This window comes from Thermobifida cellulosilytica TB100, from assembly GCF_001517975.1.
In the GTDB taxonomy this organism is placed as follows: domain Bacteria; phylum Actinomycetota; class Actinomycetes; order Streptosporangiales; family Streptosporangiaceae; genus Thermobifida; species Thermobifida cellulosilytica.
This window is the reverse complement of record NZ_KQ950186.1, coordinates 107,417-163,225: the sequence shown is the minus strand read 5'-3', so window position 1 is coordinate 163,225 and position 55,809 is coordinate 107,417. Positions and strand designations below refer to the sequence as shown.

The following is a 55,809-nucleotide window of genomic DNA, read 5'->3' as shown; positions in this document are numbered from 1 at the left end:
ACCTTCTTCACTCTCTCTCGTCCGGTTGTGGGCCCGCGGTCGGCGGTTCCCGCCTCCCCTTCCATTCTGGAAGGGATCCCGCCCGGCCAAGTCGGTCGTCGGCTTTTTATCCTGACAGTCACAAACTAGGGTGGGATGTCATGACCGATCGCTGGAGCAGTGCGCTCCTCACTGACCACTACGAACTGACCATGGTGCAGGCGGCGCTGCACAGCGGCGCGGCGCGGCGCCGGACGGTCTTCGAGATGTTCGCCCGCCGACTGCCGGAGACCCGGCGCTACGGGGTCGTCGCGGGAACCGGGCGCTTCCTGGACGCCCTGGAGCACTTCCGCTTCGACTCCGAGACCCTGGACTTCCTGGCCCGGAACGGGGTTGTGGACGACCCTACCCTCTCTTTCCTCGCCGACTACCGGTTCTCCGGAAACATCTGGGGTTATGCCGAGGGCGAGTGCTTCTTCCCGGGGTCGCCCATCATGGTCGTGGAGGGGCCCTTCGCGGAGTGCGTGGTGCTGGAGACCCTCGCGCTGTCGATCTACAACCACGACTGCGCGATCGCCTCCGCGGCGTCGCGCATGGTGCGCGCCGCCCACGGGCGCCCGCTGATCGAGATGGGGTCGCGGCGCACCCACGAGGCGGCCGCGGTGGCGGCGGCCCGCGCCGCCTACCTCGCGGGGTTCGACGCCACCTCCAACCTGGAGGCCGGGCGGCGCTACGGGGTGCCCACCACCGGCACCAGCGCGCACGCGTTCACCCTGCTCCACGACAGCGAGCGCAGCGCGTTCTCGGCGCAGTTGGAGTCGCTGGGCACGGGGACCACGCTGCTGGTGGACACCTTCGACGTGATGCGGGCCGTGAACACCGCCGTGGAGCTGGCCGGGCCGGAGCTGGGCGCGGTCCGGCTGGACTCGGGCGACCTGGAGGAGCTGGCGGTGCAGGTCCGCAAGTTCCTGGACGGCAAGGGCGCCACCGACACCCGCATCATCGTCACCGGCGATCTCGACGAGTACTCCATCCAGGCGCTGACGATCGCCCCGGTGGACGGCTACGGGGTGGGGACCGCGCTGGTCACCGGCTCCGGTGCACCCACCGCCTCCCTGGTGTACAAGCTGGTGGCGCGCGCGCAGAGCGACGACCCCGAGGCGCCGCTGTCGCCGGTGGCCAAGCGCTCGGTGGGTAAGCCCAGCAAGGGAGGGCGCAAGTGGGCGGCGCGGCGGCTGGACGACCACGGGACGGCCACCTCCGAGCGGGTCTTCGCCCACGAGCCGGAGCTGACCCCGCTGGAACGGCCGCTACTGGTGCCGCTGGTGCGCGACGGCGAGGTCGTGGGCCGGGAGCCGCTGGAGCAGGCCCGGGAGCGGCACGCCCGCTCCGTCGCCGAACTGCCGGTGACCGCGCACCAGATGTCCCGGGGCGAGCCCGCCATCCCGACGGTCTTCGAGCAGCGGCCGTCCCTGTGACCCACGCGGCCGGGACAGGACCGGTCGGGTACGAACGGAAGAGGGTTTCGAGATCATGAAGAAGGCACTGATCGTCGTCGACGTGCAGAACGACTTCTGCGAGGGCGGGAGTCTGGCGGTGTCCGGCGGCGCGGGCGTGGCCTCGGCCATCTCCGCGTACCTGGCGGCGCGGGGCGGCGACTACGCCCACGTCGTGGCCACCCGCGACCGCCACGTGGACCCGGGGCCGCACTTCTCCGACACGCCCGACTTCGTGGACTCCTGGCCGCCGCACTGCGTGGTGGGCACCCCCGGGGCGGAGTTCCACCCGGAGCTGACGACCGGGCCGATCGAGGCGGTGTTCGACAAGGGCGCCTACGAGGCCGCCTACAGCGGGTTCGAGGGGGCCACGGCCGACGGCGAGTCGCTGGAGGAGTGGCTGCGGCAGCGCGGCGTCACCGACGTGGACGTGGTGGGCATCGCCACCGACCACTGCGTGCGCGCCACCGCGCTGGACGCGGCCCGCGCCGGGTTCGGGGTGCGGGTGCTGCTGGACCTGACCGCGGGGGTGGCCCGCCCGACCGTGGAGAAGGCGCTGCGGGAGCTGGCCGAGGCGAACGTGGCGCTGGAGGGCGAGCCGGTGGTGGCCTGACACGTCCCGGTCCCGCGGGGCCCGGGTGGGGCCCCGCGGGAGCGCGGGAGCGGGTCAGTCGATGCCGATGGCGGCGCGCACCTGGGCCAGGACGCGGCGGGCGCGCTCGCGGGCGCGGCGGGCGCCCTCGGCCAGGATGTCGTCGAGCTCGCTGTCGGGGGCCATGAGCTGCTCGTAGCGCTCGCGCATGGGGGCGACCTCGGCGTTGATGGCCTCGAACAGCTCGTTCTTCAGCTCTCCCCAGCCCATGCCGCCCGCCTCCAGGCGCTTGCGGGTCGCGGCGACCTGATCGGCGTCGGCGAAGTGGGTGAGCAACTGGAAGACGACGGAGGAGTCGGGGTCCTTGGGCGCCTCCACCGGGGTGCTGTCGGTGGGGATGCGCCGGATCAGCTTCTTCAGCTTGTTCTCGGGCAGGAAGAGCGGGATGTGGTTGTCGTAGGACTTGCTCATCTTCCGCCCGTCGATACCGGGCAGCACGCTGGCGTCGCCCTCGGGGAAGACCCCCTGGGGGATGCGGAAGGTGTAGCCGTCGCCGAACAGGTGGTTGAAGGAGCCCGCGATGTCGGCGGCGTACTCGACGTGCTGGGCCTGGTCGCGGCCGACCGGGACCAGGTCGGTCTCCATGATGAGGATGTCGACGGCCATGAGGATGGGGTAGTTGAACAGCCCCATGTTGACCCCGGCGTCCAGGTCGGCGTTGCCGGCGGCGGCGTTGCGGTCGCGCACGGCCTTGTAGGCGTGGGCGCGGTTCATCAGCCCCTTGGCGGTGACGCAGGACAGGATCCAGGTCAGCTCGAACGTCTCGGGGATGTCGGACTGGCGGTAGATGACGGTGCGCTCGGGGTCGAGTCCGCAGGCCAGCCAGGTGGCGGCGACCGACCGGACGTTGTGCCGCATCACCTCGGGGTCGCGCACGGTGGTGAGCGCGTGGTAGTCGGCGATGAAGTAGTACGCGTCGTACTCGCGCGCGGCCTCCAGGGCGGGCTTGAGCGCGCCGAGGTAGTTGCCCAGGTGGGGTTCACCGGTGGGTTTGACACCCGTGAGGTAGGTCTTGGTCGCTGCCATGGGAGAAGCTTATCGGCGCGGCCGACCGGTCCTTTCGTCCCGTGTCAGGGGGCGAACTCGGCGGCGGCGAGGATCTCGTCGAGTTCGGGAAGGCCGTACTCGTCCACGACGAGGATCTGCGACTCGGGCAGCAGCCAGGTGCGCTGCTCGTAGGCGTCCCCCTCGCCGGTGTCCCAGGTGGCGCAGCCGATCCGGTACTCCCGGTAGAGCGCCTTGCGGTCGCCGACCGGGGCGAGTTCGGAGACGGTCGGCGCGTGGTGGTCCGGAGGGGCGTCGACGGTCGTGGCGGCCGGAGGGCACATCCCGAGGCCGGAGCGCGGCACGTAGGCGCCCTGGTCGGGGGAGTCGGTGATCGGCTGCCACGACTCTCCCCCGTAGCGGATGCCGCCGGGGCCGAAGATCTTGACGTGGGCGCAGTGGGCCTCGGCCTCGGAGTCCCAGGAGGGCTGCCGGCGCTGCTCGGCGCACTCGGGCTGGCCGGGCGGGTGGGCGAGGATCCAGTCGTCGGTCACCGATCCCTGCGCGGGGTCCGATCCGTTGGCGAACACCGCGTCCTCGTAGCGGGTGACGGTCCAGTCCTCGGGGAAGGTGAGCGTCAGGTTCCGGAAGCGGACGCGCTGCCCCGGCGGCTCGGCGGCGGTCTCCGAGGGTTCGGGGGGTTCCGCGGTGGCCGCACCGGTCGGGGCGGCCCCGTCGGTCGGGATTCCGGCTCCGGTGGGCTCCGGGGTCGGCAGGAGCGGCCGGTCGGCGGCGAGCCGTCCGACGACCCAGGCCGTCGCCGCCACCAGCACGGCCGCGACGACGCCGAACGCGGCCAGGGCGGCGGCCCGGTTCCTGCGGTTGCGGGCCTGCTCCGCGGAGGCGGGCCGCGGCGCCGGGGGCGGAGGGGGTTCGGGTCAGCGGGCACGGTGTCCTCCGGTGGTGAATCGTGGATCGTCTTCTTCACCGCTCTGTTTCTGCGCCGGGGTCAACAGGGTGGCCGGTCCCGGCCGGGTCCGCCGCGGCCCTTCCCCGTGCCGGGAGGGGCCGCGGCGGGCGGGTCAGGCGGCCATGGCCTCGTCGAGTTCGGGGATGCCGTACTCGTCCACGACGAGGACCTGCGGACCGGGCAGGAACCAGGAGCGCTGGAGGTAGTACGTGTCCTCGGCGAGGAGGAACTCCTGCAGCCGGACGCAGGTGACCGGGTACTCGCGGTAGAGGGCGTCCTGGCCGCGGACGGTGACGGCCTCGACCGCGAGCGGCGTCCCCCACTCGTGGTCGTCGAGCTCCTCCAGGCTGTGCAGGTCGTCCGCGGGGACGTAGTCCTCTCCGTTCGCTCCGTAGGGGTCGACCCCGTTGGCGCTGGGGCAGGGCAGCCCGCCCTGGGTGTACGGGTAGAACATGCCCCGTCTGTCGTCCTCGGTGATGCTGCGGCCGGAGTAGGCGGCGGAGTCGATGAGGCCGGTGAAGGTGATCGCCCCCGGGCCGAGGATCTTGACGTGGACGCAGTCGCGTTCCCGCCACACCCACTGCCGGGCCCAGTCGATCTCGGCGCAGCCGGCCTGGCCGGCGGGCCACGCGACGAGGATGTCCTCGACGATCTGCTCGCCCCCGGGTTCGGTGAAGTCCGCGAAGGTGACGTCCGGGACGGTGACGACCGTCCAGTCGGCGGGGAGGGCGAACTCCACGCCCCGGTACTCGACGGTCTGCGTCGCCGGAGCGGGGGGCGGCTCCTCGGCGGCGGCGCTCTCCGTCGGTTCCGTTCCGGCCGGCGGCAGGATCGGCTGGTCGGTGGCGACGCGCCCGATCGTCCACGCCCCGGCGATCACCGCCAGGACGGTGAGCGCGGCCACGACCGCGAGGACGCCCCTGCCGACTCCGGCCCGGCCCGCGGCCGTGACGGCTGCCGGGACCGAGGCATTGGCCGAGGCCGAGGCGTCGCCCGGGGCCGAGCCGTCACCCGAGGCCGAGGCGTCGGCCGACGCGTGTCCCGTGGCGGATCCGGCGGGCGCGGCCTGGGTGCCGTCGGCTTCGGGGCTTCCCGCCGCCGCTCCGGTCGCCCGGCCCGCGGCCGTGACGGAGCCGATGATGCCGCTGGAGGTGGTCGCGGCGAGGGCCCCGGCGATCGCGGCCCAGGTGGCGGGCCGGTGTCCGGCCTCGTCGAAGCGGGTCCAGGCCCGTTGCAGCAGGGCGCGCAGGCGGTCGCGGCGGGCCTGCGCCGCGGCCTCCGCGCTGATGCCGAGCACCGTGTCCAGCGCCTCGACCGCGCTGGGCCGCTCCCGGGGGTCGACCGACAGCGCCCGCTCCACGAGGCCGCGCAGTTCCTCGGGGACCCCGTCGATGTCGTAGGCGCCCGCGCGCACCCGTTCGGCCAGTTCGCTCCTGGTTCCCTCCCCGAACGGGCGGCGCCCGGTGGCCGCGTAGGCGACCAGGCCGCCCCAGGCGAACATGTCGGCGGCCGGATCTCCCGGGTCCCCGGCCAGCCGCTCCGGGGCGGTCCATCCGGGGGTCCCGTAGCCGCCGTCTCCGGCCGGGTCCCCGACCTCGCGGGCGATGCCGAGGTCGAGCACCGTCACCTTGGGGCCGTGGGGGGAGAGCATGACGTTGCCGGGTTTGACGTCGAGGTGCACCACTCCCGCGGCGTGGAGGGCCGACAGCGCCTCGGCGGTACCGGCGGCGAAGGCCGCCAGCTCCTCACCGGCGAGGAGCTCCTCGCCCTGCTCCCCGCGCCGCGTCACCTCCTCGAAGAGGGTGCGGCCGGGGACGAACTCGGCGGCCAGCCACGGCAGCGGCGCCTCGGGGTCGGCGCCCAGGAACCGGGGCACGCACTCGGCGTCGATGCGGGCGAGCAGCGCGGCCTCCCGGGCGAACAGCTCCCGGCGGGAGGGGTTGCCGGCGTGGTCGGGCTTGATGGTCTTGACCGCCACGCAGCGCCCGGTGCCGTCCACCGCGCCGTAGACGACTCCCATGCCGCCCTCGCCCAGCCGTCCCACGACGGTGAACGGTCCGATGCTGCGGGGGTCCTGCGGTTCCAGCTCCTGTAGTTCGGGAGGGAGTTCGGGCGGTGCGGCGCTCGATGTGGGCGGCATGGGCGCTCCAGGGGTGCGGGGACGCGCTGCGCGGCGCCCCGTGGACGGTACGTGCTGTTCTCTCGGACGGTTCCGGGTCTCCCGGAGCCGTCCGGCCCGAGCACCGTAGCAACAGCCTTCTGCTCAGGTCACCGCCACTTCTGGGGGATTGACAGCACGTCCGGGCGCCTCACCGGGGCTTTGCGTACTCCGCCGTCGGCAGGGGTGCGGTGTCGGCTCCGCCGCGCGGCGGACGCCGGCGCCCGCCGCGGAGCCGCCGCACCGCGCGGGCGGCCCGTCCCAGGGCGCGCAGCGCCGAGACGGCCCAGCCCGAGAGCAGCCACATGGCGGCGTACCCGGCGACCAGCGCCCCGGTGCCGAGCAGCCCCCACGGCCAGCTTGTCGCCGTGGCCTCGAAGACCACGGGTTCGTCCATGCCCGCGATCTCGCCGCGGACCGTGGAGCTGCCGAACACCGGCGCGGGCAGGTCCACGGGGAACTCGTAGACGGCCTCCTGGCCGGGGGCCAGTTCGCGGATGCGGGGCGGGTAGACGACGGTGGTGGCGTCGTCGCCGCGGCCCACCGCGACGGAGACGGCGGGGTCGGTGACGGGCTCGATCCCGGTGTTGACCACGGTCAGCTCGGCGGTGCGCCGGACGGGCAGCGCGAACCAGGTCCGCCAGTCGCGCCACCACGGGCCGTCCTCGTCGCGGAGCCGGAAGTCGGTGACGGTGAGCATGCGGACCGCGTTGCCGGGGTTGCGCTCGTCGATGCGCTGCTGGCGCTCCTCGGCGCTGAGGAAGGGCACTCCCTCGACGGTGAAGTCCGCGACGGCCCGGTACTGGCCGGTGACGTCCAGGGCCTCCACGACGCAGGGGCAGCCGACGGGCGGCGCGGTGACGGTGAGCAGGCCGCGCCCCTCGCCGTTCTCGTCGGCGGCGATGGTCACCGCGTCGGTGGCCGCGCAGTCGCTGGAGGTGATGTACTCTCCGCCGCCGCACACCCGCACGGTGACCACGCCCTGCGGCCAGTCGTAGAGGCGCACCACGACGGTGTCGCCGATCCGGGCCGAGGCCGCGTCCAGGGTGAACCGCGGGTCGCGCTCGGCGGTGGTCTGCGCGGCCGCCGGGGCGGACGTGCAGACCAGCAGTGCGGCGGCGAGGAGGGGCAGGGCGCGCAGCAGGCGGGTCATGGCCTCGGGTCCTCCGGGCCGTTCTGCTCCTCCCCGGCACCGGTCTGCTCTTCCGGGGCGGGCGGGGTGTCCGCGGGGGCGCCCCCGCCGTCGGCCGGGGCGGGCGTCCCGGCCTGCGCGTCCCGGGCGGCGGCCTCCTCCTGGCGGGCCTCGGCCACGGCCGCGGCGACCGCGGCCGCGAAGCGGCGCTTGGCCAGGCGGCGACGCCACAGCAGCACCGCGGCGAGCAGCACGACGACGAGCACGGGCACCCAGGGGACGGCGACGGCGGAGTCGCTGCGGGTGACCGGTTCCAGGCCGGGGATCCGCGGGGCCTGCGGCGCGGCCTCGGGGGTGAGGGTGACCTCGCCGTTCAGCCAGAAGAGCGGGTAGACGTCGGAGACGGTGTGGCTGTACTCGTAGACGGTCCCGGGCAGCATCTCGGGCACCTGCACGGGCGTCCCCTCGCCCAGCGCGACGCCGAGGGGTCCCTCGGCTCCGACCCCTCCTGAGGCGACCATCCGCAGGTTGCCGGTGTTGCGCACCTGGTAGGTGACGGTCAGCTCGCCGGTGGCGAAGGGGTTCCACCAGGCGGGGGCATGGTACTCGGTGCGGACCGCGTCGATTTGCAGGGACGGGCGGGTGGGACCGTCCACCCGCAGGTAGACGCGGGCGGCGATGCGCCGGTCGACCCGGACCAGTTGCCCCTGGGCGTTGACCGCGTCCTGGGCCACGGAGGCGATCACCCCGGCGGCGTGGTCGCCGGGTTCGGCGTCCTCGGGGACGGTGATGCGGAACGGCACGACGCGGGTCTCGCCCGCCTCGACCTCGATGCTCCGGTCCTCGGGGGCGAGTTCGATCCAGGTCCCGGCGAGGGTGGGCTCCTCGTCGGCGGGCAGCAGGGCGAAGGAGCCGTCGGAGGTGTTGAAGGCGTCCGTGCCGTAGACCGAGAAGGTCATCGCCTCGTCGCCGTAGTTGGTGACGGCCGCCCAGTCCTCGATGGTCTGGCCGGGCTTGACGTCGTGGACGAAGTAGCTGCGGCCGAGTTCGCCGTCGGCGTTGGACGGGGCCACCGACCAGCGGAAGCCCTGGTCGGCGGCTGCCTGCTGCTGGGCCGTGCCGCCGCTGCCGGAGTCCGTGCCCGGGTCCGTGCCGGGGCGCACGTCGGCCAGGGCCGGGGCGGCGGGGACGGTGAGGGCGTACAGCAGCAGGCCGACCACGCCGAGACGCGCGATCCGGGTCGGGAGGGCTGGCACGGGTCTGCTCTCCAGGGGACGGGTCCAGGGGGCCTGGACGTGGCGGGTGCGGTCGGTCAACTGAGGGTGAGGGTGAGGGTGCCCACGTACTCGCCCGGCGGGGTGTCGGCCGGAATGCCCAGTTCCAGTCCGGCTCGGCAGGCGAACACCCCGGAGCTGGCGCCCGCCGTCCCGGCGCACAGGGTACGCGGTACCGCCAGCCCGTCTCCGGGGCGGACCTCGTCTCCCGGGCGGACGCCGGAGCCGGCGGGGCCGTCGAGGACCTCGGCGGAGGGCGCCCAGCCGAGCAGGTGGGCGCCGATGTCGGCGCCGGTGTCGCCCCTCAGGTCGCTGACCTGGCCGACCAGGCTCCAGCCCGCGTCGGTGCCGCGCAGGTCGGAGACGGTGGCGGGGTTGAGGTCTCCGGTGGCCCGCTGGTGGGAGCCGTCGGTGCTCGGTTCCGGGTCGGAGAGCAGGACCGGGGTGCCGGGGAGGGTCATCGTCAGGGCCCCGGGCGGCGCGTCGTACCCGGCGTCGCCGTCCTCCTCGGCCTCGGCGAGGGCGTCGGTGCCGTCCTCCTCGGCCCGCGCGGAGGGGCTCGGGTCGGGGTCCGCCCCGTCGGCAGCGGCCGTGTCGGCGTCCGCTGTGCCGGTCTGCGCCCCGGGGGCGGTCGTCTCCGGCTCCTCGACGGGCTCCCAGGGGTCGCGCTCGGGGGCGGGGCCGGGGTGGGGGGTGAGGGTGATGTCCAGGGTGCCGTCGGCGTTCTCGGCGTGCTCCAGCAGCAGCACCGTGTCGTCGCCGGTGAGCAGGAACACGCCGCGCTCGTCGCTGCGCACCGCCGCGATGTCGAGGCCGTCGGGGAGCCGGTGGACCTCGACGGTGTAGGCGGAGGGCTCGTCGCCGTCGGCACTGACCGGTACGGCCGCCGTCTCCGTGGTCTGCGGCTGGTCGGGGGCGTCGGGCGCGCGGTAGCTGGCGAGCAGCGTCTGCTCCGCGTCGGAGTGCACGGTGTGCAGGACGCCGTCCGGCGCCACGACGAAGAAGTCTGCGGGTTCCGCGACGGGGGTGTGCGCCAGCGGGACGAGGTCCTCCTCGGCGGGCTGCGCGTCGGCCGCGGTCGGCGTGTCCGGGTCCGGGTGGAGGACGTGGAGCAGCTCCTCGGCGGGGGTGTCGGCTGCGTGCGGGGAGCCGTCCCCGGTGGTCGGCTCCTCGTCGGGCGCGGCGTCCTCGGCTGCGGTGCGGAGCAGGTAGACGTCGCCGGTGAGGGGGTGCAGCGCGTAGTGGTGGTCCGCCTCGTCGGAGGTGTCGGCCAGGGCCGGCGGGCAGAGGCCGACGGTCAGGGCGACGGTGGCGGCCACGGTGATGCGGCGGCCGGGCCGCGGTCCGCGGGAGGAACGGGGGTGAGGCATGTCTGCGACCAAGGGGAGGGTGCGGGGGTGCGGGACGGGCGGGCCCGCCCCGCACCCGCCGGATCAACTGAGGGTGAGGGTGAGCACCGCCGCGTAGTCACCGGGGACGGTGTCGGCGGGGATGCCCAGGGACAGTTGGGCCCCGGCGGTGAAGGTGCCGGCGGAGGCTCCCGGAGCGGCGGAAGCCAGGGTGCGGGCGACGCCCAGGCCCTGTCCGGGCTGGACGGTGTTTCCGGCGGTCACCGTGCCGGGGGCGCCGATGCCGGTGTCGACGGCCGCGGCGCTGGGCTGCCAGCCGAGGTTCTCGGCGCCGATGGTGCCGGCGTCACCGGTGAAGTCGGTGACCTGGCCCACCAGGTTCCAGCCGGCGTTGGTTCCGCGCAGGTCGGAAACGGTGGCGGTGTTCAGCGCACCGGTGGCGGTCTGGTAGGCGCCGTTGCCGTCCAGCGTGCTGGTGGACAACTGGACGGTGTCGCCCGCCACCGACAGGGTCAGCGGACCCGCGGCGACGTCGGCGAGGATCTGCTGGTTCGCGCTCTGGCCGGAGGCCGGGGGCGGGGTGCTCCCGCCGCCGCTGCCGTTCGCGACGGTGGCGGTGAAGGAGATCGGGTCCATGGCGGCCCCGGCGGCGTAGAAGCCGGCGAAGGCGGTGCTGCCCGCCTGGGTGAGGGTGGCCGGGGTGGAGCCGAGGCTGAGCGTGCCGCCGTTGAGGCTCGGCTGCCCGCCGCTGAGGTCGAGCTCGGCCAGGGCGATGTCGTCGTACTCGGTCAGGGCGGGGTTGCTGGGCGAGCTGCTGGCCATGTCGGCGTAGAGGGTGCCCTCGCCGTCGACGACCTCCACGCGCAGGTCCTCGATGGTGATCTGGAGGACGCCGCCGTGCCCCTCGAAGTGGACCGATCCGCCGAACTGGACGACGGTGTCGCCGCTCTGGGGGTCGTAGCTGCCCGAGACGACGGGGAAGGCGAAGGTGCCGTCGCTGTTCTCGGTGACCCCGCCGGCCACCTCGGTGCTGCCGTGCGCGACCGGGCTCTTGAGGTAGTTGCGGAAGGACAGCTTGACGCCCCAGTCTCCGCTGCCGCCGGTGACGGGCACCGTGGTGTCGGCGGACGCGGGGAGGGCGCCGGCTGCCGCCGCGAGCCCCGCAGCCGCCAGGACCGCTGCTGCCCGGCGGATACCCAGGTTCATGGTGGTTACTCCTTGGTTTCGCCCGGCACCGCGGAGCGCAGGCCGGGAAGGGGGGACGGGGTGCGGTCCGGACGTGCGGTCCGGTGACATGATCACCCCACAAAAGCAAGGTAAGGCTAACCTAAATTATACCCCCTGGCAATTGTGATGACGACGTGACGTCACAATCAGGCCGCCGCATCTCCGCGGACAGTGCGGCTGCACGGAAGGGCGGCACAGCCCGGGACCGCCGTGCGGGCGGGAGGGGCGGCCACACGGGAACTAAACTGAGCCTAACCTCGCAAAAACCAACTTAGGTATACCTTGGCTTACCGACCCGACGCGAGTGTCCCGCGAGAAATCAGGGTCTTTTTGTTACTTTTGCGAAGAGTTATCGGTCCGCCGAAACACGCACCGCGGGGAGCCGGTCGCTCCCGGTCACCGCGGGCGGGTCACTCCTCCCCCACCGCCCACGCCCGCAGCCGGGCGATGCGCTGGCGCAACTGCTCGGCGGTGGCCTGCGCAACGGGCGGCCCCCCGCAGACGTTGCGCAGCCGGGTGTGGATCGTGGCGTGCGGCTGCCCGGTGCGGTGGTGCCAGGCCCCCACCAGGCCGTTGAGCTCGCGGCGCAGTTCGGCGACCACCTCGTGCTCGGGCCGCTGCCGCTGCTGCGGCTCGGTCCGCTGCGCCGCCCGCTCCTGGCGGCGCTTGCGCAGCAGCACCGCCACCTGGTCGGGCTCCAGCAGCCCGGGCAGGCCGAGGAACTCCTCCTCGTCGGGCTCTCCCCCGCCGATCTCGCCGCCGTCGTAGACCGCCCGGTCGAACTCGGCCGCCGACTCCATGGTCTCGAAGGGCAGCTCGTCTCCCGCGTCGGGGGTGTCCCGCTTCTTGCGGGCCTCGTTGACGAGCTCCTGCTCCGGGTCGAAGCCGCCGTCCTCCCGCACCGGCTTGTCCAGCACGTGGTCGCGCTCGCGCTCCATCTCGCTGGCGTACTCCAGCAGGACCGGGATGGAGGGCAGGAACACCGAGGCGATCTCGCCGCGGCGGCGCACCCGCACGAAGCGCCCCACCGCCTGGGCGAAGAACAGCGGGGTGCTGGTGGAGGTGGCGTAGACGCCGACCATCAGCCGGGGCACGTCCACCCCCTCCGAGACCATCTTCACCGCCACCATCCAGCGGTCGTCGGACTCGGCGAACTGGGTGATCTTCCGGCTGGCGGTCGGGTCGTCCGACAGCACCACGGTGGCGCCGCGGCCGGTGATCTGGCGCAGGATGCGCGCGTAGGCGCGGGCGTTGTCGTGGTCGGAGGCGATCACCAGGCCGCCCGCGTCGGGGGTGTGCTTGCGCACCTCCGTCAGCCTCCGGTCGGCCGCGGCCAGCACCCGCTTGATCCAGTCGCCCTTGGGGTCCAGGGCCGCCCGCCACGCCTGGGAGAGCGCGTCGGAGGTGAGCGGGTCGCCGAGGCGCGCGGCCAGCTCCTCGCCGGCCCTGGTCCGCCAGCGCATCTCCCCGGAGTAGGCCAGGAAGATGACCGGCCGCACCACGCCGTCCGCCAGCGCGGGAGCGTACCCGTAGCTGTAGTCCCAGGAGCAGCGGCGCACGCCGGTGTGGTCCTGGACGTAGTCGACGAACGGGATCGGGTTGGTGTCGGACCGGAACGGCGTCCCCGTCAGGCACAGCCGCCGCGCCGCCGGGTCGAACGCCTCGCGCACGGCGTCGCCCCACGACAGCGCGTCGCCCGCGTGGTGGATCTCGTCGAAGATCACCAGGGTGCGGCGGGCCTCGGTGCGGTTGCGGTGCAGCATGGGGTGCGCGGCGACCTGCGCGTAGGTGACGGCCGCGCCGATGAAGTGCCGGCCGAGCGCCCCCTGGCCGTTCTTGAAGTCCGGGTCGAGGGGGATGTTGAACCGCGCGGCGGCCTCGGCCCACTGCTTCTTCAGGTGCTCGGTGGGGCACACCACGGTGACGGCGCGGACCGTGCGCCGCGCCAGCAGCTCGCTGGCCAGGGTCAGCGCGAACGTCGTCTTGCCCGCTCCTGGCGTGGCCACCGCCAGGAAGTCCCGCGGTTCGCGCCGGAAGTACTCCTCGAACGCCTCTCGCTGCCAGTTGCGCAGGCCGCGCAACCGGTCATCGGTGCTGTTCGCCTGAAGCAGAGTCATCGTGCGCATCCCCAGATCGTCACGGGTCGAGGGTAACCGGGCGCCCACCCCGACACACGGTGGAGGCCGAGCGCCCCGCTCGGCCTCCACCACGGCTCCTGCTGCGGCCGGACGGGCTACCCGTCCGCCTCCGGTTCGGCCGTCTGCGCGGGGGTCGTGCCGTAGACCGAGTCTCCCCCGTCGACGGTCACGTCGTTGAACGGCAGGTAGGGGTCGGCCCACGGGAAGACGACATACCACAGCAGCGCCGCCGCGCCCGCGATCAGCGCGAGCGACACCAGGAGCTTGACGAACCAGGGGCCGGGGATGAGACGCCAGATGAGACCGTACACGTGGCTCACTCCTCCTCGGCGTCGGGCGCCATGTGCGCGATGTTCTCGGGCATGCCCTGATCCTTGGGCCGGGTCTCGGTGAGCTCGGCGTGGATGATCAGCCGGTGTGAGTTCTGCAACTTGGGATGGCAGGTGGTGAGGGTGAGGTACGCCTTCTCCGGCTCCTCCGTGGACTCGGGGTGGAACGGGTCGGGAGCGGTGACCTCGATCGCGTCGGGCAGCACGACCTTACTCTCCACCACCTCGTAGGTGTAGAAGTTGTCCCTGTCCTCCAGGACGAGCTCGTCCCCCTCCTCCAACCGGTCGAGGTCCCAGAAGACCGCGGCGACGCGGTGCCCGGCGACCGCGTAGTTGCCGGGCTGGCCGGCCCGGGCCGCGGGGACCATGCCGTCGGGCGTCCAGGACTCGGGATACCACCCGGGGCCGTAGCGGATGTCCTCGGGACCGACCCCGCTGACCACGACCCACTCCTGGTCGGTCTTGGGGATGTAGAGCCTGCTGTTGGCCGTTCCGGGCAGGGGCTCGGAGTCGGGCCCCTGCTCCCAGACCTCGGCGATGGCCTGGTCCAGCCGGTCCTGTTCGGCGTCGGTCTGGAACTGCTTGCCCCAGATCTGGAACGCGGCGAAGAACAGCATGATCAGACCGGCCGTGAACAGCAGCTCGCCGATGGTCCGGAAGGTCACGCGTACGACATCGCCGACGGTGACGCGGTCGCGCGGGGCGGAGGCTCTCCTGTGACCTCCGCCCGAGCGGCGGCTCCGGTCACCGGGGGGGCGTCGGGAAGTGGAAACCATGTGTCCTAACCCGTCGGGGTCGCCCCGCGCCGCAGCGGTCACCGTACTGGCAGGACCAGCGGAACCCCGGTGCGCGGATGCGACACGATCTCGACCTCGTATGAGTAGACGTCGCTGAGCAGCTTCGCGGTGAAGACCTCAGCGGGCGGCCCGTACGCCGCGATCCGTCCCTCGGAGAGTACCGCGACTTGGTCCGCGTAGGCGGCCGCCAGAGCCAAATCGTGGAGGACCACCACGACGGCGTCGCCCCGCGCGGCGCGCTCGCGGGCGATGCGCAGCACCGACTCCTGGTGGCGGATGTCGAGGGCGGCCGTGGGCTCGTCCAGGAGCACGACCTGCGTCTGCTGGGCCAGGACGCGGGCGAGCATCACCCGGGCCTTCTCCCCGCCCGACAGGGAGGGGAACTTGCGGTCGGCCAGGGCGGTGACCTCGGTGGCCGCCATCGCCTCGACGACCACGCGGTCGTCGTCCTCGGCCTCGTCGACGGCCGCCCACGGGGCCCGCCCCATGTGGACCACGTCGACCGCGTCGAACGGGAAGCTGACGGCGAAGTTCTGCGGCAGCACCGCGCGGCGCAGCGCCAGTTCGGCCGGGCTCCAGTCCGCCAGGGGGCGGCCCAGGACGGTCACCTCGCCCCGGTCGGGCGTGCTGTCGCCGGTGAGGATCGACAGCAGGGTGCTCTTGCCCGCACCGTTGGGGCCGACCAGCGCCAGCACCTCTCCGGTGCGCACGTCGATGCTCACGTCGTCCAGCACGGTCCGGGAGCCGTAGGACCTGCCGAGGCCGCGCGCGGCCAGGACCACCGTCCCGGCGGGGACCCGCTCGGGCGGGCTGATCCGCCGCAGCCCCGAGCCGTGCACGATCGCGCGCAGTGTGCGCCGTAGGCGGTTCACGCCCAACCTCCCTGCCTGGCCCGGGTCCGGTACAGCAACCAGAAGAAGAACGGCCCGCCGATCAGCGCGGTGATGATGCCCAGCGGCACCTCCTGCGGCGCGGCGGCGACCCGCGCGAGCAGGTCGGCGGCGACGAGGACGAGCGCGCCGCCCAGCACGCTCGCCGGGAGCAGGACGCGGTGCCCCGGACCGGCGACCATGCGCACCATGTGCGGCACCACCAGGCCGACGAAGCTGATGATCCCGGCGAAGGCCACGGCCGAGGAGGTGAGCATCGCGATGACCACGATCAGCGCCTGGCGCATCCGCTCCACGTCGACCCCCAGGTGGCGGGCCGGGCTCTCGCCGAGGGCGAGCAGGTCCAGGCGGCGGGCGAAGAACGGCGCGGCGGCGATCCCCGCCGCCGCGAACGGCAGGGCCGCCACGACCTTGGACCAGGTGGCCGCGGCCAGGCTGCCCATCTGCCAGTTGGTGATGGAGCGCAGCTCGGCGTCCTCCGAGAAGTAGGTGGCGGAGCCGATGAGCGCCCCGGCCACCGCGTTGACGGCGATCCCGGTGAGCAGCAGGGTGACCACCTCAGCCCGGCCGCCCGAGCGGGAGAGCGTGTAGACGAGCACGGTGGTGATCATGCCGCTGGCGAAGGCGGCGGCGATGACCGTCCAGTAGCCCAGGGCGGAGGCGCCGAGCGCGATGACGAGGACCGCGCCCACCGTCGCCCCGGAGGAGACGCCGATGACGCCGGGCTCGGCCAGCGGGTTGCCGAAGATGCCCTGCATCATGGCTCCGGCGAGCGCCAAGGAGGCGCCGACGATCGCGGCCAGGACGACCCGGGGGAAGCGGACGTTCCACAGCACCTCGTCGGTGAGCGGGTCGAGGGCCTCGCCCCCGCCCAGACCCAGGCCGCGCAGTACCGAGCCGAGGACTTCGAGCGGCGGGACGGGGTAGGCGCCCACCCCGGCGGCCGCCAGGGCCGTGACGACCAGTCCGGCGGCGAGGACCAGCAGCAGGACGGTCCCCCGCAGCGCCGTGGCGCGGCGGACGCGGGAGCCGTCGGGGGCGCCCTCGGCGGGGGGCGCGGGAGCGCGGTGCTCCCGGTCGGTTCGGAGGGTCACCGGGCCTCCCCCTCGTACAGCTCGGTGAGGTCGTCGGCCATGGCCTTGAGGACCTGGGGGGTGCGGGGGCCGAAGCCGAGCAGCAGGCCGTCCTCGTAGTCGATGACGCGCCGCTCCCGGCCCGCGGGGGTCTGGGCGATGCCCGGGATCTTCAGCAGTCCGTCGACTCCGCCGACCGACTCCAGCCCATCGGTCATGACGAGCAGGATGTCGGGTTGGGCCTCGATGAGCGCCTCGCTGGTGATCGGGGTGAACGCCTGGTCCAGGCCGATCGCGGTGCCCGCGTCCTCCAGGCCGAGTTCGGCGACCAGCTCGTCGGCCCCCGCCCCGGGGCCGCCCAGGAGGTAGACCCCGGCGCTGCCCCGCAGGTAGAGGAAGGCCACGCGGGCCCCCAGCACGGAGTCGGGCAGGCTGTCGCGGACCTCGGCCATCTGGCCGCGGACCCGCTCGACGAGCTGCTCGCCGCGCTCGGGCACCCCGAGCAGTTCGGCGACCTCGGTGATGCGGGTGTACATCCCGTCCAGGGACCACACCTCGTCGAGGATGACCAGGGTGACCCCGGTGGCGCGCAACTGCTCGATCGCCTCGTGGGGGCCGGTCCAGGTGTCGGCGATGACGAGGGTCGGGTTCAGGGAGAGCACGCCCTCCACGGAGAGGTCGTGCCCCTGGGTGACCACGGGCAGGTCCGCTGCCTCGGCGAAGGTGGCGGTGGAGTCGCGGCCCACGACGTTGTCGCCCAGGCCCAGGGTGTAGACGATCTCGGCGACGCCGCCGTTGAGCGGCAGGATGCGGCTGACGTCGGTGACCTCGACCTGTTCGTAGGTGGTCGGGGTGTCGGAGGTGCGGTTGGCCACGGGCACGACCGAGTCCACGGTCACCGGGAGGGCCGGGGTCGCCTCCCCCTCCAGGGGTTGCAGCCGGTTCTCGGAGAGCTCGGGGATGGCGTCGTGGTCGGTCCCGGGTGCGGAGCAGGCCGTGAGCGCCGTGACCAGGGCGAGCAGGAGGGCCGCGCCGCGGCCCGGGCGCCGACGCACCCGGTGCGCGGGAGAGGGGTGAGGTGGCATGGAGGTCCCATCGACTGGAGGGTCTGCGGTGGACGGACTGGTTGCTGCCGCCACAGTGATGATGATGACGACTTGTCGTCACAATCTTGACAACACCGCTTCCCGGTGGTGCACTGTCATAGCCGATCAGGACCATTAGGTTAGCCTAAGCATATTGGCCCGTCCTCGGTGCCCCCTCCTTCCCGCACCGCCGAGCCACGTTTCGCGAGAAACGGAGAACCCCACTTCCATGTCCACTGCCATCAGCAGATTCCGCAGCGCCGCGGTCTGCGGCGTCCTGTCGGTCCTGGCGGTCCTGGCCGGAACCGCCGCGCCGGCGGCGACCGCACTCGCCGCCGTCCCCGCCTCCACGTCCGGCGGCCCCAGCCTCACCGTCTCGAAGACCTCCGGCCTCAACCCCGAGGGCGAGCAGGTCACCGTGACCGGGTCGGGCTACGACACCTCCAAGGGCATCTACGTCGCCTTCTGCGACATCTCCAACGCCAACGCCAGCACTGCGCCCGGCCCCTGCATCGGCGGGGTCGACATGTCCGGCGGGAGCGGCTCCTCGGTGTGGATCTCGTCCAACCCGCCCTCCTACGGCCAGGGCCTGGCCAAGCCCTACGAGGGGAGCGGCACCAACGGGTCGTTCACCGTCCAGTTGACAGTCAAGGCCGCGGACGAGTTCACCGACTGCCTGGCCGAGGGCGTCCGGTGCGCCGTGGTGACCCGCAACGACCACAGCCGCTCCTCCGACCGCAGCCAGGACGTGTTCGTCCCGGTGACCTTCGCGGGCCAGGACGGCACGACCGAGACCCCCGGCGCCGGGGACGGCTCGGGCGACGGGCAGACCACCGGCGCCTCCAACGGCGGGACCGGCGCCGCGGTCGGCAGCGGCGGCAAGAACGGCTCCCTGGCGACCACCGGAATCGACCTCGCGCCGTTCGTGCTGGGCGCGCTGGCGGTGACCGGAGCGGGCGTGGCCGCGCTGCTGCGGGCCCGCCGCCTCCGCCTCGACCAGGGGAACTGACCCCCGACAACGCGAGAAGGCCCGCTGACGCGGGCCTTCCTGCTGTTGGGCGGGCGGGGACGGCCGACCGCCTCCCGCCGCGCGGGTCAGGCCATCAGCTCGTCGTAGATCTTCTGGCACTCGGGGCAGACCGGGAACTTCTTGGGGTCCCGGTTGGGCACCCACACCTTGCCGCACAGCGCGATCACCGGCATGCCCGTGACCGCGCTCTCGGTGATCTTGTCCTTCTGCACGTAGTGGGCGAACCGCTCGCGGTCGCCGCCGTCGTGCGAGAGGTCCGGACGGGTCTCGCTCTCCGGAACCACTTTGTTGACAATGTCCATCGTCATCGTGCCCTCACACCTCCTCGGTCTCTGTCCACGGTAGCGGGCGGGACGGCCGATCAGTTCAACGTCGGATCGTCAGGGAAGGTCGCCACGAAGGCGAGCTCCCCGCCCTGGCGCCGCAGGACCCGTGACCACAGGCCGTGGGGGTCGTCGCAGAACACGTCATCGGCGGTCGCGGGGAGAACATACCAGGCCCCCTCGTCGATCTCGGCCCGCAACTGCCCGGGGCTCCACCCCGCGTACCCGGCGAAGACCCGGAACCGCCGCAGCGCGTCGGCGACGAGCTGCGGCGGGGCGTCCAGGTCGACCATGCCCAGACCGCTCGGCCACACCCCGGAGTCCATCGCCTCCAGCGACCGCCAGCCCAGCGGCTGCTGGCCGTTGGCCGGCTCCGCCAGCGCCAGTCCCGCGTCCGTGCCGACCGGGCCTCCGGCGAACATGACCGCCGGGTGGCTGGCGTGGCGTCCCCAGTCCGCCAGGACCTCGCCGACCTCCAGATCCGAGGGGCGGTTGACGATGACCCCCAGGGTGCCCTCTGCCGGGTCGTCGTCGATCACGAAGACCACGGAGCGGTAGAAGTTCGGATCCCTCAGCAGTGGAGTGGCCACCAGCAGCGTCCCGGTCAGACTCAGCCGATCCATGCCTGCCTCCATACCCGGCTCCACTGTCCGGCTCACGCGCCGTTGATCACTGTCTGTACGCAAATGTACGGAATCGTGGGATCGATCGCTCAGGCCTCCCGGACCCCCGCGTGGCCGTCGCGGAGCGCCACCTCCCGCACGGCCTCGGCCACCCGCTGCGACAGTCCGTGGTGGAAGACGCTGGGGATGATGTAGTGCGGGCTCAGCTCCTCGGCGGTGACCACCGAGGCGAGCGCGTCGGCCGCGGCCAGCATCATGTCGGAGGTCACCCGGTGGCTCTGGGCGTCCAGCAGGCCGCGGAAGAACCCGGGGAAGACCAGCACGTTGTTGATCTGGTTGGGGTAGTCGCTGCGCCCGGTGGCCACCACCGCGGCGTGCAGCGCGGCGATCTCGGGGTCGATCTCCGGCTCCGGGTTGGCCAGGGCGAAGATGATCGCGTCCTCGTTCATCTCGGCGACGTCCCCGCCGGACAGCACGTTGGGCGCGGAGACCCCGATGAACACGTCGGCCCCGCGCACCGCGCCCGCCAGGTCGCCGACGTAGCCGGACGGGTTGGTGTGGGCGGCGATCCACTCCAGGTTGGGGTCGAGGTCGTCGCGGCCCCGGTGCACCGCCCCGCGGATGTCGCACACCACCACGTCCTTGGCCCCGGCGTGGAGCAGCAGCTTGAGGATGGCGGTGCCCGCCGCGCCGGCGCCGGACATGGCGATGCGGACGGTGTCGATCTCCTTGCCGACCACGCGCAGCGCGTTCTTGAGCGCGGCCAGCACCACGATCGCGGTGCCGTGCTGGTCGTCGTGGAAGACCGGGATGTCCAGCAGCTCCCGCAGCCGGGCCTCCACCTCGAAGCAGCGGGGGGCGGAGATGTCCTCCAGGTTGATGCCGCCGAACCCGGGGGCGATGAGCTGCACGGCGCGCACGATCTCGTCGGTGTCCTGGGTGTCCAGGGCGATCGGCCAGGCGTCGATGTCGGCGAACCGCTTGAACAGGGCCGCCTTGCCCTCCATGACCGGCAGGGACGCCTCGGGGCCGATGTTGCCCAGGCCCAGCACCGCCGAACCGTCGGTGACCACGGCCACGGTGTTGCGTTTGATGGTCAGCCGACGGGCGTCGTCGGGGTTGGCCGCGATCGCGGAGCAGACGCGGGCCACCCCCGGGGTGTAGGCCATGGAGAGCTCGTCGCGGTTGCGCAGCGGCACCTTGGAGCGCATCTCGATCTTGCCGCCCAGGTGCATGAGGAAGGTGCGGTCGCTGACCTTGTGGACGGTGACGCCCTCGATCGCGTCCAGGGACTCGACGATCGCCTGCGCGTGGGTGGTGTCGCGGGCCGCGCAGGTCACGTCGATGCGCAGCCGCTCGCGGTCCGAGGAGTTCACGTCGAGCGCGGTGACGGCGCCGCCCACCCGCTCGACGGCGTTGGTGAGGCTGCTCACGGCGCTGGCGCGTCCGTCGATCTCCAGGCGGACCGTGATCGAATAGGAGACGCTGGGAAGGCTGGCCACGGGAAGCTCCTCGTTTTCCACGGGTCGACCGCGTGCGGACGGGTCGCTGGTTCTTCTGGGGACCGCTGCCGCGCCGGGCGGAGACGGCGCCCGACCCGCGGAGGGGCGGACCCCGTGCGGACGCTGGCCTCGGGACCCGGCCGACTCCGCGCGGTGCCGGTCCGCGGTGGAGACCCGCCGCACCGTGCGGCTCAGGGTTCTCCCGCGCGCTCCCGGGCCAGACGTTCGATGATATCGACACACGTACGGTGCGCGATCACGGTTGTGTCGAGGACCACCTGGTAGTGCCTGGGGTCGGCCGGGTCGGCCCGGTAGAAGCGGCGCACGTAGGCGCTGCGCGCCCGGTCGTTGGCGTCGAGGTCGCGCAGGGTGGGCGGGCGGCGCGGGGCGTCGGGCGCGGCGCCGGAGGGCAGCTCCTCGGACCGTCCGGCCTCGCGCAGCGCGGCCGCCTGTTGCAGCCTCCGGTCGCGCGGCCCGTCGAGCCGTACGTGCAGGGCGGTGGGGTGGTCGGCCAGGACCACCGCTCCGGCCCTGCCCAGGATCACTCCGCCGCCGGCGGCCACGGCGGTGATGACGTGCTCGGTGTGCTCGACGAACTCCTGGTCGTACAGCAGGCGGCCCTCGGCGTCGGTGGCGCCGATGAAGACGGTGTCGACGCTGCCGAGGGTGGCGCTGGGCAGCCGGGCCAGACCGGCCAGCAGCCGCCCCAGGCCGACGGGGGCGCGGTCGTCGTGCTCCAGCACGTCCTCCAGGGAGCAGCCGAGCCGCTCGGCCACCTCCTCGGGGATCGCCCGGTCCAGGAAGGGGACCCCCAGCCGCTCCGCCACCGCGGGTCCGATCACGCTGCCCGCCGCGCCGTAGGTCGCGGAAATCGTCACCACGGGAGCCATCGGACACCGCCTTCCGTTGGATCTGCTGGGCTTTTACCCGGCGGAAGGCCGCTTAGCCGGGGGCCGCTGCGACCGGCCCCCGGCTACGGGTGTCCGGCGGCTCAGAAGAGCGCGGAGGTGAGGCTGCGGCGGGCCTTGGAGACCCGCGGGTCCCCGGAGGGCAGCACCTCGAACAGGCCGAGCAGGTGCTTGCGCGCCCGGTCCCGGTCGTCGTCGCTGGTCCGGCGGACGGTGGCCACCAGCCGGGCGAACGCGTCCTCGACCTTGCCGCCGTACATGTCGAGGTCGGCGACCGCGCACTGGGCGGCGACGTCGGTGGGGTCGTCGGCGGCGGCCTTGCGGATCTTGTTGACGTCGAGGTCGCGCACCCGGGCCAGGAGGCGCACCTGGGCCAGTCCCATCGTGTAGTCGGCGTTGCCCGGGTCCTTCTCCAGCGCCGTGGTGTAGGCGGCCTCGGCCGCGGCGAAGTCGCCGCGCTGCACCGCCTCGGCGGCCTCGGCCTGGACGGGGTCGCGCTTGGGCTCCTGCTCCTGCTCGGCGGGCTGGGCCGGGCCGACACCGGTGAAGCCCTCCGGCAGCACCCCCTGCTGCCGCAGCGCCGTGAAGACCTGGACGAGCAGGCCGCGCACCTGCTCCTCGTTCATCGGTCCGGCCGCGAGGGGCTGGATCTGGCCGCCCAGGACCAGGTAGAGAGAGGGGATCCCCTGCGCCCGCAGGGCCTGGGTCAGTTGCGGGCTGACCTCGGCGTCGACCTTGGCCAGCAGCCACTGCCCCCCGGCCTCGACGGCCAGCTTGTCCAGCGCCTGCTCGGTCTGCTTGGACTCGTTCGACCAGCTCGCCAGCAGCAGGAGGAGGACCGGGGCCTGTAGGGACCGTTCCAGGACGTCGCGCTGGAAGTTCTCCTCGGTGGCATCCACGGCGTAGGGGTTGGCGGTCCCCGACGCCGCCTCGGCCTTCCGTTTGGCTTCACGTTCCAGGGCCGCTTTGCGCGCGCCGAGATCGACCGCGCCGTGCATGGAGAATTCCGAAGGCTGCATGTTTCCATCCTGCCGCATCCGTCGCGACCGCGGCGCACCTTATTCCCCTCAACGGCCCGCGCGCCGCACTCAACTTTCGGCGGTGAAGTCCCCGTAGTCCACCCGCAGCTTCCGGAAGAGGGTGAAGATCTGCCACCGCTCCTCGTCGGTGTAGCAGCCCAGTCCGAAGTCCATGTCCAGCAGGTCCCGGGTGGCCTTCTCCACCACCTCGCGCCCGGCGTCGGTGATCTCGGCGAGGGTGCCGCGCCCGTCGCTGGGGTTGGGCCTGCGCCGGACGAAGCCCTGGCGCTCCAGCCGGTCGATGGTGTTGGTGACGCTGGTGGGGTGCACCATCAGCCGCTCGCCGATCTTGCCGAGGGGCAGCGCGCCGCTGGAGCTGAAGGTCAGCAGGACCAGCGCCTCGTAGCGGGCGAAGGTCAGCGCGTACGGCTTGAGCGTGGCGTCCAACTGGCTGAGCAGGAGCTGCTGCGCCCGCATGACCGAGGTCACAGCGGCCATCGCCGGGGACTTCCCCCAGCGGGCGGTCCAGTTGTCGTGCGCGCGCTCGATCGGGTCGAACGGGAGGTTCAGCGGGTTTCCCACACCGGACACTCTAGCGACCTCGTCTGACGGGCCCTCTGCGGGTGAGGCGGCGTCCCGGGCGGGCCGGTGCTCCCGGCCCGCCCGGGAGACCTCAGGCCGCGGGCACCGACAGCAGCAGCGCGTCGCCCTGTCCGCCGCCGCCGCACAGGCCCGCAGCGCCCAGTCCGCCGCCCCGGCGGCGCAGCTCGTGGACCAGGTGCAGCACGATGCGGGCGCCCGACATGCCGACCGGGTGGCCCAGCGCGATCGCGCCGCCGTTGACGTTGACGATGTCCTCGGAGACGCCCAGGTCGCGCGTGGACTGTAGGGCCACGCTGGCGAACGCCTCGTTGATCTCGACCAGGTCGAGGTCGCCGACCTCCCGGCCCGCCTTGGCGAGCGCCTGGCGGATCGCGTTGGACGGCTGGGAGTGCAGGGAGTTGTCCGGCCCCGCCACGTTGCCGTGCGCCCCGATCTCGGCGAGGACCTCGCAGCCGAGCTCCTCGGCCTTGGCCCGGCTCATCACGACGACCGCGCAGGCGCCGTCGGAGATCTGGGAGGAGGACCCGGCGGTGATGGTGCCCTCGGGGTCGAAGGCGGGGCGCAGCCGGGCGAGGCTCTCCACGGTGGTGTCGGGGCGGACCCCCTCGTCGGTGTCGAAGACCTTGGGCTCGCCCCGGCGCTGCGGGATCTCCACCGGGACGATCTCCTCCTTGAACCGCCCCGCCTCGATGGCCGCGGCGGCGCGCTGGTGGGAACGGGCCGCGAAGGCGTCCTGCTCGGCGCGGGTGATGCCGTGCCGGACGTTGTAGCGGTCGGTGGACAGCCCCATCGACACGTTGTCGAAGGCGTCGGTGAGGGCGTCGTGGGCGGTGGCGTCGAGCACCTCGACGGAGCCGTACTTGTAGCCGTGGCGGGCCTTGGGGAGCACGTGCGGGGCGTTGGTCATGGACTCCATGCCGCCCGCGACCACCACGTCGTACTCGCCCGCGGTGATGAGCTGGTCGGCGAGCGCGATCGCGTTGAGGCCGGACAGGCAGACCTTGTTGATGGTGAGCGAGGGGACGCTCATGGGGATGCCCGCCCTGACCGAGACCTGGCGCGAGGGGATCTGCCCCTGGCCGGCCTGGAGGACCTGGCCCAGGATGACGTAGTCGACCTGGTCCCCGGAGATCCCGGCCCGCTCCAGGGCCGCCTTGACGGCCACGGCGCCCAGCTCCACGGCGGTGAAGCCGGAGAGTGCTCCGAGCAGTTTTCCGATGGGGGTGCGCGCACCGCTGACGATGACCGATCCTGGCATTGCAGAGCCCTCCTCGTTCCATCCCTCACCTGGTCTGTCACCATACAGACAGCCGTGCCAGCGGCTCTGAGGGAGGGAGGACGCTTTGCTCACCCGGATCGACCACATCGGCATCGCCTGCCGGAACCTGGACGAGACCGTGCGCTTCTACCGGGAGACCTACGGCTTCGAGGTGACCCACGAGGAGGTCAACGAGGAGCAGGGGGTCCGGGAGGCGATGCTGCGGATCAACGGGACCGACGACGGCAAGGCGAGCTACCTGCAACTGCTGGAGCCGATCCGCGAGGACTCCCCGGTGGCCAAGTTCCTGGCCCGCAACGGCGAGGGGGTGCACCACATCGCGTTCGGGACGGACGACGTGGCGGGCGCCGCGGCCGTGATCGGCGGGCGCGGGGTCCGGGTGCTCGACGCGGCGCCGCGCAAGGGCTCGATGGGCTCCCTGATCACGTTCCTGCACCCCAAGGACTGCGGCGGGGTGCTCACCGAGCTGGTCCAGGCGAACGAGGACGGGGCGCAGCACTAGGCGCGGCGGAGAGCGGTGCCGTCCGGTTCCCCGGCTCCGGACCGGACGGTACCGCCCTCCGCCGCCGCTGCATGCCCAAGCAGGCACGGAGCGACCGAAAACCCAGCTTCTCCCCCAAACCACCTTCCGTTCTCGGCACGACTTGGTAAAGTCTCCTAGCCGCCGTTTTCACCTTCGGCGTGTGCTCTTCCAACCCGGCGGTCCACGTCTTCGTTTCCGAGCGGCCACAAAACACCAGTTCGTCAGGCAATTGGCACAATCCCATAGCAATGCGGTGAACCCACCGCGCAGTCTGCTGTCGCGGAGTAGGCTCCCGCCCAAGAGCGGTCTTCACCCTGAGGCAGCACAGACACGGCCCCGGCCGATTGCTGTGACGCCCGCCGCACCGAAACGAAGACACCCGTCCGTAATGTAGCCGTCTCGTCACCTGTTCAGGATTCCGCCACATGTCGTCCGATATTGACGCCCAGCTCAGTAATTTCTTCGACGAAAACAACCAGGCGTTGGAGTTCGACGTTGCCCTGCGCGGCTACGACCGCGGTCAGGTCGACCACTACCTCGCCCAGCTCAGGCAGGAAGGCCGCCGGGCGCGTGAGGAGGCCGAGAAGCTCCGCAAGGAGCTGGCCGAGGCCAAGCGCCAGTTGCAGGAGCAGGAGCGGCCCACCTACTCCGGTCTGGGCGCCCGCATCGAGCAACTGCTGCGCCTGGCCGAGGAGCAGGCCACCGAGCTCGTGCACGACGCCCGCGCCAAGGCCAACGACATCAAGGTCGCGGCCAAGGTCGAGGCCGCCGAGATGCGCGCCGCCGCCGAGAACGAGGCCACCGAGCTGCGGTCGACCGCGCAGCGCGAGGCCGACGAACTGCGGCAGTCCGCCGAGCGGGAGGCGGACGAGATCCGCACCTCGGCCCGCCGCGAGGCCGAGGAGCTGGCCTCCAGCACCGAGCGCGAGGTGCAGAAGAAGCGCGCCGCGGTGGACCACGAAATCGCCGAGAAGCGGGCCACCTTCGAGGGTGAGATCGCCAAGCTGCGCACCACCACCGAGCGCGAGTGCGCCCAGGCCCGCGCCTCCGCCAAGCGCGAGCGGGACGAGATGATCCAGGCCGCCAAGCGGCAGGCCGACGAGATGCGGTCGCAGGCCCAGCGGGCCCTCGAGGAGAGCGAGGCGCGGCGGGCCCAGGAGGAGGCCGACTTCGAGATCCAGCTCGCCGCCCGCCGCGAGGAGGCCGAGCGCCAGGACGCCGAGCGCCTGGCCGCCGCGCAGGCCGCGACCCAGAAGCTGGTCGCCGAGGCCGAGGAGCGGGCCGCCAGCGCCGAGCAGCGAGCCACCAAGGCCAGCGCGCAGGCCGAGCAGACCCGCCGCGACGCCGAGCAGCACGCCAAGCAGGTCGTGGCCAACGCCAAGAAGCAGGCCGAGCAGATCACCTCCGAGGCCAAGGCCAAGGCCCAGCACCTGGTCAGCGACGCCAAGACCGAGGCCGACCGGATCCTGACCAAGGCCCAGCAGGAGGTCGACGAGCTCACCCGCCAGCGCGACAGCATCCAGTCGCACCTGCAACAACTGCGTCAACTGCTGGGCGGCGGCGCCGGTGCCTTCCCCTCGGTCGCTCCGGCGGCCCCGGAGCCCGCGGCGATCGAGTCGACCCCGGCGTCCGCTTCCCAGAAGCAGCCGGTGGCCACCCCGTCAAGCAGCAAGAGCAGCGCCGACGACGAGGACTGGTGGCAGGAGTAGGCCCCTGCCCGTGGCGGTGAGGCTCACGGCAGGCCGAGGCCCGGTCCGGACGGACCGGGCCTCGGTGCGTTCACGGCCCGCCGGGGCGGGCGGCTCGCGAGGTCAGAGCAGGACGTCCTTCTCGTAGGGGCCGTCCCACTCGGTGGGCAGCGGGTGGGCGTGGGGGGCGACCCGCCTGACGATCTCGTTCAGCACGATGCGCACGTAGGGTTCGCCCACCCACAGGTGCCGGGCCTTGTCCACGCCGATCACCTCGGCCTGGGGCACCCGGGCGAATCGCTTCCGGGCCTCGTCGGGGCGCAGGTAGTCGTCGAGTTCGGGGACGAGGGCGACCAGGGGCCGACCGAACTCGGCCCAGGCGTCCAGGTCGGCGTCGGTGGCCCGGTGCAGCGGCGGGGAGAGCAGGATCGCGCCCTGGACCGCCGGGTCGCGGCCCCACTTGAGCGCCAGCTCGGTGCCGAAGGACCAGCCCACCAGCCAGGGCGCGGGCAGGTCCTCGAACTCGGTGAACTCGATGGCCGCGGCGACGTCGTGGCGTTCGGTCTCCCCGCCGCCGAACGTGCCCTCGCTGGTGCCGTGCCGGGACGTGGTGCCGCGCGTGTTGAAGCGCAGCACCGCGGTGTCGGCCAGGGCGGGCAGCCGGAAGGACGCCTTGCGCAGCACGTGGCTGTCCATCATCCCCTCGGCGGTGGGCAGCGGGTGCAGGCAGATGATCGTCGCCACCGGGTCCCTGTCCTGCGGCAGGGCGAGTTCGCCGACCAGCGCCAGGCCGTCCGCGGTGTGCAGGGTGACGGGGCGCCGCCGGGCGGGCAGCACGGTACTCGCTCGGATCTCCATGGTTCCTCGGGGTCGCGGATGACGGGACGGGGTCAGTGCCGGGGGTGGCGGACCGAGCGGTGGGCGCGCCGTTCCCAGCAGGAGCTGTGCCAGTGGCGGCGGTCCTCGCCGTCGCCGTAGGCGGCCCAGGCCACCACGTGCGGCATGCCCGGCGGGATCTGCTGGTAGCAGCCCGGACAGCGGTAGGTCTTGACCGCGGCCGCGCCGCTGATGCGGCGGATCGCCCACTCCCCGTCGGGGCCGCTCTCGTACCGTTCCCCGCCGGTAATCCGGTTGATCAGCGCGGACTCGTCGTCGCGGGGTCGGCTGGCCTTCTTTCTGCGGGGGGTGTTGCGGCGCGGACTCACCCTTCCAGCCTAAGAGATCCGGTGCGGACGGGCGTCCGGACGGCCCGGCGGGGCGATGCTCCCGAGGCGGGGGCGCTCCCCGCCGGATCGCGCCGCTTCCGCGGGCCGTGCGGACGCCCGCGACCGGGTCAGGAGCGGACCGTGTCGCGCCCTCGCGCGGCCAGCATGGTGAGCAGCGGGGCGGCGGCGTCGGTGAACAGGCCCAGCCGGGACAGGTCCGCCAGGGTGTCGGTGACGTTCTTCACGCCGCGCTCGTCGAGCATCGCGATGAGCCCCGCGGGGTAGCCGCAGCCCAGGCGCATCGCGGTGTCCACGTCGTCGGCGGTGGCGTAGCCGTCGCCGACCATGCGGGCCGCGTCGTTGAGGTGCGGGACCAGCAGCAGGTCGGCCAGTGCGGCCTGGTCCGCTCCGTCGCCGACCAGGGCGGCCAGCGGGGCGGTCGGCTCCGGCTCGGCGGGGTTGTCGCCGCCGGAGTAGTCGTAGAACCCGCGTCCCGTCTTGCGCCCGTGCAGGCCGGCGGCGACCATGCGGCGCAGCAGCGGGGCGGCCGCGTAGCGGGGGCTGCGGAACTCCTCCCACAGCACGTCCATGACGGCGAGGAGCACGTCGAGGCCGACGAGGTCCGACAGGGTGAGCGGCCCCATCGGGAAGCCGGCGGCCTCGGTGACCGCGGCGTCGATCTGCTCGCGGGTGGCCAGGCCCTGCTCGTAGACGGCGACGGCGTGGTTGAGGTAGGGCACCAGGAGCGCGTTGGCGACGAACCCGGCCCGGTCGCCGACGGCGACCGGGGTCTTGCCCAGCCGCTTGACGACCTCGGTGGCGACGTCCAGCACTCCCGGGTCGGTGACGACCGTGGTGACGATCTCGACGAGCTTCATCACCGGTGCGGGGTTGAAGAAGTGCAGGCCGACGACCTTGCCGGGGCGGTTGGTGAGCGCGGCGATCTCGGTGACCGACAGCGAGGAGGTGTTGGTCGCCAGGATCGCGCCGGACGGCAGAATGCGGTCCAGGTCCTGGAACACGGAGCGCTTGATGTCGAGGCGTTCGGGCACGGCCTCGACCGCGAAGTCCGCGTCGGCCAGGTCCTCGCGCGACGTGGTGAACGTGACGCGGCCGAGGATGTCGCGCTGCTCGTCCTCGGTGAGCTTGCCCTTGGCCACGGCTCTGGACAGGGACTTCTCCAGGTGTCCGCGTCCGCGCTGCAGCGCGGCGTCGTCGATCTCGACTCCGGTGACGGCGAAGCCCGCCCGGGCGAACACCTCGACGATGCCGGCGCCCATGGTCCCGAGCCCGACCACTCCGACCTTGCTGAATTCCTCCACCATGGCCCCCACCCTAGACGGTGGCCCTCTCGGCGCCGGCGGCCGGGCCGCCCTCGGAGGGCAGGGAGACCCGGCCGCCGACCGGAGGTGCCGGGAGACGGAGGAGGATCAGCAGTCGACCAGTTCGGGCGACTGGTTGAGCAGTTGGGCGCGGGGGGTGACGAACTCCTTGTAGGCGGCGTCGGCCTCGGGGCGGAACAGGGCCACCTTGTGGCAGTTCTGGAAGGCCAGGCGCAGTCCGAAGTGCCGCTGTACCGCGCCGCGCATGGCGTCGCTGGCGAGCAGGCGCAGCAGTTGCCCGCGCTCCTTCTCGCCGGGCGGCGGCACCTCGTTGGCCGCGTACTCGTCCTCTCCGGTGGCGACCTGCTCGGCCAGGCGGGCGATGACGCCCCAGGCGTAGGGGAGCGACTCGCGGATACAGGCGACGAACTCCTCGTCGGTGACCGGGCCGCGGCGGGCCTTGTCGAGGAGCTCCGGTGAGACCGTCAGTGACATGCTTCCCCCTCGTGTCGGGTGGTGGACGGTGCCTGGGGTGGCGGAGCGCTCCACTCCGATCACGCTCCGCGCTCCCAGTGCGACGGTAGGCCTCCTCTCCGCGACCGTCATGCGGCGCGAGAGTGAGACCTGGCTTACCCACCGTACAAGAAAACGATTTTCATTTTCTACCCCCGGGGGAATCCGCCGGTCACCGCGCGGCCCGCCCGCGTCGGCCCCGCCCCGCTCCCCGGCGCGGGCGCCCCGGCGGAGGCCTGCCGGATTGCCCGGAACCGTGCCAAGCGGTGTCCCGAAACCGGTACCGTGCTTCCCGTGCGTCTCGTTATCGCCCGTTGCAGCGTCGACTACGTCGGCCGGCTGACCGCCCACCTGCCCATGGCGCCCCGCCTGATCCTGATGAAGGCGGACGGGTCGGTCTCCATCCACGCCGACGACCGCGCCTACAAGCCCCTGAACTGGATGAACCCCCCGTGCACGGTGCGGGAGAAGCCCGGCGAGGACGGCACCTCCGTGTGGACCGTCACCCACAGCAAGTCCGGTGAGCAGCTCATCCTGACGATCGAGGAGATCCTGCACGACAGCAGCCACGAACTCGGCGTGGACCCCGGGCTGCGCAAGGACGGCGTCGAGGCCCACCTCCAGGAGCTGCTCGCCAAGCACATCACCACCCTCGGCGAGGGCTACACCCTGATCCGCCGCGAGTACCCCACCGCGATCGGGCCGGTGGACATCCTGTGCCGCGACGGGAACGGCACCACGGTGGCGGTGGAGATCAAACGGCGCGGCGAGATCGACGGCGTCGAACAGTTGACCCGCTACCTGGAACTGCTCAACCGCGACCCCACGCTCCGGCCGGTGCGCGGCGTCTTCGCCGCCCAGGAGATCCGGCCGCAGGCCCGCGTGCTGGCCACCGACCGGGGCATCGCCTGCGTGACCCTGGACTACGACGCGCTGCGCGGCATCAAGAAGGACGAGATGACGCTGTTCTGAGCCGCCGGGGAGACAGGGCTCCCGGGCGGGCGCCGTCTCCCCTCCCCCGCTCAGGGACAGATCAGGGCCATCCCCGAGGCCGTCGAGGATGCGCCGGAGCGCACCGGAAACTAGGGTTTTGTCCCATGAGCGACTCTTCCCGTCCGGACCGCAGCGAGATGCGCGCCTCCGACGCCGACCGCGACCGGGTCGCGGCCCGGCTGCGCGAGGCGCTGGCCGAAGGGCGGCTCACCCCGGACGAGCACTCCGAACGGCTGGACGCGGTCTACAGCGCCAAGACGCTGGGAGAACTCGCCCCCCTGGTCCGCGACCTGCCCGAGCCCTCCTCCGACTCCGCCACGGACCTCTCCTTCGCCTCACCCCGCCCGGTCTACGGGCGGGAACGCGTCGTCGACTCCTCCCCCGACGGCCACTTCTCGCTGGCGCTCATGGGCGCGGCCGAACGCAGCGGCCGCTGGACGGCGCCCCGGACCTACCAGGCGCTGGCCGTCATGGGCGGGATCAAACTGGACCTGCGGGAGGCCCGTTTCGTCTCCCGGGAGACCACCATCGTCGCCAACACCCTCATGGGCGGGATCGAGGTCATCGTCCCCGACGACATCGAGGTGCGCGTCAACGGCGTGGGGATCATGGGCGCCTACGAGGTCAAGGGCGGCGCCCCCAGCAGCGTCGTGGAACCCGGCGCCCCGGTGGTGCGCGTCGTGGGCGCGGCGCTGATGGGCGCGGTCGAGGTCATCCGCAAACGCCGCAAGCACCAGAAGAAGCACGACCGGCCGGAGATCGAGGAGGGGGACTGAGCGGTCCGCACCGGCGGCCGCCGGATCGGTTTCCGTCACGAACCGCAGCCACACCCTTGCCCACAGCCACCGGTCGGTGACAAGCTGCATCCGTCTCTGCACAACTTTCTGCACCCGTTCCGACACTCTCGGAGACGGGCGCGTCAGGAGGATGAGCGTGCGTACACCGACCGGACTCCCCCCGCAGACCGCGCGCCTGGGGCGGCGACTGTCCGTCGTCGCCGTCACGGCCGTGCTGGCGGCCCTCGGTCTCTCCCCCGCCTCGTCCGCGTCCCCGATCCCCGCCGACGAGGCCCTGCTGCCCCGGCTGGTCACCACCGGGGCCATCCGCACCCACTTGCAGAACCTGAGCACCATAGCCGAGTACAACGGCGGCAACCGCGCCAGCGGCACGCCCGGCTACGACGTGGCCGCCAAGTACGTCGTCGACCAGCTCGAACGCGCCGGGTACAAGGTCGTCAAGAACCACTACTCGTTCGACGAGTGGGTGGAGCACAGCGGCGCGGTGCTGGCCCAGACCGCGCCGGAGAGCCGCGACTTCGTCCGCGGCGAGGACTTCCTGACCATGACCTACTCGGCCGCCGGGGACGTCACCGCGCCCGCGGCGCCGGTGGACGCCGACAGCGCCGACAGCGGCTGCGAGGAGGCGGACTTCGCCGACTTCCCCGCGGGGGCGATCGCCGTGCTGCGCCGCGGGACCTGCACCTTCGAGCAGAAGGTCGCCAACGCCGCCGCGGCCGGGGCCGTGGGCGCGGTGGTCTTCAACCACGGGGCCACCCCGAACGACACCGGAGTGATCAGCGGCACCCTGAGCAACCCGGCGGCGATCCCGGCCGTGGGCGCCTCCGCCGCGGTCGGCGAGGCGCTGCTCGGCGCGGGCGGGGGCCTGGAACTGCGGCTGAAGGTCGACGCGGAGGTCCGGACCTCCCACTCCTACAACCTCATCGCCGAGACCAAGGGCGGCGACCGGAACAACGTGGTGGTGGTCGGCGCCCACCTCGACAGCGTCCACGACGGACCGGGCATCAACGACAACGGCAGCGGCACCGCCGTGCTCCTGGAGATCGCCAAGCAGGTGAACCGGCTCGGGCCGCCCGAGAACAAGGTGCGCTTCGCCTTCTGGGGCACCGAGGAGGCGGGCCTCGTCGGCTCCACCCGCTACGTCGAGGGCCTCAGCGACCGGGAGCGGGAGCGGATCGCGCTCTACCTGAACTTCGACATGCTCGGCTCGCACAACTACGCCCGCTTCGTCTACGACGGGCGCAACGAACTGCCCGGCTCGGCCCCCGCCCCGGCGGGCTCTGCGGCGATCCAGAAGGTCTTCGAGGACTACTTCACCGCCCGGGGACTGGAGTCGGAGCCCACGGAGTTCAGCGGGCGCTCCGACTACCGGGCCTTCATGCTCGCCGGAATCCCGTCCGGCGGCCTGTTCAGCGGCGCCAACGGCACCAAGACCGAGGAGCAGGCCGCCCGCTACGGCGGTACCGCGGGGGCGAAGTTCGACCCCTTCTACCACACCGCCGACGACACCCTGGCCCACATCAACTGGAACGCCGTCGAGGAGCTGTCCGACGGCGCCGCCTACGCGGTGGAGGTCTTCGCCGCCAGCACCCTCCCGGTGAACGGGGTGGCGCCGTTCTCCGCCCGGGCGCTGTCCGACGCCTCCTTCGACCGGATCGGGGAGCGCTGGACGCGCTGACGCCTCCGGGGCGGGCCGCGCCGCGGTCCGCCCCGCCTTCCCTTCCGGGCCGCCCGCCCGGTCAGCGCCGCCCGGGCGGGTCCTCCTCGTCGGCGGCCCGGTCCGCCTCCGGGCGGTCGGGCTCCTCCGCCTCCGGGCCGAAGCCGGGCGCCGACGGCGGTGCTCCCGGTCCGGGGTCGGCGGCAGCGATCTCCTCGTCGCCGATCCGGTCGAGCCTGGGGTTGGGTTCGAAGGGTCTGCTGGTCATGCGGGGCCGCTACCCGGCAGCGCCCCGCCTACCCGCGCCGCTGTTGCCCCTCCCGGCCCGCAGCGCGTCGGCCCCCGCTGGCTAGGGTGGCCGCATGAAGGAACGCGACATCGACCAGCCCGTCGTGCTGTCGAAGATCTACACCCGCACCGGTGACGACGGCACCACGGCGCTGGGGGACATGAGCCGCACCCGCAAGACCGACCCGCGGCTGGTCGCCTACGCCGACGTGGAGGAGGCCAACGCGGCGATCGGGGTGGCGCTGGCCCTCGGCGACGTGCCCGACGACGTGCGCGCGGTGCTGGGGCGCGTGCAGAACGAACTGTTCGACCTGGGCGCGGACCTCGCCACGCCGGTCGTCCCCGACCCCGAGCACCCCCCGCTGCGAGTCGAGGCCGCCTACGTCGAGCGGCTGGAGGCCGACTGCGACCGGTACAACGCGGACCTGCCCGTGCTGCGCAGCTTCATCCTGCCGGGCGGCTCCCCCGCCACCGCGCTGCTGCACTCCGCCCGCGTGGTCACCCGCCGCGCCGAACGCTCCGCGTGGGCGGCGATCGAGGCCCACGGCGACTCGGTCAACCCGCTGACCGCCACCTATCTGAACCGGCTGTCGGACCTGCTGTTCATCCTGTGCCGGGTGGTGAGCGGCGGCGACGACGTGCTGTGGAAGCCGGGCGGCGAGCGGGACTGACCCGCCGTCCATGACGGTGGCGGGCGGCTCCCGGAGAGGCCGCCCGCCACCGCCGGGACCACCGGCGTCTACTCGTCGTCGTCATCCCGCCAGGGCACTCCCGGCGGCAGCGACTCCAACCAGGACAGGAAGCCGGTCAGGGCGGCGTCGCTCATCGCCAGCTCGTAGACCGGCTCCTTGGGATCGGAGCCGTCCGGGGCGGTCCAGCCCACCTCGACGACCACCAGGTCGTCGGTCAGCTCCCGCAGCTCCTCCCCCTCAGGGCTACGGCGCCCCACAACGACGAGACCGCGGCGCGGCAGCTCGACTGCCGGCCGCGGCCACAGGGAGAAGATGCGATACCAGCGCAACTCGTCGGTCCCGTACCTGCCGCACCCGATCCGCCAGGGACGGCGACGGCCGTGCACGGGACGCAGATAACACTCGACCGCTCCACCGCCGCGTTCCAGGGCGTAGCGCCGCGCGATCACCGCGACGAGCCCCAACAGGGCGAGGGCGAGCAGCGAGAAGAACGACCATTCGGCGATCTCGAACCACGTTCCGATGTTCAGCTGCTCCCCCAAGAGTCACCCCCGCGTACGCGGGACGCCTTCTTCGCGTCCGCGCCGTTCCACCCGCCGGGACGGTCAGGCGGCTTCCCCGGCGGCCCGCAGGCGGCTGCGCGCACGGGCGACGCGCGCCTGCGCCTCCTCGTCGCCGAGCGCCGCGCCCTCGGCCCGTTTCAGGGCGGCGCGGGCCCGCTCCACGTCGATCTCCTCGGCCAGCTCGGCGATCTCCGCGAGGATCGAGATCCGGTCGCCCAGGGTCATGGCGATGAAGCCGCCGTGCACCGCGGCGCGGACCTCGCCGGTCTCCCGGGCGCCCAGGATGCGCACCACCGAGCCGGGCGCGAGCAGCGCCAGGACCGGGACGTGTCCCGGCTGGATGCCGATCTCGCCTTCGACCGTCTTGGCGATCACCATGTCGCCCTCGCCCGCCCAGAGCTCCCGCTCGGGAGTGACGAGTTCAACAAAGAGCTTCTTCGACACTGCCTCAAACTCCTCAGATCGAGGGCCGTCCGCCGGTCGGGGGCGGCGTGTGCCGCCGCCCCCGTCCCGCGACTGCTAGCCCTGCAGCGTCTTCGCCTTCGCGACGGCCATCTCGATGTTGCCGACGTCCAGGAACGCCTGCTCGGGCAGGTGGTCGTACTCGCCGTCGCAGACCGCCTTGAAGGAGGCGATGGTCTCCTCCAGCGGAACGAACACGCCCGGGGTGCCGGTGAACTTCTCGGCGACGAACATGTTCTGCGACAGGAAGCGCTCCAGCCGCCGCGCCCGGTGCACGATGATCTTGTCCTCTTCGGACAGCTCGTCGATACCGAGGATGGCGATCTGGTCCTGCAAGTCGTTGTTGCGTTGCAGGATCTCCTTGACCCGCTGGGCCACCTCGTAGTGCTCCTGGCCCACGTACTGCGGGTCGAGGATGCGGGAGGTGGAGGTCAGCGGGTCCACCGCCGGGTAGATGCCCTTCTGCGAGATCGGGCGGGAGAGCTCGGTCGTCGCGTCCAGGTGGGCGAAGGTGGTCGCCGGGGCCGGGTCGGTGTAGTCGTCCGCGGGCACGTAGATCGCCTGCATCGAGGTGATCGAGTGGCCGCGGGTGGAGGTGATGCGCTCCTGGAGCAGACCCATCTCGTCGGCCAGGTTCGGCTGGTAGCCCACCGCGGAGGGCATGCGGCCCAGCAGGGTGGAGACCTCCGAACCCGCCTGGGTGAAGCGGAAGATGTTGTCGATGAACAGCAGCACGTCCTGCTTCTGCACATCGCGGAAGTACTCCGCCATGGTCAGCGCCGACAGCGCGACCCGCAGACGGGTGCCCGGAGGCTCGTCCATCTGCCCGAAGACGAGGGCGGTGTCCTGGAGGACGCCCATCTCCTCCATCTCCAGGAAGAGGTCGGTGCCCTCACGGGTGCGCTCGCCCACGCCCGCGAACACGGACACACCACCGAAGTTGCGGGCGATACGGGTGATCATCTCCTGGATGAGCACCGTCTTGCCGACACCCGCACCACCGAACAGACCGATCTTGCCACCGCGCACGTACGGGGTGAGCAGGTCGATGACCTTGATGCCGGTCACCATCATCTCGGTCTTCGACTCCAACTGGTCGAAGGCCGGGGCCGGACGGTGGATCGGCCAGTACTCGGTGACCTTGAGCTCGGACTTGGGGATGTCCTGCGGCTCGCCCAGGGTGTTGAACACGTGGCCCTTGATGCCGTCACCGACCGGGACGCTGATCGGCGCGCCGGTGTCGCGCACCTCGGCTCCGCGGACCAGACCGTCCTGCGGCGCGAGGCTGATGGTGCGGACCAGGTTGTCACCGAGGTGCTGGGCGACCTCAAGAGTGATGGTCTTGGTCTCGCCGTTGATGGTGACGTCGGTCTTCAGGGCGTTGTAGATCGGAGGCAGGGAGCCGACGGGGAACTCCACGTCGACGACCGGGCCGGTGACCCGGGCGATGCGGCCGGTCGCCGTCGCGGGCGCGGCCGTCCCTTCAGCAGTCGCAGTCACTTCTCTTACTCACTCCCCGCGCTGGCAGCAGCGAGGGCGTCGGCGCCGCCGACGATCTCGCTGATCTCGTTGGTGATCTCCGCCTGGCGGGCCTGGTTGGCCTGGCGGGTCAGGGTCTTGACAAGCTCCTCGGCGTTGTCGGTGGCCGCCTTCATCGCGGCGCGGCGCGACGCGTGCTGAGACGCGGCCGACTCGAGGAGGGCGAAGTAGACCCGGTTGGTCACGTACTGGGGAAGCAACTGGTTGAGCACTTCCTCAGCACCGGGCTCGAACTCGTACAGCGGCAGCGGCCCCTGCTCGGCCTCGAGCACCTTGGGCTCGACCTCCTCGACCTCCAGCGGCAGGATCCGGGAGGCCCGGGCCTGCTGGGTGATCATGGAGACGAACTCGGTGGAGACGATGTGGATCTCGTCGACGCCGCCCTCCGCGGTCTCCTGGACGAACTTGTCCATGAGGACCGAGGCGATCTCCTTGGCGTGCATGTAGGAGGGGCGTTCGGTGAAGCCCTCCCAGGAGTCCGCCATGGGACGCTCGCGGAAGTTGTAGAAGCCGATGCCCTTGCGGCCCACCATGTAGACGAGCACTTCCTTGCCCTGCTCGGTGAGGAGCTGGGTGAGGCGCTCGGCTTCCTTGATCGCGTTGGCGGTGTAGGCGCCGGCGAGGCCCTTGTCGCTGGTGATCACCAGCACGGCGGCCCGGATGGGGTTCTCCGCCTCGGTCAGCAGCGGATGCTCCCTGACCCGAGCGGCCACCGCGGACACCGCCCCGGTGATCTCCCTGGCGTAGGGGCCAGCCGCCTCGGCCGCCCGCTGCGCCTTGGTGATGCGCGTGGCGGCGATGAGTTCCATCGCGCGGGTGATCTTCGCCATCGACTTGGTCGAGCGGATCCTCCGGCGATAGACGCGAAGCTGTGCACCCATGGGCTACTTCCCGCTGGTCTTGGCGACCTTGATGGTCTCCTGGCCGACCTCGGACTCGTCCAGCGCCTCGGCCGGGGCCTCGGTGCCGAGGATGGTCCCGGCACTGGTCTGGAAGGTCTTCTTGAACTCGTTGATCGCGTCGGTCAGGGCCTGGGCGGTCTCGTCCTCGAACTTCTCGGTCTCCCGGATGGTGTCGAGGATCTTGCTGTGCTCGCGGCGCAGGTAGGCGAGGAACTCCGACTCGAAGCGGCGGATGTCCTCGACCGGGACGTCGTCCAGCTTGCCGGTGGTGCCGGCCCAGATGGAGACGACCTCCTCCTCCATCGGGAAGGGGGAGTACTGGCCCTGCTTGAGCAGCTCCATGAGGCGGGCGCCCCGCTCCAGTTGCGCCTTGGAGGCCGCGTCCAGGTCCGAGCCGAAGGCGGCGAACGCCTCCAGGTCGCGGTACTGGGCCAGACCCACGCGCAGGGAGCCGACCACCTTCTTCATGGCCTTGGTCTGCGCGGCGCCACCGACGCGGGAGACCGAGATACCGACGTTGATCGCCGGGCGCTGGCCCTGGTTGAACAGGTCGGACTCCAGGAAGACCTGGCCGTCGGTGATGGAGATGACGTTCGTCGGGATGTAGGCCGACACGTCGTTGGCCTTGGTCTCGATGATCGGCAGACCGGTCATCGACCCGCCGCCCAGCTCGTCGGAGAGCTTCGCGCAGCGCTCCAGCAGGCGGGAGTGCAGGTAGAAGACGTCACCGGGGTACGCCTCGCGGCCCGGCGGGCGGCGCAGCAGCAGGGAGACCGCGCGGTAGGCCTCGGCCTGCTTGGTCAGGTCGTCGAAGACGATGAGGACGTGCTTGCCCTGGTACATCCAGTGCTGGCCGATGGCCGAGCCGGTGTAGGGGGCGATGTACTTGAAGCCCGCGGGGTCGGAGGCGGGAGCGGCCACGATGGTGGTGTACTCCATCGCGCCGGCCTCCTCCAGGGCGCCGCGCACACCGGCGATGGTGGAGCCCTTCTGACCCACCGCGACGTAGATGCAGCGCACCTGCTTGTTCGGGTCGCCGGACTCCCAGTTGGCCTTCTGGTTGATGATCGTGTCGATGCAGACCGCGGTCTTGCCGGTCTGCCGGTCACCGATGATCAACTGGCGCTGACCGCGGCCGATCGGGGTCATCGCGTCGATCGCCTTGATGCCGGTCTGCAGCGGCTCGTGCACCGGCTTGCGCTGCATGACCGTGGCCGCCTGGAGTTCGAGTTCGCGGCGCTGGGTCGTCTCGATCTCGCCCTTGCCGTCGATCGGCCGGCCGAGGGGGTCCACCACGCGGCCCAGGTAGGCGTCGCCCACCGGAACGGAGAGGACCTGGCCGGTCCGCCGCACCGTCTGGCCTTCCGCGATCTTGGTGAAGTCACCGAGGACGACGACACCGACCTCGCCGATCTCCAGGTTCTGCGCGATGCCCTGGGTGCCGTCCTCGAATTCCAGCAGCTCGTTCGCCATCGCAGAGGGAAGGCCACTGACGCGGGCGATGCCGTCACCGGAGTAGGTGACGGTTCCGATCTCCTCGCGTGCGGCGGCGTCAGGCTCGTACGACTGGACGAAGCGCTGCAGCGCGTCCCGGATCTCCTCCGGTCGGATCGTCAGCTCCGCCATCTCACGTATGTCCTTGCTCTCGTTGGCGCCGCGTACGGCGCCGTGCGTCTTGCTTCGGTGCGTCCTCGCGTCAGCCGGCCAGGCGTCGCCGGACCTCGGCGATACGCCCCGCGATGGTGCCGTCGATGACCTCGTCGCCCACGCGGATGGAGAGTCCACCCACGATCTCCGGCGCGATCTCGATGTTCAGGTGGATGTCCCGGCCGTAGATCCGGGTGAGCGCGGCTTGCAGCCTGGACTGCTGCGCCTCGCTCAGCGGAACGGCGGTCCGTACCACGGCGATGTAGTGCTTGGCCCGTTCGGCCACCAGCTGACTGAAGTGGTCGAGACCCTGTTCCAGGGTACGTCCCCGAGGCCGGGTGACGGCCTCGGTGACCAGGGCCAGCGTCGCCGCGCCGACCTTGCCCGAGAGCAGGTTCTCCACCAGGGTCCGCTTGTGCTCGATGGAGACGCCGTCCGTGGTCAGCGCGGCGCGGAGCTCGGGCTGACCAGTGACGATCCGGCCGAACCGGAACAGCTCGTCCTCGACTCCCTCGAGCTCCTGGGCGGTGCCGTGCTCGGCGATCGTCGCGAACACGGCGGCCTGTTCGACGGCGTCGACCAGGTCGCGCGACGTGGACCACTTGGCCCGGACGACATCGCTGACCACGAGGAGGGTGGCCGGCGACACCTTCGTCTCCAGAAGGTCGCTGACGAGCGCGGACTTGCTGTCCGGGGAGCCGGCCGGGTCGGCCAGCCACCGGCGCAGGGAGTGCTCCTGCTCCAGCAGGGCCACGACCTCGAAGAGCTCGTGGCCCAACGTGGCTGCGTTGGCGGACGGCAGGATGTCGTCGAGGCGTCGGATCACCTCGCCCACAGAGGTACGGCTGACACCCTGCATCAACGCACCTCTGCCTGCTGCGTGCTCCCGCTCTCCAGCTCCGCGAGGAACCGGTCGATGACCCGGCTCTGCGCGGCGCTGTCGGCGAGGGTCTCCCCGACGATCCGGGCAGCCAGTTCGGCGGAGAGCGCCCCGATCTCGGCCCGCAACTGCTCCATGGCCTGCTGGCGGTCCGCCTCGATCTGGGCGTGCGCCGCCTCGATGATGCGCCGCGCCTCGGCCTGGGCCTCCTCGCGCGCCTCAGCGATGATGGCGGCGCTCTGCTCGCTGGCCTTCTGCAGCTCGGCCGCGTACGACCGGTGCGCTTCCTCCAGCTTCTCCTTGAACTGCTGGCGCAGTTCCTCGGCTTCGGCCTCTGCCTTCTTCGCCCGCTCGATACCACCTTCGATGGAGTCGGCGCGCTCGTCGAGCATCTTCGTGACCCGCGGCACGGCGTAGCGGTACACCAGTGCGAAGATCACGGCGAAGGCGATGAGGCCGAAGACGAGTTCGTCGATGTGGATCCGTAGAACGTTCTCTTCGGCGGCCAGGCCCAACATGGTCAGCGCCCCTTCACGGTTGGTTGCCTACTTCCTTCGCCGGTTCGTCCTAGATGGCGAACGCGAGGACGAAGCCCAGCAGGGCGAGCGCCTCGATGAGGGCGAAGCCGATGTAGATGTTGGTCTGCAGCGGACCGCGGGCCTCGGGCTGGCGGGCGATGGCCTGCATGCCCAGACCGAAGACGATACCCACGCCGATACCGGCACCGATGACGCTGATGCCGTAGCCGATGACGTTGAGGCTGCCTTCCATGCTTTCTCCTTGAATCGTGGCCACAGGGCCGGATGGGTTGTCGTGCCCTCCGGGCGGGGGCACGGGAAAGGGTCGGGTTCAGAACCTGCTGGTCTAGTGCGCTTCCTGGGCCTGGCCGATGTAGAGAGCGGCCAGCAGGGTGAACACGAAGGCCTGCAGGAACATGATCACCAGCTCGAAAGCGGTGAAGATGATGAACGCCAGCAGGGCCGATCCGGAGAACAGCACCGAGATGGTGCCGTAGAGCGGCCCGGCGGCGGGGTTGAACATGTACCAGCCGCCCGCGGCGAACGTGGCGAGCAGCAGGTGTCCGGCGAACATGGTCGCGAACAGACGGATGGCGTGCGTCGCGGGCCGGATGATGAAGTTCGAGAGGATCTCGATGGGGACCAGCAGCGGCAGGATCCAGCCGGGCGCCCCGGAGGGGACGACCGCGCCCTTGAAGTAGTGGGTGAAGCCCTGGCTGCGGATGCCCACCGTGATGAAGGTGATGTAGATGACCAGGGCCAGGCCGGCGGGGTAGGAGAGGTTGCTGGTGACCGGCAACTGCAGGAAGGGGATGATCCCCATGACGTTCATCGCGAAGATGAACAGGAAGAGGGAGACCAGCAGCGGCAGGTACTTGTCGCCCTTCACACCTATCATCGGCCGCGAGATCTGGTCGCGGACGAAGAGGACGACGAGCTCGAGGATGCTCTGCCTGCGGTCGGGGACGACGGACAGCTTGCGCGAGGTCCACCACAGGAAGAACACCACCAGGCTGGTGGCCACCAGCAGCAGGATCACGTACTTGGTGATGCCGCTGGTGTAGGGGAGGGCCTCGCTGTAGTCGCCCCACGACCAGGGGGACGGGAAGAAGATCCCGACGGAGGGGGCCTCGAAGCCGGGTCCCCCCGGCGTGAACAGACCACCACCGCCCTCGGCAGCGAGGTTGAGCGTGTCAGCACTCACGGCGAACCCTTCCGTCGTGAATCAAGAGGTTCTGGTCAGTCTTGAGCGGACCGGCAACGGCGGTCAGCGGTGGTCCCTCCGCCCCCGACGGGTGCTGTCGGCGGCGGGCGGTCCCGGAGGATGTGGCTAGTTGGAGTGGACGCGGAGCCTGGCGAAGACCATGTACAGCGCCAGCCCCAGTCCGAGCAGGATGCCGATGGGCAGGAACAGCGCCCGGTGGTCCGTTAATCGGTCGAGCAGCCAGCCGACGCCGCCCCACACGATCATCCCGGACACGAGCAGGGAGACGATGGTGATTCCGTCGACCGACGCCCCGGAGGTCTCCTGGGGGGAGTTCCTGTCCTGCTTCCGTGGCTCGCTCATCCTGTCGCTCCGGAACATAGCAGGTTGTCGCGGCCGGCCACGCGGCAGGGGGGTGCCGGGGGACGGCATGCCGTGGCGCGCCCGTCATGGCTTCTCATGCCGGGCCTCCGGACCGGAGACGGCACTCGGCTCCGGATCGACGTGCAGGGTCTTGGTCGTGGCCAGCACCCGGACGTGGCCGCCCAGCCAGGAGACCACGCACAGCAGCGAGGTCACCGCGAAGGCGGTCGTGTCGAGCCAGGCGGGATCGGTGTTGCGCAGCGTGAGCAGCGCGGCCCCCAGGATCACCGCCTTGACGAGGAAGGCTCCCAGGGTGGCCGGCAGGAACAGGTCCGGATTGCGCCTGCTGAGGTGGGCCACCGCCCACCCGGAGACGCCGAAGAAGGCAAGAACCAGCAGCAGCGCAGCGAGCGCGCCGAGCACACCGACCGTACCGGAGATCGCGAGGAAGACAGCGGTGCTGCCGCCTCCGACCACCAGTGTGGGAATCGCGGCGCCGCGGAGAACCTTGGCGTCGTGTTCCTGCATGCGTGAACTCCGGTGTTGTGCTGTGAGGTGCTTGCTCGTGAAAGCTATCACAAGGTTTCGACACTATTTCCCATGGGCACCTTTAAGCGTCGCTTACTCCGCGAAGGATCGTCCCTGCCACTGCTCCTCCGTCCCCGATGTCTGTTCCGTCACCCTGCTGCTTTCCCTGGAGTTAAAGTCCCGTTCATGCCTCTTTGAGGTGATCAGCGGCCGACCACGTGTGGTGCATCACTTTTCTTCACGCGCGGTGACGGTCCCGGCCCGGCGCAGCGCACGGCGCCGCAGCCGCGGCAGCGTGATCAGACCGAACGCACAGATCGCTACCAATGTGGTAACACTCAGGACGATCGCGGGCGCGTCGAAGATCGACAGCGACACCGCGGCGAACGAGATGATCGCCGCCCACAGGTACATCAGCAGCACGGCGCGCGCGTGCGAGTGGCCGAGCTCCAGCAGCCGGTGGTGCAGGTGCTTCTTGTCGGGGGCGAACGGCGACTTGCCGGCCAGCGTCCGCCGCACCACCGCGAGCACCAAGTCCGCCAGCGGCAGGGCCAGCGCCAGCAGCGGCAGCAGGATCGGCAGGAAGGCCACCAGGCCGCTGGAGTCGAAGTGGACGACCGCGTTGGCCTGGAACTCGCCGGTCACGGTGATGGTGATGGAGGCCAGCAGCAGCCCGATCAGCATCGACCCGGTGTCGCCCATGAACACCCGCGCCGGGTTGAAGTTGTGGATGAGGAAGCCCGCGCAGACCCCGACCAGGATGATCGCGATCATGGCCGGGTAGGACTGGCGGTCGAAGCCCTGCTCGACGGCGACCACGTAGTAGTAGGTGAAGAAGGCCGCGGCCGCGATCGCGACGATCCCCGAGGCCAGGCCGTCCAGCCCGTCGGCGAAGTTGACCGCGTTGATGGTGACCACGATCAGCAGCACCGACAGCAGGGTGCCCAGCTCGGGGCCGAGGACGAGGGTGGTGCCCGGCAGCGGCAGCCACAGCAGTTGCACGCCCTGGGAGACCAGGATGCCCGCCGCGACGATCTGCCCGGCCAGCTTGGGGACGGGGGCCATCCCCCACCGGTCGTCGATGACGCCGATCACCACGATCAGCGCGCCCGCCACCAGCAGCCCGCGCCACCAGGTCTGGTCGAAGAACACCTCGCGCAGGTGCGGCAGTTGCGCCGAGATCAGCAGCGCGGCGGCGAAGCCGCCGTACATGGCGATCCCGCCCATCCGGGGGATGGGCTCGGTGTGCACGTCCCGGTCGCGCACCGGGGGGACCGCGCCGAAGGCGATCGCGGCGTTGCGGACCAGCGGGGTCAGCAGGTGGGTGACCGCCACGGCGATGACGAAGGTGAGCGCGTACTCACGCACGGCGTTGCGGAGCCTTCCGTGGACCGGCCGTACCCTCACGACGGCACGGCGCGTGTGTGGGCTGAGAATGACATCGACGCTAGCACTGCCGGACAGCGGCCGGGACCGCCGTTGCGCGCGGCGCAGCGCCCTCCGCGGCGCGCCCGCGGATCAGGACGCGTCCGCCCCGCCGCGGTCGGCAGGAGGGGTCCCCTCGTCCCCCTCAGGCCGCTCCTCGGCCTCTTGCGCAGCCCTGTCGGCCTCTTCCGCCGGGGCGGCCGTCCGACCGCGTCCAGAGCGTTTCAGCTCGGCGATGACGGTGCCGCACACGGCGCGCAACTGCTCGATGCCGATCGCCCCCGAGCGGAGCACGCGCGGCACCGCGTAGGTCAGGTCGACGACGGTCGAGGGCGGCGTGTCGGTGCGGGGACCCGCGTCGAGGTAGACGCTGACGTCGTCGCCGAACTGCGCCACGGCCTCCTCGACCGTGGCGGCGGCCGGGTTGCCGCTGAGGCTCGCCCCGCTCACCGCCATCGGCCCGACCTCCTTGAGCAGCTCCAGCGCCACGGGGTCCATGGGCATGCGCACCGCGACGGTGCCCCTGGTGTCGCCCAGGTCCCAGGAGAGGCTGGGGGTCGCGGCGCACACGAGGGTGAGCGGTCCCGGCCAGAACTCCTCGATCAGGTCCTGGCCGTGCCGCCCCAGGTCGTCGACGAGCGCCTGGGCGGCGCGGACGGTGCCGACGAGCACCGGCGGCGGCTTCTCCCGGCCGCGCTTCTTCGCCTCGCGCAGCGCGGCCACCGCGGTGCGGCTGAACGCGTCCGCGCCCACACCGTAGACGGTGTCGGTGGGCAGGACCACCAGCTCTCCGCGGCGCACGGTCGAGGCCGCGTCCGCGATCCCGGCCTTGCGCTGCTCCTCGTCCGCACAGTCGTACCTGCGGCTCACAACCTCACCTCGGTCTGCTCTGGGTCGTCGGGCTGCGGCCCGCCTCAGTCCACGGCGCGCCGGGCCACCACGAACCGGTCCCGGTGCGCCAGGTCCTTGCAGTTGCGCACGTCGCGCCAGCCCAACGACTCGGGGAAGAGCGGCGGGATGTCGATGCCCTGCCCGTCGCCGTGCTCGATGGCGATGAACCCGCCCGGACGCAGCAGGCGGCGGCCGACCGCCTCCAGTTGGCGGATCATGTCGAGCCCGTCCGCGCCCGCCCACAGCGCCGGCGCGGGGTCGTAGTCGCGGACCTCCGGCGGGATGTCGTCGGCGCCGTCCAGGGGCACGTACGGGGGGTTGGTGACGACCAGGTCCACCCGGCCGTTGTACTCGGGCAGGCAGGTCCGCATGTCGGCGTGGTGGGCGGTGATTCGCTCGGCCAGCCCGCTGCGCGCGATGTTGCGCCGTGCCCACGACAGCGCGGTCTCGTCCAGTTCGACGGCGTGGACGCGGGAGCGCGGCACCTCCTGGGCGATGGAGATCGCGATGGCGCCCGATCCGGTGCCCAGGTCCGCGACCAGGGGGTCGGCGACGTCCATGGCGCGCAGCACGTCGATCGCCCAGGACACCATCATCTCGGTCTCCGGGCGCGGGACGAAGACGCCGGGGCCGACCTCCAGCTCCAAGTAGCGGAAGTAGGCGCGGCCGGTGATGTGCTGCAACGGCTCCCGTGCGGCGCGCCGGGCCACGCACTCCCAGTAGCGGGCGTCGAAGTCGCTGTCGGCGACGGTGTGCAGCTCCCCTCGACGGACGCCGTGCACGAACGCCGCGAGCTCCTCGGCGTCGGTGCGGGGCGAGGCGACTCCGGCCTCGGCGAGCCGGAGGGTGGCTCGCGCGACCTCGTCGAGCAGGAGGTTCACTGCTGGGCGGCCTCCAACCGCTCCTTGGTGTCGGCGTCCATGAGGGCCTGGATCACTCCGCTCAGCTCCCCGTCGAGCACCTGGTCGAGGTTGTAGGCCTTGTAGCCGACCCGGTGGTCGGAGATGCGGTTCTCCGGGAAGTTGTAGGTGCGCACCCGCTCGGAGCGGTCCACGGTACGGACCTGGCTCCTCCGTTCGGCCTGGGCCTCGGCCTCGGCCGCGGCCTGCGCCTCGGCGAGCAGGCGGGCCCGCAGCACGCGCAGCGCCTGCTCCTTGTTCTGGAGCTGGCTCTTCTCGTTCTGGCAGGAGACCACGATGCCGGTGGGCAGGTGGGTGATGCGCACCGCCGAGTCGGTGGTGTTGACGCTCTGGCCGCCGGGTCCGGAGGAGCGGTAGACGTCGATGCGCAGGTCGTTGTCGTTGATCTCGACCTCGATCTCCTCGGCCTCGGGCACCACCAGCACGCCGACGGCCGAGGTGTGGATGCGGCCCTGGGACTCGGTGACGGGCACGCGCTGCACGCGGTGGACCCCGCCCTCGAACTTCAGTTGCCGCCACACGCCCTTGGCGGGGTCGGTGCCGCGGTTCTTGACCGCGATGGTGATGTCCTTGTAGCCGCCCAGGTCGGAGTAGGTGGCGCTGATGATCTCGGTCTTCCAGCCCTGGCGTTCGGCGTAGCGCAGGTACATGCGCACCAGGTCACCCGCGAACAGCGCCGACTCCTCGCCGCCCTCGCCGGCCTTGACCTCGAGGATGACGTCCTTGTCGTCGTTGGGGTCGCGCGGCACGAGCAGGGTGCGCAGCCGCTCGACCAGCTCCTCGCGCTGCTCGGCGAGCTGCTTGGCCTCGTCGGCGAAGGCCGGGTCCTCGGCGGCCAGCTCCTGGGCGGCCTCGATGTCGCTCTCGACCTGGTTGAGTTCGCGGTAGGCGGCGATGATGGGGGTGAGCTGGGAGTAGCGTTTGGCCAGACTGCGCGCCCTGGCCTGGTCGGCGTGCACGGCTGGGTCGGCGAGCTGCTGCTCCAGCTCGTAGTACTCGCCGAGAAGGTCGTCCAGCTTCACTTCTTCTTACATCCCCACAGAGCGTTCGGATCGGACGGAGCAGTCACACCGGCGGCGCGCCCCTCGCAGCGGGACGCGCCGCCGACGGACGCTACTTGCGCTTGCCGAAACGCTTCTCGAAGCGGGCGACCCGACCGCCGGTGTCCAGGATCTTCTGCTTGCCCGTGTAGAACGGGTGGCAGGAGGAGCAGATCTCGGCCCGGATCGTGCCGCCGGGTGCGGTGCTCCGGGTGACGAAGCTGTTACCGCAGGTGCAGGTCACCTGCGTGACGTGGTAGTCGGGGTGAATACCGGGTTTCATGTGGTTCTCCTCGCTAGTGGCGGTCGCCGGACGCACGCGGCGATGGCCGCCTCTGGGTGGGGCGGGCGTGCGCGAACCGGTACCGCGGCGGTCGCCATACCAGTCTGCCAGACCGTGGAACCGCAAACGTCCAGCCGGTATTCCTGGCCGGACGGTCGGCGGGGCGCGGAAGTGCGGTGCGGCGCCGCTGCTCCGCCGGTGCGCGGGCGGCGCACCGGCGGAGTGCTAGTCGTTCGGTCCGACCGCGTTCTTCTGGATCTGCAACAGGAACTCGGCGTTGCTCTTGGTCTTCTTCAGCTTCTCCAGGACCAGTTCCAGAGCCTGCTGGGCGTCCAGGGCGTGGAGCACGCGGCGGAGCTTCCAGATGATGTTGAGCTCCTCGCTCGACAGCAGGATCTCCTCCTTGCGGGTGCTGGACGCCTCGATGTCCACCGCGGGGAAGAGCCGCTTGTCGGCCAGGCTCCGGTTGAGCTTGAGCTCCATGTTGCCGGTGCCCTTGAACTCCTCGAAGATGACCTCGTCCATCCGGGAGCCGGTCTCGACCAGCGCCGTGGCCAGGATCGTCAGCGAGCCGCCGTTCTCGATGTTGCGGGCCGCGCCGAAGAAGCGCTTCGGCGGGTACAGCGCGGTGGAGTCGACACCACCGGACAGGATGCGCCCGCTCGCCGGTGCGGAGAGGTTGTAGGCGCGTCCCAGACGGGTGATGGAGTCGAGCAGCACCACGACGTCCAGGCCCATCTCGACCAGGCGCTTGGCCCGTTCGATGGCGAGCTCGGCGACGGTCGTGTGGTCCTCGGCGGGGCGGTCGAAGGTCGAGTGGATCACCTCGCCCTTGACCGTGCGCTGCATGTCGGTGACCTCTTCGGGCCGCTCGTCGACGAGGACGACCATGAGGTGGCACTCGGGGTTGTTCTGGGTGATCGCGTTGGCGATCGCCTGCAACACCATCGTCTTTCCGGCCTTGGGCGGGGAGACGATGAGGCCGCGCTGCCCCTTGCCGATCGGCGAGATGAGGTCGATGATGCGCGTGGTCAGGATGTTGGGCTCGGTCTCCAGGCGCAGCCGCTCCTGCGGGTACAGGGGCACCAGCTTGGCGAACTCGGGCCGGTTGCGCGCCCGCTCGGGCGGCATCCCGTTCACGCTGTCCAGACGGACCAGCGCGTTGAACTTCTCCCGGCGCTCGCCCTCGCGCGGCTGGCGCACGGCGCCGGTGATGGCGTCGCCCTTGCGCAGGCCGTACTTGCGGACCTGGGCCAGCGAGACGTACACGTCGTTGGAGCCCGGCAGGTAGCCGGTGGTCCGCACGAACGCGTAGTTGTCGAGGATGTCGAGGATGCCCGCGACCGGCAGCAGGACGTCGTCCTCGCTGATCACCGGCTCCTGCTCGGCGCGCTCGCGGTTGCGGCGGTCGCGGCGGTCGCGACGGCGTCCCCGGCGGCGCCCGCCGCCGAAGTCCTCGTCCTCGCCGCTGCCGCCGCCGCTGGCGTTCTCGCTCTTGTGGCCGTTCTGCTGCTGGGACGACTGCTGGTCGCCGCCGCCGCTGCTGCCGTCGCGGTTGCGGTTGCGTCGACGGCGCTCCCGGGTCCCGCCCTGTGCGGGCTGGGCGGCGGTGTCCTCGGACTTGGCGGCCGACGCCGCGGGGTCCTGCTTGGCGTTCTCGGCGGCGTCGCTGCCCTCGGCCGTCTGCGACTCCGCAGTCTCCTCGCCGCCGCGCCTGCGGGAACGGCTCCTGCGGGTGCGCTCGGGGCGCTCGGCCTGCTCGGCCCGGTCCGCCGCGGGTGCGGCGGCCTCGGCCGCCGGCGCCTCGGCCGTGGGGGCCTCCTGCTCCTTGGCGGCCGTGCCGCTCTCGGTCGCGGAGGTCTTCGCCGTCTTGGTCTTGGGGGCGCTGACCGGCCCGCCCTGCTTGGCTTCGATTGCTGCGATGATGTCGCTCTTGCGCATCCGGCCGGTGCCCGTGATTCCGAGGTCGGACGCCAGACGCTGCAGCTCCGTGAGCTTCAGCGCGGCCAGCCCGGTACCTCCGGAGCGGCTACGGGACCGCGTTGACGCGCTCTTGCCGACGGGGGGCGCGGCGTCGCCGACGTCCACTTTGGACGCGGTCGTGTCCTGCGTACCGACCGCCGCGTCCTGGTGGAGTTCGGTGGTGTCGCTCACTAAGGGTCCTTCCCAAGGAGCGGGCTGGTGCCGTCACGATGAACTGAGCGGCCAGCCCGGTGGTGCGAACCGGCTGGGGCCGGGTCAGGCGTGCCCAGCGTGGATGCCGGAACCGCTGCTGGACAACGAGTTTTACCCGATCGCGGCGGGCTCTGGGCACAGCCAGACGCTGGGGCGATGGGCTGGATGATGCTGCCCTCGGGCCATCCTGTTGTTCCTGTGCCAGGAAACCGGGACTGCAGTGGATTGGGCAGAACCGCGGACTCGCCGCGGATTCGACACAGTGGCTACCGTGCGGAGCGCTCGCGGATCAGAGACCACTCGCGCGAATGACGCGGGAAACACTGCGGCGGATGAGCACGGGCCCCGTGGTGGGGCACCTGGTGCTTCATCTAGCCTAACATCACCGGAGCCCACAGCTATTCCTCGACACAAGTCCATGAACGGGGAGAAGTGACACGTACCCCTACCAGATCGATTGCTAAGGGGCGTATGTGCCATTCAGTACCCGCTCGTTGCCGGATTGAATCAACCACAGCGCTGTTGTTTTGCGGAAATCCGTCGAGTGGGCGGTCCGCGGGGCCGCCCGGTGCGTCCGCGGAGTCGTGGTGGAGCACCAGGACGGTCGGCCCGGCTCCGGAGACCACCGCGGCCAGGCCGTCGCCGCGCAGGGACTCCACCAGTGCGGCGCTGTCGGGCATGGCCTCGGCCCGGTAGGACTGGTGCAGCCGGTCCTCGGTCGCCTCGAACAGCAGGTCGGGGCAGTCGCGGACGGCCGCGACCAGCAGCGCGGCCCGCCCCGCCGAGAACGCGGCGTCGGCGTGCGGCACGGTCTCCGGAAGCAGTCCCCGGGCCCGTTCGGTGGACAGGCTCTGCCGGGGCACGCACACGATCGGCCGTACCCCGGGTGCGGGGGACGTCGTCCACGCGCGCCAGGTCTTGGCGCCGCGCCAGGCGATGGTGAACCCGCCGTAGACGCACGGGGCCACGTTGTCGGGGTGGCCCTCGATGTCGGCGGCGGTCTGGAAGATCCACTCCCGGTCGAGGCGGTCCCCGCCGTCGGCCAGGGCCGCCGCGGCGGCCACGCCCGCCACGATCGCCGACGCCGAGGAGCCGAGCCCGCGGCCGTGCGGAATGGCGTTGCGGCAGCGCAGGTCGACCCCGGGCATGGTCTGGCCCACCGCGTCGAACGCGGCGCGCATGGCGCGCACCACGAGATGCGAGTCGTCGAGAGGCAGGGTACCGGCTCCCTCCCCCTCGACGGCCACCGTGACGTCGCGGTCGTCGCGGAGCCGGACCTCGATCTCGTCGGACAGGTCCAGGGCGATTCCCAGGGCGTCGAACCCCGGTCCGAGGTTCGCGCTGGTGGCGGGGGTGCGCACGGTCACCGCGGTGCGTTGCGGCTGAGGCATTCGGTGGCTCCGGGGTGGGAGGGACTGGGCTAGGCCAGGCCGAGCGCCGCCGCGGCGGCCTGGGCGTCGACAGGGATCGTGACGGCCGAGGAGGCTCCGGCCAGGGCCCAGTCGGGGTCCTTGAGTCCGTTGCCGGTGACCGTGCAGACCACGCGGCTGCCCCGCGCGATCTGCCCGGCCTCGACCGCCTGGAGCAGACCGGCCACGCTGGCCGCGGAGGCCAGCTCCACGAAGACCCCCTCCTGGCCGGCGAGCAGCCGGTAGGCGGAGAGGATCTGCCGGTCGGTGACGGAGTCGATGCGCCCGCCGGACTCGTCACGGGCCTTCTCCGCGAACTGCCAGGAGGCCGGGTTGCCGATCCGGATCGCGGTGGCGATGGTGCGCGGCTGGGTGACCGGGGCGCCGTTGACGATCGGCGCCGCGCCGCTGGCCTGGAAGCCGAACATGCGCGGCAGGCGGGTGCTGCGGCCGTCGGAGTGGTACTCCTGGTAGCCCATCCAGTAGGCGGTGATGTTGCCCGCGTTGCCCACCGGGAGGCAGTGGACGTCGGGGGCGTCGCCCAGGGCGTCCACGATCTCGAACGACGCGGTCTTCTGCCCCTGGAGGCGGTACGGGTTGACCGAGTTGACCAGCGCCACCGGGTAGTCGATGGAGAGCTTGCGGGCCAGCTCCAGGCAGTCGTCGAAGTTGCCGTCGACCTGGAGGAGGCGGGCGCCGTGGACCAGCGCCTGGGCCAGCTTGCCCATGGCGATCTTGCCCCGCGGGACCAGGACCGCGCAGGTCATCCCGGCACGTACCGCGTAGGCGGCGGCGCTGGCGCTGGTGTTGCCGGTCGAGGCGCAGATGACCGCCTTGGCCCCGTCCTCGGCCGCCTTGGAGATGGCCATGGTCATCCCGCGGTCCTTGAAGGAGCCCGTGGGGTTGAGGCCCTCGACCTTGAGGTAGACCTCGCAGCCGGTCAGCTCCGAGACCCGCGTGGCGGGGACCAGCGGCGTGCCTCCCTCAAGCAAGGTGACGACCGGGGTGTTCGCCGTGACGGGAAGGCGATCGCGGTATTCCTCGACGATTCCTCGCCACGCCCGTGCCATGCTCATGACAGGGCCCTTTCGAGTGGTGTGACTGGGTGGACGGCCGGACGGCGCCGCCCCGGCCGGTCGGGGTGGGCGCCTGCTGGGCGACCGTGCGCGGTCGTGCAGCCTGCCCCCGATTTTAGGGCCCTTCGACCCGGGGCGTGCGTCGGGATCGGGCTGTCTTTCCTGGCTGGGCCCGTCGCGACCGGTGCAGGCCGGGGGCGGTGCCGCGCGCCGCTCACGACTCGTCGCCGAAGGTCTCGACCCGCATGACGCTGGCGACCGCGCGGACCTCGTCGTGGCCGCGCAACTGCTCCACGGTCCGCGCCAGCGCCGAGTCGGGGGCGGGGTGGCTGACCAGGACGAGCTGGGCGTCGTCGCCGTGGCCCTCCTGGCGGACGTGCCGGATGGACACCTCGTTGGCGGCGAACACCTCGGCGACCTTGGCCAGCACGCCGGGCCGGTCGGCGACGTCCAGCGAGACGTGGTAGCTGGTGACGGTCTCGCCCATGGGGTGCACGGGCAGCCCGGAGTCGGCCTGGCCGTCGGCCACGAAGGTGCGGGCCAGCCGGTTGCGGGCCACGGCGACCAGGTCGCCCAGGACCGCGCTGGCGGTGGGCACGCCCCCGGCGCCCGCCCCGTAGAACATCAGCCGCCCGGCGGACTCGGCCTCCACGAACACCGCGTTGTAGGCGCCCTTGACGCTGGCCAGCGGGTGCTCGCGGGGCAGCATCACCGGGTGGACCCGCACGCCGATGCTGGAGTCGTCGGCGGAGCGCTGGCAGATGGCCAGCAGTTTGACCACGCAGCCCATCGCCTTGGCGCTGGCGATGTCGGCGGCGGAGACCTCGGTGATGCCCTCGCGGTGCACGTCGGCGGCGGTCACCGGGGTGTGGAACGCCAGCCGGGCGAGGATCGCGGCCTTGGCGGCGGCGTCGAAGCCCTCCACGTCGGCGGTCGGGTCGGCCTCGGCGTACCCCAGCGCCTGGGCCTCCTCCAGCGACTCGGCGAAGCCAGCGCCCAGGGTGTCCATCCGGTCGAGGATGTAGTTGGTGGTGCCGTTGACGATGCCCAGCACCCGGTTGACGCGGTCCCCGGCGAGGGAGTCGCGCAGCGGGCGCAGCAGCGGGATCGCCCCGGCCACGCTGGCCTCGTAGTAGACGTCGACCCCGGCGGCGCGCGCGGCGGCGAAGACGGTCGCGCCGTCCTCGGCGAGCAGCGCCTTGTTGGCGGTCACCACGGACTTGCCCGACTTGATCGCGGCGAGGATGAGCGACCGGGCGGGTTCGATGCCGCCGATGACCTCGACCACGAGGTCGATGTCGTCCCTGGTGACCAGGCCCATGGCGTCGGTGGTGAGCAGCTCGCGGGCCACGCCCGCGGCGCGGGCGCGGTCCGGGCGGCGCACCGCGATGCCACCGATCTCCAGAGGCGTCCCGATGCGCTCCGCGAGTTCGCGCGACTGCTCGTTGAGCAGCCGGACCACCTGAGAACCCACAACGCCGCAACCCAGCAGCGCCACCTTCAGTGCCATGAGGGGATGACTCCCGTTTCGTCGTTCGTTGTCCGTGTCCCCAACCCCGTGGTGACCACGATGTCGGCCGGTGTTCAGCCTACGTCCAGCCGCAGCAGGTCCTCTTCGGTCTCCCGCCGCACCAGCGTGCGGGAGCCCCCTTCGCGGACCGCGACCATGGCGGGACGGGGCAGGTGGTTGTAGTTGCTGGCCATGGAGTGGCAGTAGGCGCCGGTCGCCGCGACCGCCACCAGGTCGCCGGGGCGCAGGTCGGCGGGCAGGTACAGGTCGCGGACCACGATGTCGCCGCTCTCGCAGTGCTTGCCGACCAGGCGGGACAGCATGGGTCCGGCGTCGCTGTGCCGGGAGGCCAGCACGCAGGTGTACTCCGCACCGTACAGGGCGGTGCGGATGTTGTCGCTCATGCCTCCGTCGACGCTGACGTAGGTGCGGATGCCCTCCACGTCCTTGACGGTGCCGACCTCGTAGAGCGTGATGCCCGCCGGTCCGGCGATGGCGCGTCCCGGCTCCACCGCCAGGCGGGGCACCGGCAGGCCCTGGGCGGCGCACTCGTGCGCGACGATCGACGTCAGGCTCTCGGCGATGCTCTTGGGGTCCAGCGGGTCGTCGTCGGGCAGGTAGGCGATGCCCAGTCCGCCGCCGAGGTCCAGTTCGGGCAGGACGACGCCGTGCTCGGCGTGGATCCGGGTGAGGAAGGAGCTGAGGCGGCGCGCGGCGACCTCGAAGCCCGCGGTGTCGAAGATCTGCGACCCGATGTGGGAGTGCAGGCCGACCAGGCGGACGTGCGGGGAGGCGAGCAGGCGGCGCACCGCCTCGGCGGCGGCGCCGTTGCTCATGGCCAGGCCGAACTTCTGGTCGTCGTGGGCGGTGGCGACGAACTCGTGGGTGTGCGCCTCCACCCCCGTGGTGACCCGGACCAGGACCTCGGGGACGCGGCCCCGTTCGGCGGCGATCCGCTCCAGGCGGTCGATCTCGTCGAAGGAGTCGACGATGATCCGCCCCACGCCCACCTCGACGGCGCGGGCCAGCTCGGCCTCCGACTTGTTGTTGCCGTGCATGCCGATCCGCTCGGGCGGGAAGCCCGCGGCCAGGGCGACGGCGAGCTCTCCGCCGCTGCACACGTCGAGCTTGAGCCCCTCCTCGGCGACCCAGCGGGCCACCGCCTTGGTGAGCAGGGCCTTGCCCGCGTAGTAGACGTCGGCGTCGGCGAAGGCCAGCCGGTAGTCGCGGGCGCGGGCGCGGAAGTCGGCCTCGTCGACGACGTAGAGGGGGGTGCCGTACTCGCGGGCCAGCTCGGTGACGCCGACGCCGCCGACGGTGATCTCGCCGTCGACCCGGACGGCGGTGCTCGGCCACACGCGGGGGTGGAGGTCGAGCAGGTCCGCCGGCGGGCTGGGCGGGTGTTCCTCGGGCAGCACGTCCGCGTGGCGCGGTCCGGCAGGGTGGGCGTAGCGGCTCATGGGCGGGACTCTCGGATGGATGGTGACAGGGCGGGGTGCGGCCTTCGTCGGGCCCGGGGCCGGACGCGGCGCGGTCGAGGCGTCTACAGCCTTGTGGGCGCGGACACACCGATGAGGGAGAGTCCCGCGTGCAGCACACCGGCGACGGCGGCGCAGAGGTCGAGCCCGGCCACCGTGGTCGCGACGGGGCCGTGGGCCGTGTCGGCGTGCCCGGAGAGGAGGTCGTGGGACTCCCACCACTCATGGTAGGCAGCGGCGAGACCCTCCAGGTAACGCACCAGGATGTGGGGCTGGTTACGGCGGGCCGCGGCGCGCAGCGCGGCGGGTCCGTCGAAGAGCGCGCCGAGCAGCGCCTCGGCGGCGGGCGCGGTGAGGGCGGCCACCTCCTCGGCGGTGAGGGTGCGGTCCGGTGCGGCCCGGCGCAGGCCGAGGCCGGCCGCCCAGCGCTCGCCCGCGGTGCGGGCGTGGGCGTGGGCGTAGCGCAGGACGAAGGCGGGGTTGGCGTGGGTGGCGCGC

General features: G+C 71.9%; 56 protein-coding genes. 9 read left to right on the top strand and 47 right to left on the bottom strand.

The genetic code is table 11. The features are described 5' to 3' along the window. The first annotated feature begins 140 nt into the window (after positions 1-140). Both AC529_RS17480 and AC529_RS17475 read left to right on the top strand, forming a co-directional pair. Positions 141-1,457: a nicotinate phosphoribosyltransferase gene (locus AC529_RS17480; RefSeq protein ID WP_068758443.1), complete on the top strand. Its 1,317-nt coding sequence runs from the start codon at positions 141-143 to the stop codon at positions 1,455-1,457. A gap of 55 nt (positions 1,458-1,512) precedes the next feature. Continuing rightward, complete coding sequence (locus tag AC529_RS17475) at positions 1,513-2,088, top strand: nicotinamidase (protein ID WP_068758442.1); 576 nt, start codon at positions 1,513-1,515, stop codon at positions 2,086-2,088. Between the two features lie 54 nt (positions 2,089-2,142). Here the strand turns inward: AC529_RS17475 and AC529_RS17470 are convergent, their stop codons facing one another. The 13 genes from AC529_RS17470 to AC529_RS17410 all read right to left on the bottom strand — a co-directional run bounded on the left by AC529_RS17470 (position 2,143) and on the right by AC529_RS17410 (position 17,533). After that, the gene (locus AC529_RS17470; RefSeq protein ID WP_068758441.1) at positions 2,143-3,153 is read right to left on the bottom strand and encodes a tryptophan--tRNA ligase; all 1,011 of its coding nucleotides are present in this window, start codon (positions 3,151-3,153) and stop codon (positions 2,143-2,145) included. Between the two features lie 44 nt (positions 3,154-3,197). Continuing rightward, positions 3,198-3,944 (bottom strand): hypothetical protein, encoded by a 747-nt coding sequence (locus AC529_RS17465; protein WP_068758440.1) that lies wholly within the window; start codon positions 3,942-3,944, stop codon positions 3,198-3,200. 249 nt (positions 3,945-4,193) lie between these two features. Continuing rightward, positions 4,194-6,221: a serine/threonine protein kinase gene (locus AC529_RS17460; protein ID WP_068758439.1), complete on the bottom strand. Its 2,028-nt coding sequence runs from the start codon at positions 6,219-6,221 to the stop codon at positions 4,194-4,196. A gap of 169 nt (positions 6,222-6,390) precedes the next feature. Then, complete coding sequence (locus AC529_RS17455) at positions 6,391-7,392, bottom strand: hypothetical protein (protein ID WP_068758438.1); 1,002 nt, start codon at positions 7,390-7,392, stop codon at positions 6,391-6,393. Continuing rightward, positions 7,389-8,627 (bottom strand): WxL protein peptidoglycan domain-containing protein, encoded by a 1,239-nt coding sequence (locus AC529_RS17450; protein ID WP_068758465.1) that lies wholly within the window; start codon positions 8,625-8,627, stop codon positions 7,389-7,391. The genes AC529_RS17455 and AC529_RS17450 overlap by 4 nt, the downstream gene beginning before the upstream one ends. A gap of 56 nt (positions 8,628-8,683) precedes the next feature. After that, positions 8,684-10,015, bottom strand: a complete 1,332-nt coding sequence (locus tag AC529_RS17445) for a WxL domain-containing protein (RefSeq protein WP_068758437.1) — start codon at positions 10,013-10,015, stop codon at positions 8,684-8,686. 63 nt (positions 10,016-10,078) lie between these two features. Continuing rightward, on the bottom strand, positions 10,079-11,200 hold the full coding sequence (locus tag AC529_RS17440) for an HtaA domain-containing protein (RefSeq protein WP_068758436.1): 1,122 nt from the start codon (positions 11,198-11,200) through the stop codon (positions 10,079-10,081). Positions 11,201-11,631: 431 nt separating this feature from the next. Then, on the bottom strand, positions 11,632-13,338 hold the full coding sequence (locus AC529_RS17435) for a DEAD/DEAH box helicase (protein ID WP_068758464.1): 1,707 nt from the start codon (positions 13,336-13,338) through the stop codon (positions 11,632-11,634). A 116-nt stretch (positions 13,339-13,454) separates the two neighbouring features. Beyond that, positions 13,455-13,670, bottom strand: coding sequence for a hypothetical protein (locus tag AC529_RS17430; RefSeq protein ID WP_068758435.1), 216 nt, complete (start codon positions 13,668-13,670; stop codon positions 13,455-13,457). 5 nt (positions 13,671-13,675) lie between these two features. Then, on the bottom strand, positions 13,676-14,464 hold the full coding sequence (locus tag AC529_RS17425) for a class E sortase (RefSeq protein ID WP_083948383.1): 789 nt from the start codon (positions 14,462-14,464) through the stop codon (positions 13,676-13,678). A gap of 38 nt (positions 14,465-14,502) precedes the next feature. Further along, positions 14,503-15,357 (bottom strand): heme ABC transporter ATP-binding protein, encoded by an 855-nt coding sequence (locus AC529_RS17420; RefSeq protein ID WP_068758433.1) that lies wholly within the window; start codon positions 15,355-15,357, stop codon positions 14,503-14,505. Continuing rightward, on the bottom strand, positions 15,354-16,469 hold the full coding sequence (locus AC529_RS17415) for a FecCD family ABC transporter permease (RefSeq protein ID WP_068758432.1): 1,116 nt from the start codon (positions 16,467-16,469) through the stop codon (positions 15,354-15,356). The genes AC529_RS17420 and AC529_RS17415 overlap by 4 nt, the downstream gene beginning before the upstream one ends. Next, complete coding sequence (locus AC529_RS17410; RefSeq protein ID WP_068758431.1) at positions 16,466-17,533, bottom strand: heme/hemin ABC transporter substrate-binding protein; 1,068 nt, start codon at positions 17,531-17,533, stop codon at positions 16,466-16,468. Before AC529_RS17410 ends, AC529_RS17415 begins: the two co-directional genes overlap by 4 nt. Before the next feature lie 229 nt (positions 17,534-17,762). Between AC529_RS17410 and AC529_RS17405 the strand changes: the two genes are divergently transcribed. After that, complete coding sequence (locus tag AC529_RS17405; protein ID WP_068758430.1) at positions 17,763-18,542, top strand: hypothetical protein; 780 nt, start codon at positions 17,763-17,765, stop codon at positions 18,540-18,542. Between the two features lie 86 nt (positions 18,543-18,628). Here AC529_RS17405 and AC529_RS17400 read toward each other — a convergent pair whose 3' ends face one another. From AC529_RS17400 to AC529_RS17370, 7 genes are all read right to left on the bottom strand, one after another. Next, positions 18,629-18,871, bottom strand: coding sequence for a DUF3039 domain-containing protein (locus AC529_RS17400; RefSeq protein WP_068758429.1), 243 nt, complete (start codon positions 18,869-18,871; stop codon positions 18,629-18,631). A gap of 53 nt (positions 18,872-18,924) precedes the next feature. Next, positions 18,925-19,509, bottom strand: a complete 585-nt coding sequence (locus AC529_RS17395; RefSeq protein ID WP_068758463.1) for a YqgE/AlgH family protein — start codon at positions 19,507-19,509, stop codon at positions 18,925-18,927. A gap of 89 nt (positions 19,510-19,598) precedes the next feature. After that, positions 19,599-21,011, bottom strand: a complete 1,413-nt coding sequence (locus tag AC529_RS17390; protein ID WP_068758428.1) for an NAD-dependent malic enzyme — start codon at positions 21,009-21,011, stop codon at positions 19,599-19,601. Between the two features lie 191 nt (positions 21,012-21,202). Continuing rightward, positions 21,203-21,901 carry a cytidylate kinase-like family protein gene (locus tag AC529_RS17385; RefSeq protein ID WP_068758427.1) on the bottom strand — a complete coding sequence of 233 codons (699 nt, stop codon included), beginning with the start codon at positions 21,899-21,901 and terminating at the stop codon, positions 21,203-21,205. Positions 21,902-22,002: 101 nt separating this feature from the next. After that, positions 22,003-22,938: a tetratricopeptide repeat protein gene (locus AC529_RS17380; RefSeq protein ID WP_068758426.1), complete on the bottom strand. Its 936-nt coding sequence runs from the start codon at positions 22,936-22,938 to the stop codon at positions 22,003-22,005. 69 nt (positions 22,939-23,007) lie between these two features. Next, positions 23,008-23,520 carry a MarR family winged helix-turn-helix transcriptional regulator gene (locus tag AC529_RS17375; protein ID WP_068758425.1) on the bottom strand — a complete coding sequence of 171 codons (513 nt, stop codon included), beginning with the start codon at positions 23,518-23,520 and terminating at the stop codon, positions 23,008-23,010. Positions 23,521-23,611: 91 nt separating this feature from the next. Next, the gene (locus AC529_RS17370; RefSeq protein WP_068758424.1) at positions 23,612-24,799 is read right to left on the bottom strand and encodes an acetyl-CoA C-acetyltransferase; all 1,188 of its coding nucleotides are present in this window, start codon (positions 24,797-24,799) and stop codon (positions 23,612-23,614) included. An 85-nt stretch (positions 24,800-24,884) separates the two neighbouring features. Between AC529_RS17370 and mce the strand changes: the two genes are divergently transcribed. Together mce and AC529_RS17360 are read left to right on the top strand one after the other, a co-directional pair. Then, the gene (gene mce / locus AC529_RS17365) at positions 24,885-25,322 is read left to right on the top strand and encodes a methylmalonyl-CoA epimerase (protein WP_068758423.1); all 438 of its coding nucleotides are present in this window, start codon (positions 24,885-24,887) and stop codon (positions 25,320-25,322) included. A gap of 446 nt (positions 25,323-25,768) precedes the next feature. Beyond that, the gene (locus AC529_RS17360) at positions 25,769-27,052 is read left to right on the top strand and encodes a DivIVA domain-containing protein (RefSeq protein ID WP_068758422.1); all 1,284 of its coding nucleotides are present in this window, start codon (positions 25,769-25,771) and stop codon (positions 27,050-27,052) included. A 102-nt stretch (positions 27,053-27,154) separates the two neighbouring features. Here AC529_RS17360 and AC529_RS17355 read toward each other — a convergent pair whose 3' ends face one another. From AC529_RS17355 to AC529_RS17340, 4 genes are all read right to left on the bottom strand, one after another. Next, positions 27,155-27,889 (bottom strand): alpha/beta hydrolase, encoded by a 735-nt coding sequence (locus AC529_RS17355; RefSeq protein WP_068758421.1) that lies wholly within the window; start codon positions 27,887-27,889, stop codon positions 27,155-27,157. A gap of 32 nt (positions 27,890-27,921) precedes the next feature. Continuing rightward, positions 27,922-28,236 carry an ATP/GTP-binding protein gene (locus AC529_RS17350; protein ID WP_198156471.1) on the bottom strand — a complete coding sequence of 105 codons (315 nt, stop codon included), beginning with the start codon at positions 28,234-28,236 and terminating at the stop codon, positions 27,922-27,924. Between the two features lie 128 nt (positions 28,237-28,364). Beyond that, entirely contained in the window at positions 28,365-29,561 is a 1,197-nt protein-coding gene (locus AC529_RS17345; protein WP_068758420.1) for a 3-hydroxyacyl-CoA dehydrogenase, read from the bottom strand. A 105-nt stretch (positions 29,562-29,666) separates the two neighbouring features. Then, on the bottom strand, positions 29,667-30,053 hold the full coding sequence (locus tag AC529_RS17340) for an SCO5389 family protein (RefSeq protein WP_068758419.1): 387 nt from the start codon (positions 30,051-30,053) through the stop codon (positions 29,667-29,669). Between the two features lie 312 nt (positions 30,054-30,365). Between AC529_RS17340 and nucS the strand changes: the two genes are divergently transcribed. From nucS to AC529_RS17325, 3 genes are all read left to right on the top strand, one after another. Continuing rightward, a complete protein-coding gene (nucS, locus tag AC529_RS17335; RefSeq protein WP_068758461.1) occupies positions 30,366-31,043 on the top strand; it encodes an endonuclease NucS in 678 nt (225 codons plus the stop codon). Positions 31,044-31,168: 125 nt separating this feature from the next. Further along, positions 31,169-31,840: a DUF1707 SHOCT-like domain-containing protein gene (locus AC529_RS17330; protein WP_068758418.1), complete on the top strand. Its 672-nt coding sequence runs from the start codon at positions 31,169-31,171 to the stop codon at positions 31,838-31,840. 151 nt (positions 31,841-31,991) lie between these two features. Beyond that, positions 31,992-33,539, top strand: a complete 1,548-nt coding sequence (locus AC529_RS17325) for a M20/M25/M40 family metallo-hydrolase (protein ID WP_068758417.1) — start codon at positions 31,992-31,994, stop codon at positions 33,537-33,539. Between the two features lie 61 nt (positions 33,540-33,600). Here the strand turns inward: AC529_RS17325 and AC529_RS17320 are convergent, their stop codons facing one another. Next, on the bottom strand, positions 33,601-33,786 hold the full coding sequence (locus tag AC529_RS17320; protein WP_068758416.1) for a hypothetical protein: 186 nt from the start codon (positions 33,784-33,786) through the stop codon (positions 33,601-33,603). 94 nt (positions 33,787-33,880) lie between these two features. On the opposite strand from AC529_RS17320, the gene AC529_RS17315 reads away from it, so the two are divergent. After that, complete coding sequence (locus AC529_RS17315; RefSeq protein ID WP_068758415.1) at positions 33,881-34,477, top strand: cob(I)yrinic acid a,c-diamide adenosyltransferase; 597 nt, start codon at positions 33,881-33,883, stop codon at positions 34,475-34,477. A 68-nt stretch (positions 34,478-34,545) separates the two neighbouring features. On the opposite strand, the gene AC529_RS17310 is transcribed toward AC529_RS17315, so the two are convergent. From AC529_RS17310 to AC529_RS17205, 22 genes are all read right to left on the bottom strand, one after another. Next, entirely contained in the window at positions 34,546-35,040 is a 495-nt protein-coding gene (locus AC529_RS17310) for a DUF2550 domain-containing protein (RefSeq protein WP_068758414.1), read from the bottom strand. Between the two features lie 63 nt (positions 35,041-35,103). Beyond that, the gene (locus tag AC529_RS17305; RefSeq protein WP_068758413.1) at positions 35,104-35,505 is read right to left on the bottom strand and encodes a F0F1 ATP synthase subunit epsilon; all 402 of its coding nucleotides are present in this window, start codon (positions 35,503-35,505) and stop codon (positions 35,104-35,106) included. 75 nt (positions 35,506-35,580) lie between these two features. Continuing rightward, the gene (gene atpD, locus AC529_RS17300) at positions 35,581-37,023 is read right to left on the bottom strand and encodes a F0F1 ATP synthase subunit beta (protein WP_068758412.1); all 1,443 of its coding nucleotides are present in this window, start codon (positions 37,021-37,023) and stop codon (positions 35,581-35,583) included. Between the two features lie 5 nt (positions 37,024-37,028). Then, complete coding sequence (locus AC529_RS17295; protein ID WP_068758411.1) at positions 37,029-37,943, bottom strand: F0F1 ATP synthase subunit gamma; 915 nt, start codon at positions 37,941-37,943, stop codon at positions 37,029-37,031. 3 nt (positions 37,944-37,946) lie between these two features. Further along, positions 37,947-39,590, bottom strand: coding sequence for a F0F1 ATP synthase subunit alpha (gene atpA / locus AC529_RS17290; RefSeq protein ID WP_068758410.1), 1,644 nt, complete (start codon positions 39,588-39,590; stop codon positions 37,947-37,949). 70 nt (positions 39,591-39,660) lie between these two features. Further along, on the bottom strand, positions 39,661-40,470 hold the full coding sequence (locus AC529_RS17285) for a F0F1 ATP synthase subunit delta (protein WP_068758409.1): 810 nt from the start codon (positions 40,468-40,470) through the stop codon (positions 39,661-39,663). Continuing rightward, positions 40,470-41,009: a F0F1 ATP synthase subunit B gene (gene atpF / locus AC529_RS17280; RefSeq protein WP_068758408.1), complete on the bottom strand. Its 540-nt coding sequence runs from the start codon at positions 41,007-41,009 to the stop codon at positions 40,470-40,472. Before atpF ends, AC529_RS17285 begins: the two co-directional genes overlap by 1 nt. Before the next feature lie 49 nt (positions 41,010-41,058). Beyond that, positions 41,059-41,262 carry an ATP synthase F0 subunit C gene (atpE, locus tag AC529_RS17275; protein ID WP_068692259.1) on the bottom strand — a complete coding sequence of 68 codons (204 nt, stop codon included), beginning with the start codon at positions 41,260-41,262 and terminating at the stop codon, positions 41,059-41,061. Positions 41,263-41,355: 93 nt separating this feature from the next. Then, positions 41,356-42,213 (bottom strand): F0F1 ATP synthase subunit A, encoded by an 858-nt coding sequence (gene atpB, locus AC529_RS17270; protein WP_068758407.1) that lies wholly within the window; start codon positions 42,211-42,213, stop codon positions 41,356-41,358. A gap of 126 nt (positions 42,214-42,339) precedes the next feature. After that, entirely contained in the window at positions 42,340-42,576 is a 237-nt protein-coding gene (locus AC529_RS17265; protein ID WP_068758460.1) for an AtpZ/AtpI family protein, read from the bottom strand. Between the two features lie 84 nt (positions 42,577-42,660). Then, a complete protein-coding gene (locus AC529_RS17260) occupies positions 42,661-43,104 on the bottom strand; it encodes a hypothetical protein (RefSeq protein ID WP_068758406.1) in 444 nt (147 codons plus the stop codon). 228 nt (positions 43,105-43,332) lie between these two features. After that, positions 43,333-44,472, bottom strand: a complete 1,140-nt coding sequence (locus AC529_RS17255; protein WP_068758405.1) for an MraY family glycosyltransferase — start codon at positions 44,470-44,472, stop codon at positions 43,333-43,335. Between the two features lie 150 nt (positions 44,473-44,622). Next, complete coding sequence (locus AC529_RS17250) at positions 44,623-45,399, bottom strand: L-threonylcarbamoyladenylate synthase (protein WP_068758404.1); 777 nt, start codon at positions 45,397-45,399, stop codon at positions 44,623-44,625. A gap of 44 nt (positions 45,400-45,443) precedes the next feature. Then, on the bottom strand, positions 45,444-46,301 hold the full coding sequence (gene prmC, locus AC529_RS17245) for a peptide chain release factor N(5)-glutamine methyltransferase (protein WP_068758403.1): 858 nt from the start codon (positions 46,299-46,301) through the stop codon (positions 45,444-45,446). Beyond that, positions 46,298-47,362: a peptide chain release factor 1 gene (gene prfA, locus AC529_RS17240; RefSeq protein WP_068758402.1), complete on the bottom strand. Its 1,065-nt coding sequence runs from the start codon at positions 47,360-47,362 to the stop codon at positions 46,298-46,300. The genes prmC and prfA overlap by 4 nt, the downstream gene beginning before the upstream one ends. Before the next feature lie 91 nt (positions 47,363-47,453). Next, on the bottom strand, positions 47,454-47,663 hold the full coding sequence (gene rpmE / locus AC529_RS17235) for a 50S ribosomal protein L31 (RefSeq protein WP_068758401.1): 210 nt from the start codon (positions 47,661-47,663) through the stop codon (positions 47,454-47,456). Positions 47,664-47,888: 225 nt separating this feature from the next. Then, the gene (gene rho, locus AC529_RS17230; protein ID WP_068758400.1) at positions 47,889-49,817 is read right to left on the bottom strand and encodes a transcription termination factor Rho; all 1,929 of its coding nucleotides are present in this window, start codon (positions 49,815-49,817) and stop codon (positions 47,889-47,891) included. Positions 49,818-50,236: 419 nt separating this feature from the next. Then, complete coding sequence (gene thrB / locus AC529_RS17225) at positions 50,237-51,229, bottom strand: homoserine kinase (protein WP_068758399.1); 993 nt, start codon at positions 51,227-51,229, stop codon at positions 50,237-50,239. Positions 51,230-51,258: 29 nt separating this feature from the next. Next, positions 51,259-52,323, bottom strand: coding sequence for a threonine synthase (gene thrC, locus AC529_RS17220; RefSeq protein WP_068758398.1), 1,065 nt, complete (start codon positions 52,321-52,323; stop codon positions 51,259-51,261). Between the two features lie 214 nt (positions 52,324-52,537). Next, on the bottom strand, positions 52,538-53,833 hold the full coding sequence (locus tag AC529_RS17215) for a homoserine dehydrogenase (RefSeq protein WP_068758397.1): 1,296 nt from the start codon (positions 53,831-53,833) through the stop codon (positions 52,538-52,540). Between the two features lie 74 nt (positions 53,834-53,907). Beyond that, positions 53,908-55,293, bottom strand: coding sequence for a diaminopimelate decarboxylase (gene lysA / locus AC529_RS17210; protein WP_068758396.1), 1,386 nt, complete (start codon positions 55,291-55,293; stop codon positions 53,908-53,910). Between the two features lie 83 nt (positions 55,294-55,376). Continuing rightward, the coding region (locus AC529_RS17205) for a DALR anticodon-binding domain-containing protein (protein ID WP_269745556.1) at positions 55,377-55,809 on the bottom strand (433 nt) is incomplete at its 5' end.

Bases quoted from the DNA above. Each gene is read 5' to 3' on its own strand.
- AC529_RS17345 (WP_068758420.1), bottom strand. From the start codon at position 29,561: ATGGTGGAGGAATTCAGCAAGGTCGGAGTGGTCGGGCTCGGGACCATG.
- AC529_RS17395 (WP_068758463.1), bottom strand. From the start codon at position 19,509: ATGGATCGGCTGAGTCTGACCGGGACGCTGCTGGTGGCCACTCCACTG.
- AC529_RS17360 (WP_068758422.1), top strand. From the start codon at position 25,769: ATGTCGTCCGATATTGACGCCCAGCTCAGTAATTTCTTCGACGAAAAC.
- AC529_RS17340 (WP_068758419.1), bottom strand. From the start codon at position 30,053: ATGTCACTGACGGTCTCACCGGAGCTCCTCGACAAGGCCCGCCGCGGC.
- AC529_RS17410 (WP_068758431.1), bottom strand. From the start codon at position 17,533: ATGCCACCTCACCCCTCTCCCGCGCACCGGGTGCGTCGGCGCCCGGGC.
- AC529_RS17295 (WP_068758411.1), bottom strand. From the start codon at position 37,943: ATGGGTGCACAGCTTCGCGTCTATCGCCGGAGGATCCGCTCGACCAAG.
- AC529_RS17475 (WP_068758442.1), top strand. From the start codon at position 1,513: ATGAAGAAGGCACTGATCGTCGTCGACGTGCAGAACGACTTCTGCGAG.
- AC529_RS17445 (WP_068758437.1), bottom strand. From the start codon at position 10,015: ATGCCTCACCCCCGTTCCTCCCGCGGACCGCGGCCCGGCCGCCGCATC.
- AC529_RS17480 (WP_068758443.1), top strand. From the start codon at position 141: ATGACCGATCGCTGGAGCAGTGCGCTCCTCACTGACCACTACGAACTG.
- thrB (WP_068758399.1), bottom strand. From the start codon at position 51,229: ATGCCTCAGCCGCAACGCACCGCGGTGACCGTGCGCACCCCCGCCACC.
- atpF (WP_068758408.1), bottom strand. From the start codon at position 41,009: ATGTTGGGCCTGGCCGCCGAAGAGAACGTTCTACGGATCCACATCGAC.
- AC529_RS17355 (WP_068758421.1), bottom strand. From the start codon at position 27,889: ATGGAGATCCGAGCGAGTACCGTGCTGCCCGCCCGGCGGCGCCCCGTC.
- AC529_RS17265 (WP_068758460.1), bottom strand. From the start codon at position 42,576: ATGAGCGAGCCACGGAAGCAGGACAGGAACTCCCCCCAGGAGACCTCC.
- AC529_RS17435 (WP_068758464.1), bottom strand. From the start codon at position 13,338: ATGACTCTGCTTCAGGCGAACAGCACCGATGACCGGTTGCGCGGCCTG.
- AC529_RS17400 (WP_068758429.1), bottom strand. From the start codon at position 18,871: ATGACGATGGACATTGTCAACAAAGTGGTTCCGGAGAGCGAGACCCGT.
- AC529_RS17425 (WP_083948383.1), bottom strand. From the start codon at position 14,464: ATGGTTTCCACTTCCCGACGCCCCCCCGGTGACCGGAGCCGCCGCTCG.
- AC529_RS17260 (WP_068758406.1), bottom strand. From the start codon at position 43,104: ATGCAGGAACACGACGCCAAGGTTCTCCGCGGCGCCGCGATTCCCACA.
- AC529_RS17385 (WP_068758427.1), bottom strand. From the start codon at position 21,901: ATGGCTCCCGTGGTGACGATTTCCGCGACCTACGGCGCGGCGGGCAGC.
- thrC (WP_068758398.1), bottom strand. From the start codon at position 52,323: ATGAGCATGGCACGGGCGTGGCGAGGAATCGTCGAGGAATACCGCGAT.
- lysA (WP_068758396.1), bottom strand. From the start codon at position 55,293: ATGAGCCGCTACGCCCACCCTGCCGGACCGCGCCACGCGGACGTGCTG.
- AC529_RS17320 (WP_068758416.1), bottom strand. From the start codon at position 33,786: ATGACCAGCAGACCCTTCGAACCCAACCCCAGGCTCGACCGGATCGGC.
- atpA (WP_068758410.1), bottom strand. From the start codon at position 39,590: ATGGCGGAGCTGACGATCCGACCGGAGGAGATCCGGGACGCGCTGCAG.
- AC529_RS17370 (WP_068758424.1), bottom strand. From the start codon at position 24,799: ATGCCAGGATCGGTCATCGTCAGCGGTGCGCGCACCCCCATCGGAAAA.
- rpmE (WP_068758401.1), bottom strand. From the start codon at position 47,663: ATGAAACCCGGTATTCACCCCGACTACCACGTCACGCAGGTGACCTGC.
- AC529_RS17215 (WP_068758397.1), bottom strand. From the start codon at position 53,833: ATGGCACTGAAGGTGGCGCTGCTGGGTTGCGGCGTTGTGGGTTCTCAG.
- AC529_RS17440 (WP_068758436.1), bottom strand. From the start codon at position 11,200: ATGAACCTGGGTATCCGCCGGGCAGCAGCGGTCCTGGCGGCTGCGGGG.
- AC529_RS17455 (WP_068758438.1), bottom strand. From the start codon at position 7,392: ATGACCCGCCTGCTGCGCGCCCTGCCCCTCCTCGCCGCCGCACTGCTG.
- AC529_RS17470 (WP_068758441.1), bottom strand. From the start codon at position 3,153: ATGGCAGCGACCAAGACCTACCTCACGGGTGTCAAACCCACCGGTGAA.
- AC529_RS17315 (WP_068758415.1), top strand. From the start codon at position 33,881: ATGAAGGAACGCGACATCGACCAGCCCGTCGTGCTGTCGAAGATCTAC.
- AC529_RS17380 (WP_068758426.1), bottom strand. From the start codon at position 22,938: ATGCAGCCTTCGGAATTCTCCATGCACGGCGCGGTCGATCTCGGCGCG.
- AC529_RS17325 (WP_068758417.1), top strand. From the start codon at position 31,992: ATGAGCGTGCGTACACCGACCGGACTCCCCCCGCAGACCGCGCGCCTG.
- atpE (WP_068692259.1), bottom strand. From the start codon at position 41,262: ATGGAAGGCAGCCTCAACGTCATCGGCTACGGCATCAGCGTCATCGGT.
- AC529_RS17330 (WP_068758418.1), top strand. From the start codon at position 31,169: ATGAGCGACTCTTCCCGTCCGGACCGCAGCGAGATGCGCGCCTCCGAC.
- AC529_RS17285 (WP_068758409.1), bottom strand. From the start codon at position 40,470: ATGCAGGGTGTCAGCCGTACCTCTGTGGGCGAGGTGATCCGACGCCTC.
- AC529_RS17405 (WP_068758430.1), top strand. From the start codon at position 17,763: ATGTCCACTGCCATCAGCAGATTCCGCAGCGCCGCGGTCTGCGGCGTC.
- AC529_RS17460 (WP_068758439.1), bottom strand. From the start codon at position 6,221: ATGCCGCCCACATCGAGCGCCGCACCGCCCGAACTCCCTCCCGAACTA.